This window comes from Corynebacterium sp. KPL1818 (assembly GCF_000478135.1).
In the GTDB taxonomy this organism is placed as follows: Bacteria; Actinomycetota; Actinomycetes; order Mycobacteriales; family Mycobacteriaceae; genus Corynebacterium; species Corynebacterium accolens.
This window is the reverse complement of the sequence record NZ_KI515759.1, coordinates 659,261-716,931: the sequence shown is the minus strand read 5'-3', so window position 1 is coordinate 716,931 and position 57,671 is coordinate 659,261. Positions and strand designations below refer to the sequence as shown.

52 protein-coding genes, 1 tRNA gene and 1 pseudogene (2 of these 54 running past the window's edge) are annotated in these 57,671 nt (G+C 59.1%); 22 read left to right on the top strand and 32 right to left on the bottom strand.

The genetic code is table 11. The features are described from left to right. Both mshC and HMPREF1261_RS09105 read right to left on the bottom strand, forming a co-directional pair. On the bottom strand, nt 1-446 hold the start of the coding sequence (gene mshC / locus HMPREF1261_RS09110; RefSeq protein WP_005282976.1) for a cysteine--1-D-myo-inosityl 2-amino-2-deoxy-alpha-D-glucopyranoside ligase. It extends 793 nt beyond the left edge of the window; only the first 446 of its 1,239 coding nucleotides appear in the window; the start codon lies at nt 444-446; the stop codon falls past the left edge of the window. A gap of 33 nt (nt 447-479) precedes the next feature. Continuing rightward, nucleotides 480-1,334: an undecaprenyl-diphosphate phosphatase gene (locus tag HMPREF1261_RS09105; protein ID WP_005279182.1), complete on the bottom strand. Its 855-nt coding sequence runs from the start codon at nt 1,332-1,334 to the stop codon at nt 480-482. Between the two features lie 66 nt (nt 1,335-1,400). Here HMPREF1261_RS09105 and HMPREF1261_RS09100 point away from each other — a divergent pair, with 66 nt between their 5' ends. Together HMPREF1261_RS09100 and HMPREF1261_RS09095 are read left to right on the top strand one after the other, a co-directional pair. Then, nucleotides 1,401-2,453: a hypothetical protein gene (locus tag HMPREF1261_RS09100; protein WP_023030730.1), complete on the top strand. Its 1,053-nt coding sequence runs from the start codon at nt 1,401-1,403 to the stop codon at nt 2,451-2,453. A 3-nt stretch (nt 2,454-2,456) separates the two neighbouring features. Beyond that, nucleotides 2,457-3,572, top strand: coding sequence for a quinone-dependent dihydroorotate dehydrogenase (locus HMPREF1261_RS09095; RefSeq protein ID WP_023030729.1), 1,116 nt, complete (start codon nt 2,457-2,459; stop codon nt 3,570-3,572). 64 nt (nt 3,573-3,636) lie between these two features. On the opposite strand, the gene HMPREF1261_RS09090 is transcribed toward HMPREF1261_RS09095, so the two are convergent. Next, nucleotides 3,637-4,029: a hypothetical protein gene (locus HMPREF1261_RS09090; RefSeq protein WP_023030728.1), complete on the bottom strand. Its 393-nt coding sequence runs from the start codon at nt 4,027-4,029 to the stop codon at nt 3,637-3,639. Next, nucleotides 4,029-4,568 carry a YbhB/YbcL family Raf kinase inhibitor-like protein gene (locus tag HMPREF1261_RS09085; protein ID WP_023022376.1) on the bottom strand — a complete coding sequence of 180 codons (540 nt, stop codon included), beginning with the start codon at nt 4,566-4,568 and terminating at the stop codon, nt 4,029-4,031. Before HMPREF1261_RS09085 ends, HMPREF1261_RS09090 begins: the two co-directional genes overlap by 1 nt. A 238-nt stretch (nt 4,569-4,806) precedes the next feature. Between HMPREF1261_RS09085 and HMPREF1261_RS09080 the strand changes: the two genes are divergently transcribed. From HMPREF1261_RS09080 to HMPREF1261_RS09070, 3 genes are all read left to right on the top strand, one after another. Then, a tRNA-Leu gene (locus tag HMPREF1261_RS09080) sits at nt 4,807-4,892 on the top strand. Nucleotides 4,893-4,994: 102 nt separating this feature from the next. After that, on the top strand, nt 4,995-5,735 hold the full coding sequence (locus tag HMPREF1261_RS09075) for a TVP38/TMEM64 family protein (RefSeq protein WP_023030727.1): 741 nt from the start codon (nt 4,995-4,997) through the stop codon (nt 5,733-5,735). 29 nt (nt 5,736-5,764) lie between these two features. After that, a complete protein-coding gene (locus HMPREF1261_RS09070) occupies nt 5,765-6,337 on the top strand; it encodes a hypothetical protein (RefSeq protein WP_023030726.1) in 573 nt (190 codons plus the stop codon). A 26-nt stretch (nt 6,338-6,363) separates the two neighbouring features. On the opposite strand, the gene HMPREF1261_RS09065 is transcribed toward HMPREF1261_RS09070, so the two are convergent. Beyond that, the gene (locus HMPREF1261_RS09065; protein ID WP_023017483.1) at nt 6,364-7,203 is read right to left on the bottom strand and encodes a DUF3097 domain-containing protein; all 840 of its coding nucleotides are present in this window, start codon (nt 7,201-7,203) and stop codon (nt 6,364-6,366) included. 33 nt (nt 7,204-7,236) lie between these two features. On the opposite strand from HMPREF1261_RS09065, the gene HMPREF1261_RS09060 reads away from it, so the two are divergent. Continuing rightward, the gene (locus HMPREF1261_RS09060; protein WP_023030725.1) at nt 7,237-8,010 is read left to right on the top strand and encodes a hypothetical protein; all 774 of its coding nucleotides are present in this window, start codon (nt 7,237-7,239) and stop codon (nt 8,008-8,010) included. A gap of 19 nt (nt 8,011-8,029) precedes the next feature. Here HMPREF1261_RS09060 and HMPREF1261_RS09055 read toward each other — a convergent pair whose 3' ends face one another. From HMPREF1261_RS09055 to HMPREF1261_RS09045, 3 genes are all read right to left on the bottom strand, one after another. Continuing rightward, nucleotides 8,030-9,103, bottom strand: coding sequence for a ferrochelatase (locus HMPREF1261_RS09055; RefSeq protein WP_023030724.1), 1,074 nt, complete (start codon nt 9,101-9,103; stop codon nt 8,030-8,032). A gap of 32 nt (nt 9,104-9,135) precedes the next feature. Continuing rightward, nucleotides 9,136-10,491, bottom strand: a complete 1,356-nt coding sequence (locus HMPREF1261_RS09050; protein ID WP_023030723.1) for an NlpC/P60 family protein — start codon at nt 10,489-10,491, stop codon at nt 9,136-9,138. A gap of 1,681 nt (nt 10,492-12,172) precedes the next feature. Continuing rightward, nucleotides 12,173-12,646 carry a DUF6676 family protein gene (locus HMPREF1261_RS09045; RefSeq protein ID WP_023028830.1) on the bottom strand — a complete coding sequence of 158 codons (474 nt, stop codon included), beginning with the start codon at nt 12,644-12,646 and terminating at the stop codon, nt 12,173-12,175. Nucleotides 12,647-13,020: 374 nt separating this feature from the next. Here HMPREF1261_RS09045 and can point away from each other — a divergent pair, with 374 nt between their 5' ends. The 3 genes and pseudogenes from can to HMPREF1261_RS12515 all read left to right on the top strand — a co-directional run. Then, a complete protein-coding gene (gene can, locus HMPREF1261_RS09040; protein WP_023017477.1) occupies nt 13,021-15,837 on the top strand; it encodes an aconitate hydratase in 2,817 nt (938 codons plus the stop codon). 194 nt (nt 15,838-16,031) lie between these two features. Next, nucleotides 16,032-16,607, top strand: a complete 576-nt coding sequence (locus HMPREF1261_RS09035; protein WP_005279159.1) for a TetR/AcrR family transcriptional regulator — start codon at nt 16,032-16,034, stop codon at nt 16,605-16,607. A 77-nt stretch (nt 16,608-16,684) separates the two neighbouring features. Continuing rightward, nucleotides 16,685-16,825: pseudogene (locus HMPREF1261_RS12515) on the top strand (IS110 family transposase); the annotation flags it as partial. A 203-nt stretch (nt 16,826-17,028) separates the two neighbouring features. Here the strand turns inward: HMPREF1261_RS12515 and HMPREF1261_RS09030 are convergent. From HMPREF1261_RS09030 to HMPREF1261_RS09010, 5 genes are all read right to left on the bottom strand, one after another. Further along, on the bottom strand, nt 17,029-18,183 hold the full coding sequence (locus tag HMPREF1261_RS09030) for an ATP-binding cassette domain-containing protein (protein ID WP_023030722.1): 1,155 nt from the start codon (nt 18,181-18,183) through the stop codon (nt 17,029-17,031). Next, nucleotides 18,174-18,866 carry an energy-coupling factor transporter transmembrane protein EcfT gene (locus HMPREF1261_RS09025; RefSeq protein WP_023030721.1) on the bottom strand — a complete coding sequence of 231 codons (693 nt, stop codon included), beginning with the start codon at nt 18,864-18,866 and terminating at the stop codon, nt 18,174-18,176. The genes HMPREF1261_RS09030 and HMPREF1261_RS09025 overlap by 10 nt, the downstream gene beginning before the upstream one ends. Beyond that, complete coding sequence (locus tag HMPREF1261_RS09020; protein ID WP_005283022.1) at nt 18,866-19,612, bottom strand: ECF transporter S component; 747 nt, start codon at nt 19,610-19,612, stop codon at nt 18,866-18,868. The genes HMPREF1261_RS09025 and HMPREF1261_RS09020 overlap by 1 nt, the downstream gene beginning before the upstream one ends. A 121-nt stretch (nt 19,613-19,733) precedes the next feature. Continuing rightward, nucleotides 19,734-20,711, bottom strand: coding sequence for a nucleoside hydrolase (locus tag HMPREF1261_RS09015; protein WP_023030720.1), 978 nt, complete (start codon nt 20,709-20,711; stop codon nt 19,734-19,736). A gap of 18 nt (nt 20,712-20,729) precedes the next feature. Next, a complete protein-coding gene (locus HMPREF1261_RS09010) occupies nt 20,730-21,398 on the bottom strand; it encodes an NAD(P)-binding oxidoreductase (RefSeq protein ID WP_023030719.1) in 669 nt (222 codons plus the stop codon). Nucleotides 21,399-21,513: 115 nt separating this feature from the next. On the opposite strand from HMPREF1261_RS09010, the gene HMPREF1261_RS09005 reads away from it, so the two are divergent. Both HMPREF1261_RS09005 and HMPREF1261_RS09000 read left to right on the top strand, forming a co-directional pair. Beyond that, entirely contained in the window at nt 21,514-21,783 is a 270-nt protein-coding gene (locus tag HMPREF1261_RS09005) for an ACT domain-containing protein (protein ID WP_034654051.1), read from the top strand. Between the two features lies 1 nt (nt 21,784). Continuing rightward, nucleotides 21,785-23,149, top strand: coding sequence for a PFL family protein (locus HMPREF1261_RS09000; RefSeq protein WP_023030718.1), 1,365 nt, complete (start codon nt 21,785-21,787; stop codon nt 23,147-23,149). 59 nt (nt 23,150-23,208) lie between these two features. On the opposite strand, the gene HMPREF1261_RS08995 is transcribed toward HMPREF1261_RS09000, so the two are convergent. The 9 genes from HMPREF1261_RS08995 to HMPREF1261_RS08955 all read right to left on the bottom strand — a co-directional run bounded on the left by HMPREF1261_RS08995 (nt 23,209) and on the right by HMPREF1261_RS08955 (nt 32,537). Continuing rightward, nucleotides 23,209-24,537, bottom strand: a complete 1,329-nt coding sequence (locus tag HMPREF1261_RS08995; RefSeq protein ID WP_023030717.1) for a DUF2254 domain-containing protein — start codon at nt 24,535-24,537, stop codon at nt 23,209-23,211. 5 nt (nt 24,538-24,542) lie between these two features. Beyond that, a complete protein-coding gene (locus HMPREF1261_RS08990) occupies nt 24,543-26,174 on the bottom strand; it encodes an ABC-F family ATP-binding cassette domain-containing protein (protein WP_023030716.1) in 1,632 nt (543 codons plus the stop codon). A gap of 93 nt (nt 26,175-26,267) precedes the next feature. After that, the gene (locus HMPREF1261_RS08985; RefSeq protein WP_005279145.1) at nt 26,268-26,675 is read right to left on the bottom strand and encodes a metal-sulfur cluster assembly factor; all 408 of its coding nucleotides are present in this window, start codon (nt 26,673-26,675) and stop codon (nt 26,268-26,270) included. Then, nucleotides 26,676-27,128 carry a Fe-S cluster assembly sulfur transfer protein SufU gene (sufU, locus tag HMPREF1261_RS08980; RefSeq protein ID WP_005279143.1) on the bottom strand — a complete coding sequence of 151 codons (453 nt, stop codon included), beginning with the start codon at nt 27,126-27,128 and terminating at the stop codon, nt 26,676-26,678. Next, nucleotides 27,128-28,372, bottom strand: a complete 1,245-nt coding sequence (locus tag HMPREF1261_RS08975) for a cysteine desulfurase (RefSeq protein ID WP_023030715.1) — start codon at nt 28,370-28,372, stop codon at nt 27,128-27,130. Before HMPREF1261_RS08975 ends, sufU begins: the two co-directional genes overlap by 1 nt. A gap of 45 nt (nt 28,373-28,417) precedes the next feature. Then, nucleotides 28,418-29,176 (bottom strand): Fe-S cluster assembly ATPase SufC, encoded by a 759-nt coding sequence (gene sufC, locus HMPREF1261_RS08970; protein WP_005279139.1) that lies wholly within the window; start codon nt 29,174-29,176, stop codon nt 28,418-28,420. Between the two features lie 28 nt (nt 29,177-29,204). After that, nucleotides 29,205-30,359: a Fe-S cluster assembly protein SufD gene (sufD, locus tag HMPREF1261_RS08965; protein WP_023030714.1), complete on the bottom strand. Its 1,155-nt coding sequence runs from the start codon at nt 30,357-30,359 to the stop codon at nt 29,205-29,207. A gap of 4 nt (nt 30,360-30,363) precedes the next feature. Continuing rightward, entirely contained in the window at nt 30,364-31,803 is a 1,440-nt protein-coding gene (gene sufB, locus HMPREF1261_RS08960) for a Fe-S cluster assembly protein SufB (RefSeq protein ID WP_023022420.1), read from the bottom strand. Then, nucleotides 31,800-32,537, bottom strand: a complete 738-nt coding sequence (locus tag HMPREF1261_RS08955) for a metalloregulator ArsR/SmtB family transcription factor (protein WP_023030713.1) — start codon at nt 32,535-32,537, stop codon at nt 31,800-31,802. Before HMPREF1261_RS08955 ends, sufB begins: the two co-directional genes overlap by 4 nt. A 215-nt stretch (nt 32,538-32,752) precedes the next feature. On the opposite strand from HMPREF1261_RS08955, the gene mptB reads away from it, so the two are divergent. The 5 genes from mptB to HMPREF1261_RS08930 all read left to right on the top strand — a co-directional run bounded on the left by mptB (nt 32,753) and on the right by HMPREF1261_RS08930 (nt 38,387). Continuing rightward, nucleotides 32,753-34,477 carry a polyprenol phosphomannose-dependent alpha 1,6 mannosyltransferase MptB gene (mptB, locus tag HMPREF1261_RS08950; RefSeq protein WP_023030712.1) on the top strand — a complete coding sequence of 575 codons (1,725 nt, stop codon included), beginning with the start codon at nt 32,753-32,755 and terminating at the stop codon, nt 34,475-34,477. Nucleotides 34,478-34,483: 6 nt separating this feature from the next. Continuing rightward, entirely contained in the window at nt 34,484-35,413 is a 930-nt protein-coding gene (locus HMPREF1261_RS08945; RefSeq protein ID WP_023030711.1) for an ABC transporter ATP-binding protein, read from the top strand. A gap of 84 nt (nt 35,414-35,497) precedes the next feature. Then, the gene (locus tag HMPREF1261_RS08940) at nt 35,498-36,262 is read left to right on the top strand and encodes an ABC transporter permease (protein ID WP_005283056.1); all 765 of its coding nucleotides are present in this window, start codon (nt 35,498-35,500) and stop codon (nt 36,260-36,262) included. Between the two features lie 70 nt (nt 36,263-36,332). Next, a complete protein-coding gene (locus HMPREF1261_RS08935) occupies nt 36,333-37,361 on the top strand; it encodes a heme A synthase (protein ID WP_023030710.1) in 1,029 nt (342 codons plus the stop codon). 57 nt (nt 37,362-37,418) lie between these two features. Beyond that, entirely contained in the window at nt 37,419-38,387 is a 969-nt protein-coding gene (locus HMPREF1261_RS08930; protein ID WP_023022432.1) for a quinone oxidoreductase, read from the top strand. 53 nt (nt 38,388-38,440) lie between these two features. Here the strand turns inward: HMPREF1261_RS08930 and HMPREF1261_RS08925 are convergent, their stop codons facing one another. Further along, nucleotides 38,441-39,385: a heme o synthase gene (locus HMPREF1261_RS08925; protein WP_005279123.1), complete on the bottom strand. Its 945-nt coding sequence runs from the start codon at nt 39,383-39,385 to the stop codon at nt 38,441-38,443. A 364-nt stretch (nt 39,386-39,749) separates the two neighbouring features. On the opposite strand from HMPREF1261_RS08925, the gene tkt reads away from it, so the two are divergent. The 5 genes from tkt (at nt 39,750) to pgl (ending at nt 46,333) form a co-directional block, all read left to right on the top strand. Then, complete coding sequence (gene tkt / locus HMPREF1261_RS08920; protein ID WP_198012728.1) at nt 39,750-41,822, top strand: transketolase; 2,073 nt, start codon at nt 39,750-39,752, stop codon at nt 41,820-41,822. Between the two features lie 31 nt (nt 41,823-41,853). Further along, the gene (gene tal / locus HMPREF1261_RS08915; RefSeq protein ID WP_023030708.1) at nt 41,854-42,942 is read left to right on the top strand and encodes a transaldolase; all 1,089 of its coding nucleotides are present in this window, start codon (nt 41,854-41,856) and stop codon (nt 42,940-42,942) included. A gap of 99 nt (nt 42,943-43,041) precedes the next feature. Then, nucleotides 43,042-44,574, top strand: coding sequence for a glucose-6-phosphate dehydrogenase (gene zwf, locus HMPREF1261_RS08910; protein WP_023030707.1), 1,533 nt, complete (start codon nt 43,042-43,044; stop codon nt 44,572-44,574). Between the two features lie 14 nt (nt 44,575-44,588). Beyond that, nucleotides 44,589-45,524, top strand: coding sequence for a glucose-6-phosphate dehydrogenase assembly protein OpcA (locus tag HMPREF1261_RS08905; RefSeq protein WP_005279118.1), 936 nt, complete (start codon nt 44,589-44,591; stop codon nt 45,522-45,524). A gap of 47 nt (nt 45,525-45,571) precedes the next feature. Continuing rightward, nucleotides 45,572-46,333 (top strand): 6-phosphogluconolactonase, encoded by a 762-nt coding sequence (gene pgl / locus HMPREF1261_RS08900; protein WP_023030706.1) that lies wholly within the window; start codon nt 45,572-45,574, stop codon nt 46,331-46,333. A gap of 150 nt (nt 46,334-46,483) precedes the next feature. Here the strand turns inward: pgl and secG are convergent, their stop codons facing one another. From secG to gap, 4 genes are all read right to left on the bottom strand, one after another. Further along, on the bottom strand, nt 46,484-46,720 hold the full coding sequence (gene secG / locus HMPREF1261_RS08895; RefSeq protein WP_023030705.1) for a preprotein translocase subunit SecG: 237 nt from the start codon (nt 46,718-46,720) through the stop codon (nt 46,484-46,486). 198 nt (nt 46,721-46,918) lie between these two features. Continuing rightward, a complete protein-coding gene (gene tpiA / locus HMPREF1261_RS08890) occupies nt 46,919-47,701 on the bottom strand; it encodes a triose-phosphate isomerase (protein ID WP_005283078.1) in 783 nt (260 codons plus the stop codon). Between the two features lie 46 nt (nt 47,702-47,747). After that, nucleotides 47,748-48,965: a phosphoglycerate kinase gene (pgk, locus tag HMPREF1261_RS08885; protein WP_005283081.1), complete on the bottom strand. Its 1,218-nt coding sequence runs from the start codon at nt 48,963-48,965 to the stop codon at nt 47,748-47,750. A 129-nt stretch (nt 48,966-49,094) separates the two neighbouring features. Then, complete coding sequence (gene gap, locus HMPREF1261_RS08880; RefSeq protein ID WP_023028837.1) at nt 49,095-50,102, bottom strand: type I glyceraldehyde-3-phosphate dehydrogenase; 1,008 nt, start codon at nt 50,100-50,102, stop codon at nt 49,095-49,097. A gap of 545 nt (nt 50,103-50,647) precedes the next feature. Between gap and HMPREF1261_RS08875 the strand changes: the two genes are divergently transcribed. Then, nucleotides 50,648-52,294 (top strand): L-lactate permease, encoded by a 1,647-nt coding sequence (locus tag HMPREF1261_RS08875; protein ID WP_005279111.1) that lies wholly within the window; start codon nt 50,648-50,650, stop codon nt 52,292-52,294. 176 nt (nt 52,295-52,470) lie between these two features. On the opposite strand, the gene whiA is transcribed toward HMPREF1261_RS08875, so the two are convergent. The 5 genes from whiA to HMPREF1261_RS08850 all read right to left on the bottom strand — a co-directional run. After that, complete coding sequence (whiA, locus tag HMPREF1261_RS08870; RefSeq protein WP_084538544.1) at nt 52,471-53,448, bottom strand: DNA-binding protein WhiA; 978 nt, start codon at nt 53,446-53,448, stop codon at nt 52,471-52,473. Between the two features lie 155 nt (nt 53,449-53,603). Continuing rightward, a complete protein-coding gene (gene yvcK / locus HMPREF1261_RS08865) occupies nt 53,604-54,581 on the bottom strand; it encodes a uridine diphosphate-N-acetylglucosamine-binding protein YvcK (protein WP_023030703.1) in 978 nt (325 codons plus the stop codon). Between the two features lie 23 nt (nt 54,582-54,604). Further along, entirely contained in the window at nt 54,605-55,486 is an 882-nt protein-coding gene (rapZ, locus tag HMPREF1261_RS08860) for an RNase adapter RapZ (protein WP_198012726.1), read from the bottom strand. Between the two features lie 44 nt (nt 55,487-55,530). Further along, the gene (gene uvrC / locus HMPREF1261_RS08855; protein WP_005283100.1) at nt 55,531-57,600 is read right to left on the bottom strand and encodes an excinuclease ABC subunit UvrC; all 2,070 of its coding nucleotides are present in this window, start codon (nt 57,598-57,600) and stop codon (nt 55,531-55,533) included. A gap of 3 nt (nt 57,601-57,603) precedes the next feature. After that, nucleotides 57,604-57,671, bottom strand: the 3' end of a protein-coding gene (locus tag HMPREF1261_RS08850) for a PH domain-containing protein (RefSeq protein WP_023030701.1). The gene runs 481 nt beyond the window's last position; the window shows 68 of its 549 coding nt (coding positions 482-549); its start codon lies off the right edge, out of view; it ends in the stop codon at nt 57,604-57,606.

Here is a 57,671-nt window from a genome sequence, read left to right as displayed (position 1 = left end):
GCGCCGTTATCCAACAGCTTTTGCACCATGTCCACGATCTCATCGACCGCCTCCATAGCGCCGATGAAGTGCTGTGGCGGGATGACCGATAAAAGCTCCATATCGGAGCGGAAAAGGTCGATCTGGGAGGTGCCGAGTTCGCGCCAATCAACGCCGTCGCGCTCCGCGCGCTCAAAGAGTGGGTCATCGACGTCGGTGATATTTTGCGCGTAATTGACCTTCTTGCCAGCGTCCAGGAACTGCCGGTAAATCAGATCGAAAGTGAGATAGGTGGCTGCGTGGCCCAAGTGGGTCGAATCATACGGGGTAATGCCGCACACGTACATGGTGGCGGTATCCCCCTTTACCTGCACGGGGGCCTTGGTTTGATTCGCGGAATCGTAGAGATAGAGCTGCGCCGCATCGCCTGGGACGCGACTATAAGAAGGTGTTGGCCAAGAATGCATGGCACCTATCCTAACGCGAACTTATGGGGTGCTTTAAATGGGCTGTAGGACTCCCAAGGCCAGCAGAATCATCACGAGGATGCCTACTGGGATGCGGTAGGCCGCAAACCATGCAAAGGAGTGGTTGCCCACGAAGTTCAGCAACCAGGCAATCGACGCGTAGCCCAAGGCAAAGGCAATGCCGGTGCCGACGAGCAGCTGCATACCGGACGCGGCTTGACCGGCCTCGGGCGCGAAGGCATCGGGAAGCGAAAAAAGCCCCGACGCCAGCACCGCCGGAATGGCCAAGAGGAAGCTAAAGCGCGTGGCCACCTCGCGGTCGAGGCCCAAGAAAAGACCACCGGAAATAGTGCCGCCCGAACGCGAAACGCCAGGAATCAGCGCCAAGCACTGGCACAAGCCCATGATGATGGCATCCTTCATCGTGAGCTCGTCATAACCGCGCTTTTTGGAGCCCACGCGCTCTGCGGCGATGAAGACGAAGGAGAAAAGGATCAGCATCGCGGCGGTGATCCACAGGTTGCGCAGCGCACCGCGGATGGCATCTTCAAAAACCAACCCGATAACGCCGATGGGAATGGATCCGGCGATGACCATCCAGCCCATGCGCCAGTCCTGTCCGCGCGAGGCGGGGTTGGTCCACCCACGCAGCCATCCGGAGAGGATTTGCCAGATCATCGGGGCGAAATAAACCAGCACGGCAAGCTCGGTGCCGAGCTGGATGACGGCTGTAAAGGAAGCACCGGCATCGTTGCCCCAAAAGAGCTCGGAAACAATGCGCAGGTGCCCCGAGGAGCTTACCGGGAGAAACTCCGTAAGCCCCTGCACAATGGATAAAACGATAACTTGTGCCCAAGAAACTGCTTCGGTCGCGGTATCAGAAATCACCCGCCATACACTACCGCCGCGCACGGCTTCGGGAAATCGCAACGCGCGCTGTTAGGATAAGTATCCGTGAAATCACGATCCCGCTCCACACTCGTACTATCCAGCTTGCTAGCACTCTCCACTGCTGCGCTGGCCGCCTGCGATTCCACCGTGGGCGTAGGCGGTGATCCCGAAACCGCAGTGAAGGGCAACGCCACCCCAGCCGCTTCTCCGAGCGACACCGATCCTGCCGGTACGGTCATCGACCTCGATGAAGACATCACGGATCTGGCCGCGGTGAAGGATACGATTGCCGTTCGCACCGCGGACCAGGTGCGCATTGGCAGCCAGGATGACTTTGCCGCCAAGAAGGCCAAGAGCATCGATATCGATTCCACCTGCGGCGATTTGAGCTCCTCCGAATCTGGATTCGTCTTGGCTTGCCCGGATAAGGTCCTACTCATTGATCCTTCTGCGCCGGAGTCACCGGAAGAAATCAAGATGGAGGAAGACTTCCAGGTCACCGCTGCGACCCAACTTTCCACCGGCGAAGTCTTTGTCACCGCGAGCGACTCCGCTGTGGTCGGCCGGTACAAGGATGGCACGCGGGACGGCGAAATCTCCGTCGAGGCCGGCTCGGACCAGATGCTCGCCGTTCCCAATGCGGACGGCGATGACGGGATTGTGCGCATTCAGCGTTCGGATTCCACCATCCAGAATATCGATTGGCCCAATGACCGCGCCGGCGGCCGGTTGCGCGCTGGCCAGGGTGTCGGCCAAATCGCGGTGGGTAATAACGGCGTCGTGCTCGCCTCCGATACCGAGGGCGGCGGGATCGCGGTCTATACCTCCGATGACGTCGTCCGCCTGCACCAATACGGCGTGGTCGACGGCACCCCCTGGGCGGTGGCCTGGGATGATTCGCGCGAGCTTGCGTGGGTTACCACCACCGATAACAACATCGCGCACGCCTATTCCATTGACAAGGGCGTTCCCGAATCCCGCGGCGAGATTGCCACGCTTGCCGATGCCCAAAATATGACCGCCCTATCCAATGGCACCATCGTGGTTGCCTCCGCATCCGGCCAGGGGCTGCAGTTCGTGGCGGATCCACACCTGACAAAGGCAAAGGAGTCTTAATTCATGGTTTCGACCTTCGATTCGCTGCGCAAAGGCGCCTATCAGCTGGCGCTGCGCGGGATGTTTCGCTTAAGCCCCGAGCGCATCCACGGCATTATCAATTCTGGGCTGCACGGCCTGCACGCGGCAGGTCCCGCCAATCGCGCGCTCGGCCGCGTCCTGCCGGTCAACGATCCGGTCTTGACACAGGAAGTATGCGGGATCACCTTCCCGCGCCCGCTCGGCCTGGCGGCTGGGTTTGATAAAAACGCCGCTGCCGCCGATGCCTGGTCTCCCCTAGGTTTCGGCTACGCCGAACTGGGCACCGTCACGGCGCAGGCGCAGCCTGGCAACCCGACTCCCCGCCTCTTCCGACTCAAAGAAGATGCCGCCATCTTAAACCGGATGGGTTTTAATAATGAGGGCGCGGCCGCCGTGGCAGAGAACCTGCGCAAGCGCCGGTACAACGACGTCATCGGGATTAATATCGGCAAAACCAAGGTCACCCCGGCCGAACGCGCCGTGGATGATTACCGCCGTTCCGCTTCCGTTTTAGGCGGTCTGGCGGACTACTTGGTGGTCAATGTCTCCTCCCCCAATACCCCTGGGTTGCGGGACCTGCAGGCGGTCGAATCGCTTCGCCCCATCCTGCGCGCCGTGCAAGATTCCACCGATGTCCCCGTGATGGTCAAAATCGCGCCGGACCTTTCGGATGCCAATGTCGATGCCGTTGCCGATCTCGCCGTAGAACTGGGCCTTGCCGGCATCGTCGCCACCAATACCACCATCTCCCGCGAGGGGCTTAGCACTCCCCGCGCGGAGGTAGAAGCCCTTGGCGCCGGTGGAATTTCCGGCCCGCCGGTGGCCGAGCGCTCCTTAGAAGTACTCCGCCGGCTGAACGCGCGCGTGGGCTCGCAGCTTGTCCTTATTTCCGTCGGCGGCATTACCACCCCGGAACAGGCGTGGGAGCGGATTGCCGCCGGTGCCAGCCTCCTCCAGGGCTATACCGGGCTCATCTACGGCGGGCCGGACTGGATTCGGGACATTCACAGGGGCATCGCCAAGCAGATTCGCGCCCACGGCCTAAGCAATATCTCTGAGGCAGTAGGCTCCAATCTGCCGTGGAAGGCAATAAGCTAGCAGCCATCAGATAAACAACATGCCACGTGTATATACACGTGGCATTGCTTATTTATTGGCCAGCTTAGGAGGTCGCCATGACGCTGCGCCGCAAGATTAAGGCACAGATGGCGGACATGCCGGCATAAAAGAGCAGCCAATACTGCTGTTGAATCAGGAGATCGTGCTGCGGCAGAAAGCGGCTAGCAATAATCAAGGCCACCGCCACCGCTAGGGCGATAATCTGCGCGCGGCTTCCGGCATGCTCTTTGCTCATCGTGCTGAAGGCACCCACCATCACCGCCGCGATAACGATCGCGAGGTTACTGTAGGTCCAGACAAAAGGTGCGCCCCATCCATCGCTAAAGACGGAGATCAGGGCGAAGAGGACCAGCACGAAAGCGACGACCAAAAAAGCGCCGCCCACCCGCAGCGCTGCGGGTGGGGTCACTGGATTTTTAGGAGCAGAACTCGCCATTACTTGGCCTCGTACCAACCCCACAGGATTGCCCGGCCCAGTGCGTGGAAGTGCAAGTTGAAGCCGAGGACGGTGGGGGAAGAATCCGGATCGATATCAAGGGTTTCTACGTCTACGGCGTGGACCGCGTAGAGGTAGCGGTGCGGCGCGTGGCCGGCCGGTGGGTTGGCACCAAAATGGGTGCGGTTGCCGGAGTCATTGCGCAGGCTGATAACACCGTCGATGCCAAGGTCCTCTGCCGCACCGGCATTGGTGGGCAGCTCGGAGACATCGGTGGGGATATTAAAAGCGGCCCAGTGCCAGAAACCGGAGGCGGTCGGTGCATCCGGGTCAAAGCAGGTAACCGCCAAAGACTTGGTTCCCTCCGGCAGCCCGGACCATGCCAGCTGCGGGGATACGCTTTCCGGTGCGCGGTGCTTTTCTGGGATCTCATCGCCTTCTACCAAGTCGGTAGAAGACAGCCCGAAGCTGGGGAGATCGCGCAGCGGGGCATAGGGGTCAGGTCCGGGGAATCGAGTGTCATCTGCATAAGAAGTCATGTACCCCTTTGTACCGCAGATCACACGCGCTTGTCGATGCCCCTCCCACTCACCCCACCACCGTCCAGCTGGTTTCAAACCGTGCCCCTATCTGGGTGCTGCGGCCACCCAAGTTACAAGGATGTATTTACCCGCCTTGCGATCGTCCGGTTTATGAGCGTTTACCTGGCGATTTGTATTCCAAAGGCCGAACACGATAAAGTTTCGAGGTGCCCAACCGAGAGGTTGCAAACACCCTGCCCGGGTGGCGGAATGGCAGACGCGCTAGCTTGAGGTGCTAGTGTCCTATTAACGGACGTGGGGGTTCAAGTCCCCCTCCGGGCACACTGTGAAGTCTCGAGACATCGTTCCTACGGTGCCTCGAGATTTTTCTATAAGTACTGCTCTTTTCTAAAAGCACGGCCGCGCCGACTACGATACGAACGCATGACCACTTTCCGGGATTGGATACGCAGCTTTGGTAGCTTCTGCGTTCAACTCGCCCACTCTGCGTGGGGCTCAGTCCGCGCGTGGTCACCGCAACGTTGGGTACTCATCATCGCGCTCACGCTTGCTGGAGTTGCGCTTTTTGTCTGGCTCGACATTCCCGATCTCTCCCAGATGCGGACGGCCGCTGCCCACCTGGGTGCGTGGTTTCCGGTTGCCTTCACGCTAGGTTATGTCATATTTACGCAATTTCCCCTGCCTCGGACCATCTGGACGGTTGCAGTAGGCATCCTTTTCGGCCCCTGGCAGGGTCTTGCCATTTCGCTATTCGCGCTCACCATCTCGGCCGTATTATCGCTGCTGATTGTGCGCAGCCTGCTCGGAGAATGGATCAGGCCGCACCTTGCCCACCCCGCGGTTTATACCATCAATACCCACTTGGAGCGGCGCGGTTGGCTGGCCATCGCTTCCCTGCGCATGGTCGCGGGGGTGCCCTTTAGCCTCCTCAACTACGTCGCTGCGCTTACCCCCATCAGCGTTTCGCACTTTACGGTGGCTACGTTTGTGGGCTCGATTCCCACTACGGTCATCGGCGTCTTTTTCGGCGATGCGCTTACCGGTACGGCCAGCCCTGGGATCATCGCTGCCTTTATCGTCTTTGCCCTCGCCGGCATCGGCGGGCTTGTACTCGATTCGCGCCTGCCGACTCCCGTCCAGTCAAGGTTAAGCGGTAGACTGTAACGAACTGCTCGCAATAAAGGAGGATCCTCGTGCTCGCTGTCCATGCCCGCTACCGTGGGCGTTCCGTGCGCCGCGCTGAGCTCGTGCAGCGCTCGGCGGCCGCGCTATCCACCCTCGAGGGCGTCGGCGAGTTTCACGTCCTTGGTGTGGAGGATATTTGCGCCGTTGTCGATTCCGCCACCGCGGTGTGTGAGGTCGTCATGGCCTTGCTTGCCGATGGCGACTGGGCCATCGGCATTGGTATCAGCCCCGGAAACCAGGCAGACGAGAAAAGCGCGCGCCACGTGGCCACCGCGGCGCTGAAAAATTCCGCCCGCATGGGACAGGTCTACACCAAGCTCAATAAGCGCGGCCGTTCCGCGGAGGCAAGCGATATCGCCGCCGCCTTCGCGCTCATTGGATACGTGCTCAATAAGCGCACCATCGAGGGCCGCGAGGCGACCTCGCTCGTAAGGGCGGGGCTCAATCAAAATGAGGCCGCGGAAGAATTGGGCATTTCCAAACAGGCGATGTCCCAAAGGCTGCAGGCTGCGGGCTGGAGCGCCGAGATGGCCGGGTGGCAATTGGCGGTCAACCTCATTGAACGGGCCAATCTAGCCTAGGCCCAGAAAGATCGGCCCGCGGCGGCTTAGACAAGGTCTGATTTGTGCAGCTCCGGCGTGGTCACAAAATCCACCAGCCGCTCGACCGCCCCGATAAGGCTCGAGTCCAAATCCCGGAACGAATGCACCGCGTTATAAACGTGGCGCCACCCATCGGAGGGATCAGACCATCCCACGCGGCGGCAGATTCCGGTCTTCCAATCTTCACCGCGCGGTACCTCCGGCCATGCTTGCAGGCCTACCCGTTGCGGTTTTACTGCCGCCCAAATATCGACAAAGGGATGGCCGGTGACTAGAACGTGCTCTCCCACAGACTCGGTCATTCGCGTTTCTTTCGACCCCTTGACCAGGTGGTCCGCGAGCACGCCGACCCGGCGGCCAGGGCCAGGCTGAAACTCGGCCAGCCTTTCTTCGAGGTTATCCAAGCCTTCTAGGTATTCCACGACCACGCCTTCGACGCGCAGATCGTGCCCCCACACCTTTTCCACGATGGCGGCATCGTGGACGCCCTCGACCCAAATGCGCGATGGCGCTGCCACCTTGGCCTCCACGTTTTCTACCCGCCTAGAACCCGAATTCGATTTGCGGGGTGCTTGCTTGGGCACGTACCTCGTCAGCGTCACCGGTTGGCCTTCTACTAAGAATCCACCCTTGATAAGGTTAAATACTCGCTCGACACCGTGGCGGTCTTCTAGCCGCACGACCTCACCAAAGACGGTCTTATCCACGCCTAAAACGGCGCCCACAAAGTCATCACCGCGCACTTCCACCACCATGCCCGGCTCTGCCGGCACTTCTGGGTACTGGGTGGGCTTGCTGCGTCGGTGCCCAGCAAAAATATCTCCGCCATAAGGATCTAAACTCATGGCCCGATAGTCTATCTACTACACTTGCTCGCCATGGATATGCGCGCCGAAGTGTGGTCCCCTCTCCAAAACTCCGCCATCTGGCTCGCTGCGTGGTTGTGGGGACATGAGACAACAGATGAGCTGCTCGATGCATTGACGGAACTGGGCGGGCGCCCCGAATGCCTCGATGAATCCCCCTTCATCGACTTGCTCGCCCTGCTGCGCGCCGAAACACAAGAGCTCACCTCTCAGCCAGGCGCGGGCGGGGAGCCCCTCCTCCGGCTCATTTTATCCGGGCCGGGTGAAGCGCCGGCGCTTCCCGCGGGCTCAGAGTCTGCCCGTGCAGCCACGCAAAGTTCAGCAGGCGCCATTGTGGTGCGCACCAATGATCCGGAAGCCTCGCTCGTCCTTATCCCCCATCCCCGTCGAGCCCACACGGCATGGCAGGTGATCCGCGAGGATCAGCCGCTGCCCTCGCCTGCCTGGCTAAGCCCCGGCGAGGCGGACGCATTGTTGACTAAGGCAACGGATGAATCCGCCGATCTCATTACGGCCACCGGCTACCAGTCCACCGCTCTTAATAATCCCCGGCTCACGGTGGGGACCTTGAACGATTTTTATGACACGCCCGGCCTGCCACCAGCCACCCCGCCACGGGCTGCAAAGCTCTTTGCGCGCGCGGACCGCGTTGCCGCGATCATCGAAACAGTCACGGATAGGATCAACGATCACAGCCTCGACCCGGAGCTTCTCCGGCTGTGGCGCCATATCCGGCAGGCGCGGATGACGGGAGTGGCTTATTCGGCAGCGGAATTCGCCCGCTAGAGCGGGGCTCGCCGGCCCCTTAGTGAGCGCGGATATCGCAGCAGCCCGCAGCGCAGGGCGCGCCGTTGGCGGTACACCCCTGGACGGTGACATTCCCGCTGGTCTCCCACGGTTGCCCCTGCTCGAGTTCTTCCACCAGATCCACGATCATGCCGGCAAAACGCTGGGAGGGGCCAGCGGTACGGGCGCGTTCGACCTGTACGCCCATTTCATCGGCTGCGGCTTGCAGCTCAGAATCCAAGTCCCAGATGACCTCCATGTGATCGGAGATAAAACCGATGGGGCATACAACGACGGCGTCTACCCCGTCGCGGTCATGAATTGCGGTGGTGTGGTCAACGATGTCAGGTTCTAGCCACGGCGTCTTTGGATTGCCGGAGCGCGATTGCCAGACCAAATCGTAATCCGAGATTCCGGCGCGCTCAGCCACCAAGCGGGAAGCTTCGGCTACCTGCCGGGAGTAGAGGTTCTTGTCCCCGTCGGCGCCACCGACATTATCGTGTGCATTCGGCACGGAGTGCGCCGTAAACAGCATGCGCGCGCTGTCCATCTTCTCGGCGGGGATACGCTGCCAGGCCTCGGCGACGGCATCGACCATCTCCGCGATGAACTTGGGGTGATCATAAAACTGCCGAATCTTGGTGAACTCGATTTCTGGCAGCCCCTTATCTGCAAGGTGCTGGCGCATCGCCGCAATGTCCTCATCGTATTGCCGGCACGCGGAGTAACCGCCCCAAGCCGAGGTGGCAAAGACGGCCACGTTGCGGATCCCCTCTTCCGCCATTTTTTCAGCGGTAGCCGTACCAAAGGGGTGCCAGTTTCGGTTGCCAAAATAAACCGGTAGATTATGTCCGCGTTTTTTCAGCTCGCCTTCGACGTTATGGATAATTTCCCGATTCAGGCCGTTGATCGGGCTTACCCCATCAAAGTGGTAATAGTGCTTGCCCACTACTTCTAAGCGCTCGCGAGGAATGCCTCTCCCCCGCGTAACGTTCTCTAAAAACGGAACGACCTCCTCGTTTCCTTCCGGGCCACCGAAAGAAAGAACGAGGAGGGCGTCGATTTTTTGGGCAGGATGCTGTGCGTCAGTCATGCCCTAAATAGTAGCAACCACAAGGGTAAGAATTAGAGAAGGCGCACGACATCCGGGGTCGCACCAGCCCAGCGCACAGGGGAGACCTGTACATTCTGTCCAGACTGTGGGGCCTCAATCATTTGGTCATTGCCCAAGTAGATCGCCACGTGCTGGCTGCCGCCGGCACCGTAGAAGATGAGGTCGCCGCGTTGCATGTTATCGCGGGAGACCTTATTGCCCATTTGGTACTGCGCACCAGAATAGTGTGGAAGATCCAGGCCGGCTGCGGCGAACGCGTACTTAGTCAATCCAGAGCAATCAAAGCCGGTGCGGCCGTAGTCACCAAAGCTATCGGCAATGCCGCCGTCCCGGAGGCCACCGGTGGGGCCATTATTGTCGCCGCCGCCCCACACGTATGGGGTTCCGATCACAGATTCTGCGCGAGCGATGACCGCTTCAATCTGGTTGCTGTTGCCCGGGGCAGCGCTGGATGGGGCACCTGGCCCCTGACTGAGGGCGGAAGGGTCGGTGCTTGCCGATGGCGCCGTATCCGGGCTGCCAATCCCCAACAGGTCCGCGGATCCCGCCATCAGCGCCCGCACATCGTCCTGATCGACGGCTGCGGCGAGCTCGCCGGCAATGTCCATAACATCCGATGCCGAGGATCCGGTGCCGTAGTCCACCGTGTTAAAGGACGGCGTTGCCCCTTGGTTAAGCGCGGTGCCGAACTCTGCCTTCGGGGTAGTCGAGTGAGCCTGCCCCTCTACAGCGGCGCCATCGTTGGCCGCCTCAGGTAGTGGTGCTTCATCCGGAACGATTTCGTCGGTAAAGTCTTGAACCTTGTCTTTATTCAAGCTTTGGGACTTGACGGAATCATCGGCAAGCGCATCCGCATCTACCCTAAAATCAAGGTTATTATCTTGATTTTGCGCACTTGGAAGGTCGCCCTGGTGGGTCACTTCCCTTGCCTGCTGCTGGTGTGCAAAAGAGGCCTCGGCGAAGTTGCGCGTGGCATTCATTTGCGCTTCCCGCTGGGCCAAGTTGCGGCGGTGCTCGACCAATGCCGACTCAGCTGCGCGCTTCTCGGCATACGCCTGGTCAAGCTCTGTCGCATCGTCTGCAACCTCAGGATCGGCCGAAAGCTCGGCGATGCGATCCGTCGCGGCCGCTGCTTGTTCCTCTGCCTGGTCGAGCAGCTGCCGTAGCTGATCTACTTCCCGCTGCTGAGCATCAACATTGGATACAGCGCGGGCTATGGAGGCATCGGCATCGGCCTGGGCGGGATCGGGGTATTCTTCTGCTCCCGCGGGAGCGACGGCGGTCAGGGGTGCTAGCGCTGCGGTACCTGCGACTGCAGCAATGATTGCGCGAACGTGTCGAATGCGCGGTAAACGAATGGTGGCCACTGGAATTCTCCTTGTTGGACCACCTTCCTTTTTAAGATTGGGACACAATGAGCCGTAAATGGACATAGGAATGCCCGAGACCCTTAGCTTGCGCATTTCGCACAGCAGCAAGCCCAGAGTCTTTAGTGGAGTATTCCACATCCAATTGCTACCTACCCGGAGGATTATGGGTAGGCGTCATCGCCCTGGCAGCACTCGGCTCCAGGAGGTAAACGGAACATGTGCCCGAAAATCTAGAGACTTCACTTAGGGAGTGCGCATGTCTAAAGCCCGATGCACTGATGCTTAAGTGTGCTGCCTCACGGCTCAATGCCCATCACTCGCTACTATTTCCCCATACCAGCGATGTATATGGTGCACTTCTCCTACGTTTCCTACGCGGTTTATTGTGAGCGTGAGCGCCCTAGCCTTGCGGGAAGCATCTATGCTCCCATCGCAGTGCCAATCCGGGAGATCCGGGATTGGCGCATCTTCATCGAGCTTCGCTTATGGCGTGCGGTGAGTTTGGGTAGCTGACAGAGTCTAGGCCCCCTCGCACGCTGCGCTTGGCATAGTGAGAACTGCCCTATGATCCTTGGCTCAACTCTCCGCGGCGCAGTGAAAGTACAGCTCCAAATCTGAGCTCATCCCTGCGAGGGCAAGCGGCCACAAACCATGAACAGGCCACACGATGCTGGCCCTAGTGTGATTTCGGTTCCCTCTTTCTCTCATTCTGCGCGTACCCGACTGCGCTCCTCCGCGAACCTTGCGACTGGGTCCCGCTTCTCCGGGAATCCAACGTTGAAGGGTTCAGGGAGAACCACATCCGCATACCCACACGATGGAGCTCTAGCGAACTCGTCTCACCACTTTTAAGGAAGGTGGGTTGATGTTTATTTTTTCGAACATTGTCATCGCTCAAGTGAAAAGTTTTTCTGCCCTCCCGTTCGAGAGGTCCCTCGTGGTTCATTGACTTCCAAGTACCGCCAATTCCTCGATTCCCGCGAGGCGTGCTTCCCCACATACCCGTGTGAATCTTCAATTGACCGTCAAGGCTAAGCCCATGAACTCAAGAAGATATTCATGTCCCTTGAGTCGACACTCGAACCATACGTCACGACACGCCCTTTTCGCACACATTCCACTTAATTACGTGGAGTCAAGTTAAACCACATGACACAACAGGCGTACCTAACCTGCAATGATTTTGTTACCATCCCGTTATTGTGATGTTCATCACTTCAATTTCTAGATTTCACGACCCTCCCAGCCATAGGTGTGGCCAAAATCAGGGCCGATTCACCGCTCGAGAACCACTCCCCCGGCCGAAGTCAACCACTAAGCCTTTACTTCGACCCCTCCCCCGCTCCCCTGGCCTCCTTTAGGCGTGTGGAGTTTTCTTCATTCGCGGGCGCCCGGTGCCACCCGGCGGAGGCCTATAGATGCCCCAACTACGACGCCGCCACTTGACGATCATTTTCCATAAATCTCGGTGCGGCTTCCCCACGCCTTTCGGCGCGACGGGCCACGGGGACTCCCTCACCCTTGAAATTTCGGGCCCGCATCGGCGGAAAAATTTGGGCCGCACTGGAGGCTCAAAGAACGGAAAATGTCCACTACTTTTTCGAACAAACATGTCTGGAAGCTGGCTAGTTTCGAGGCCGCTTTTCGCCCTACTCCTAACTTCCCTGAGGGGTGCTACTTACCCTCGCGTTTCGCGATACCGGGAGGCGCGCCGGTAACTTAGGCCGCCAAAAACTAGGGCGAGAATTAAGACGGCGACGACGATAGCGATCATCGGAAAGCTGCTGTGCTCAAGCCCCGCGTAGTACCGCTCTAAGAGATCGACCTGATTGAGCCCCGGCGTTAACTGCGCTTGGGTGGATTCAATATCCGCGCGGCTATAGTTCTCGCTGACCGAGGAGACATGGCGCGGGGTCTGCACGATGACGGTCTGTAGTCCCGTGGCGTCATATAGTTCTTGCGCAATATCGCGCGCGTCTGCGGCCTTGGAGACAGAAACGTCGACGACGGCAAGCCCGTCACCCTCGCGCAGCTGCTTGGCGACGTCCGCATTCAGCTGAGCGTCCGATTCCAATGAGGGCGCGGAATAAGCAACGCCATCCTCCTTGAGCTGCTGGGCCAACTGTGGAACGTCCACTTCATCTGGAACCATTCAATCCCCTTCCCTCTTCTTCCCTATTACGGGGGCTTGTGCACCTGAGATCGGGGGTTGTGCACTGCGCTTGTGCCTGGGCCAATCTTTTCTAAAGATAAAGGTTACCGCGGCCGTTCGCGCAGTTAACGCGCCGAGAGCCGCCAATAACTTTAAACAGAACGCTTGTCCCGTTACAATGAGAGCAACGGAAGGTTTTTACCTCTACAATAAATAGGTGAACCATCGCGTTCTTTGCCGTCTTTGGCACTGCGGGCCCCATGGCTTCGTCGCAACCATCAATTGGTCGCACGCCTTTTGTTTATCCCGCAACTCCAGCAGGCGGCGAGTACAAAACAGAACACACTGTTTATCAACAAGGAATGGAGCTCCCTGTGACTGAAAGCTTGAACTCCTTCGACGCCAAGAAGACCCTTGATGTCAACGGTAAGTCTTACGACTACTTCGACATCAACACGGTTCCTGGCATGGAGAAGTTGCCGTACTCCCTCAAGGTGCTGGCAGAAAACCTGCTGCGCAATGAGGATGGCAAGAATGTAAACGAGGACCACATCAAGGCCCTTGCCAATTGGGACCCAAAGTCCGAGCCGGATACTGAAATCCAGTTCACCCCGGCCCGCGTCCTCATGCAGGACTTCACCGGCGTTCCCTGTGTCGTCGACCTCGCAACCATGCGTGAGGCCGTGTCCGCTCTTGGCGGCACGCCAGACCAGGTGAACCCGCTGAACCCTGCCGAGATGGTTATTGACCACTCCGTTATCGTTGAGGCCTTTGGTTCCACCGACGCTCTTGAGAAGAACGTCGAAATCGAGTACCAGCGCAACGAAGAGCGCTACCAGTTCCTGCGTTGGGGTGCTGAGAACTTCTCCAACTTCCGCGTTGTTCCTCCGGGAACCGGTATTGTCCACCAGGTCAACATCGAGTACCTTTCCCGCGTTGTCTTTGACAACGAGGGCCTTGCATACCCGGATACCTGTATCGGTACCGACTCCCACACCACCATGGAAAATGGCCTGGGCATCCTGGGCTGGGGCGTTGGCGGCATCGAGGCAGAGGCTGCCATGCTTGGCCAGCCGGTATCGATGCTCATCCCGAAGGTTGTTGGCTTCAAGCTCACCGGCGAAATCCCGACCGGCGTTACCGCAACCGACGTCGTCTTGACCATCACGGAGATGCTGCGTGAGCACGGCGTTGTCCAGAAGTTCGTAGAGTTCTACGGCAACGGCGTTAAGTCCGTCCCGCTGGCTAACCGCGCCACCATCGGCAACATGTCGCCAGAGTTCGGTTCCACCGCGGCCATCTTCCCCATCGACGAAGAGACCACCAAGTACCTCGAGCTCACCGGTCGCCCGCAAGAGCAGATCGACCGCGTCGAGCAGTACGCTAAGGCCCAGGGCATGTGGCTGGCAGAGGATACTCCGGAGCCGGAGTACTCCGAGTACATCGAACTCGACCTGTCCACCGTTGAGCCGTCCATCGCCGGCCCGAAGCGCCCGCAGGACCGCATCCTTCTTTCGGAGGCCAAGGAGCAGTTCCGTAAGGATCTGTCCAACTACACCACCGACGAAGTATGCGTCGACGACTCCTCCGTTGAGGCTAAGCGCATGTCCGGTGAGGGCGGCGCGCCTGGCGACGATGATGTCACCGGCGGCCTGAACAAGTCTCGCGAGGGCCACGGCGAATCCGCAGCGGTTGGCGCTAAGGGACGTCACTCCAACCCGATCACCGTTGAACCTGACAACGGCGGTGAGTACACCCTTGACCACGGCATGGTGGCCATTGCCTCCATCACCTCGTGCACCAACACCTCTAACCCATCGGTCATGGTGGGTGCTGGTCTGATTGCACGTAAGGCCGCTGAAAAGGGCTTGCGCTCCAAGCCATGGGTCAAGACCATTTGTGCGCCTGGTTCCCAGGTTGTCGATGGCTACTTCCAGCGTGCAGACCTCTGGAAGGACCTCGAGGCTATGGGCTTCTACCTGTCCGGCTTCGGCTGCACCACCTGCATTGGTAACTCCGGCCCGCTGCCAGAGGAAGTTTCTGCAGCCATCAACGAGAACGACTTGGCAGCTACCGCAGTCCTGTCCGGTAACCGCAACTTCGAGGGTCGTATCTCCCCGGACGTCAAGATGAACTACTTGGCATCCCCAATCATGGTTATCGCTTACGCTATTGCCGGCACCATGGACTTCGACTTTGACAACCAGCCGCTGGGTCAGGACGAAGACGGCAACGATGTCTTCCTGAAGGACATCTGGCCTACCCCGCAGGAGATCGAGGACACCATCCAGTCCGCCATCTCCCGCGAGATGTACGAGGCTGACTACGCCGACGTCTTCAAGGGCGACGACGCATGGCGCAACCTGGATGTTCCAGAGGGCGAGACCTTCGAGTGGGATGAGGACTCCACCTACATCCGCAAGGCTCCGTACTTCGAGGGCATGCCGACCGAACCGGACCCAGTTGAGGACATCAAGGGCGCTCGCGTTCTTGCGAAGCTGGGCGATTCCGTCACCACTGACCACATCTCCCCTGCTTCTGCCATCAAGCCGGGCACCCCGGCCGCGCAGTACCTGGATGAGAACGGCGTGTCCCGCTCTGACTACAACTCCTTGGGTTCCCGCCGCGGTAACCACGAGGTCATGATGCGCGGTACCTTCGCCAACATCCGCCTGGCTAACCAGCTGGTGGATGAGACCGGTGGTTACACCCGCGACTTCACCCAAGAGGGCGCACCTCAGGCATACATCTACGATGCATGCGAGAACTACAAGGAAGCCGGTATCCCACTGGTCGTTATCGCTGGTAAGGAATACGGCACCGGTTCTTCCCGTGACTGGGCTGCAAAGGGCACCAACCTTCTGGGCGTTAAGGCAGTTATTACCGAGTCTTTCGAGCGCATCCACCGCTCGAACCTCATCGGTATGGGCGTTATCCCGCTGCAGTTCCCTGAGGGCGAGTCCCACGAGTCCCTGGGTCTGGACGGCACGGAGACCTTCGACATCGAAGGCATCACCGGATTCAACGACGGCTCCATCCCGAAGACCGTTCACGTCACCGCTACCAAGCAGGACTCCGACGACGCCGTCGAGTTCGACGCTAACGTACGTATCGACACCCCGGGTGAGGCAGAGTACTTCCGCCACGGCGGCATCCTGCAGTACGTGCTGCGCCAGATGGTGAAGAACTAAGCCATTTAATGCGACGACGAAGTACTAACCCCCTTGGACTTAGTACTCGTCGCTGAGCTTGAAGACGCGGGGTCGCACCGCTCTCTCCCGTAGAGGGCTCTGCGGCCCCGCGTTTCTTCGTTGTCGTTCTATGTTCGTTTTAGAACATACTTAACTTGAAGCATTAAACATTCCTAAAAGGAGACGACCTCACCATGCCAATCGTGAGTGAATCTGAGTTAAATCGGCGCAGGCACGAAATTCTCGTCGGAGCTCGCCGGTGCTTTGCCGAACATGGCTATGAGGGCGCGACTGTCCGCCTCTTAGAACAAGCCACGGGGAAATCACGCGGCGCCATATTCCACCACTTTGGGGACAAGGAGTCCTTATTCCTCTCTTTAGCCCGCGAGGATGCCGCACGCCAGGCAGAAGTAGTGGCCAATAACGGCCTCGTCGAGGTTATGCGGGAGATGTTGCGTCACCCAGAACGCCACGATTGGCTTGCCACGCGTCTGGAGATCACTTCCCTCTTGCGCACGGACCCATCGTTTGCTGCTCGGTGGAAAGAGCACCAGTCCATTCGTGACGAGGCTATCCGTGCCCGCCTCGCCTCCAACGCGGAGCAAGGCCGCCTGCGAGACGATGTCGATATAGATACCCTGGTGTGCTATTTAGAAACCTTCATGGATGGGTTTATTAATAGGCTCGCCTTAGGGGATACGGATGGCCTGGAGCGTGTCCTCGATCTGGTGGAGCAATCCATTCGGAGTTCTAGGTCTCCACAGCGCTAACCGAGCCCATTACGTTGCTCTTGGGGCCTGACCCAGGAAAGTGGACACGTCGGGGGTTAGGCTCGCAATTCTTTGAACGAAAGTGCAAGGAAGGCAAGCGTCACAACGCTGCGGTTGTAGCACTCGCCCGCAGACGAATCAACGTCCTCTACGCCATGATGCGCAACCACGAGTATTACCGCGATCCCGCCCCAGCAAAGGAAGCCGCAGCAGCCTAACCTCTAACAGCGAAACAAGCCGACTGGAAACCCCCAGTCGGCTACCAGTCGCGCGCAAAACAACACACCTAAAATCCCGAGTTGAGGATCCGCCCCAATCAACCTCACCCGCGAGATTGACAAACTATATAGGAACACCCCCCACCTTCGTCACTCCGCTTTTCTCACTGGGAGGCGAAGGCGCCAGCTGAACGCGGACTTGGTTAGTCGGTGCTCTCTGCCAAGCCGCCGGTAGTGGAAAGCTCTACTTCCTGGACGCTGACATACTGCGCGATCTCTGCGACGAACCCTGGATCATGGCACGTAAGGACGATTGCCGTTCCTGATTCCAGCGCCCTATGAATCAGTTGATGCATGAGTGCTCGATCCGTTAGCGAAAGCAAGCTATCGGGCTCATCCATGAGCAAGATGGCGTGGCCCATCCCCACCACATGTGCAGTTTGGGCAAGCCTCAGCCGGGAAGCGGATAGATCCAATGGGTGCTCATCGGCATCAAGTTCCAGCAGCTGCCGTAACGCGGTATCGGGAACAAAATCCCCCAAAGCGGAATATATTACCTGGTCATAAGGAGATTGTAGGACCAATCCCAGAGGCTCTGCTGGGCGCTGTGCCCCATCAAGGCCGGCGGCGGCGCGCAGGAGCGACGTTTTTCCGGTTCCGTTTGCCCCGCGCAACCAGGTCACGCCCCCGCCGCGAATGGGGATGGTTACCGGTCCGACGCTAAAGGTATTGCCGGAAGGCTTCGCCGATTGCCACCAGCGCTTCTTTTCTTGTCCGCGGCGCGCAGTAAGCGGCCCGAGGTATTCTTGCGCCCCATAATCCGAAATCGATTGCAGGTGTATAGGAGCAGGTTGTGGGATCTCTCCTACGACCTCCCCGCCCAATTCGGGCCAGTGCATGGATGACACGGCGAGAACGCACGTGTTGTGCAACGAATGCAATAGTTGCACCATCATCGCCAACGATGTGGGGTCAAGCCCCGCGCTCGGCTCGCACATAATGAGCACCTCGGGTTCGCGGATGGCGACGCATGCAGCGGCGAGCCTCCGCGTCTGACCGCCAGAAAGCTGGGTGGGGTTTTTCTCCGCGTAATCGCTAAGCCCCACCGCCGCAAGCATTTCCTCTCCCCGCATCTGCATGCGGGCTGGGTCCTCACCCTGGTTTTCTAATCCTAGGACCACTTCTTCGATGCAGGTATCGCGCAAATAGCTCATCTGCGCGGAGGAGTCAGTACCGATGATGACAGACGTAGAGAATTTTTCGCCCAGCTCTTGCGCCACGTTTTCGGCGATGGCATCCGAAGGAACAAGTACTTGGACGATGCGTCCCTTACTCGGCTGAATATCGTCTATATCCATACAAAGACCATGACTCCTATGGTTCCCAGGGGAACGATGTAGCGCAGCACGCGGGACAAGTTTGAATCCGGCACCGGCCGCAAAAGGGTCCTGGTCCCCTCTTCATCAAAGCCCACGGCGGCAAGCGCGTGTCCACGCTCGGTGCCTTGGATCAGGAGGCGCGAAATTACTGGGATGACTACCCGCGAGATAGTATTGCGCCATGTCACCTTGATTCCTGCCAGCTGGTTGGCATCGCGGACGGTCCGCCAGGCTTGCGCGCCCTGCGGTAAAGACTGCAGTGAAGCACCAACGATGTAGGCAATTTTGTGCCCAGCGCGCGAGACCTGTAGCCATTTCGCAATATCGGAAATTCGCAGCACTGACATCGCCACGATGAAGCACACCATGAGCGCGAAAAAGCGCAGGGCTAGTGTGGCGGCGATGAGCAGGCCATCGCTTGTAATAAGCGGAATCAGCTGGTTATCGCCATAGGGGGCGTGGATCACCAACATCGATAAGGCCACCGGAACACAGAGCGCTGCAGAGGCCAAGACGATCGCAAGGGATCTCGTGGCCAACACGCCATAGGCAAGCATTGCGCCAGCTACCACTGCAGAGGCTAGTGGGCTATTGAGAGCGAGGATAAGTAGCCAACCGCACGCAGCAATGGTGAGGACCGTCGACGGGTGAAGGCGATACATTAGCGAGGCTGCAAGGATTCCCGGGTGCGCTTAGGCAAGGATTTCACGGCAGCCCACACGATGAGGAAGACGACTGCCTTATCCAATGGGTCAGAGATAAGTGATTGCATCGTCACGGACGCAATCAAGGAGTTGCCGAGTTCGCGGAAGAGGGACGTGAGCGCGCCGGTACCGACACCAGCCGTACCGCCGTAGACGAACGCGGCCACGGGTGCGGCGAGCATGCCGCAGATGATGCCGATGATGGCACCGCTGACGATGACCTTCCAGATCTTGGTAAACGCGCCCTTTTGGATGGCCCAGCCGGAAAGGAAGCCGGTAGCAGCGGACACCGCGGCGAATGGGAGCGCCATCGGGTTGAGCAATCCCCAGACCACTGAAGACAGCGTACCGGTAGCAAGCCCGGCAATGGGGCCTGCCAGTGCCGCCACCAGGATGGTTCCCACGGAGTCGATATACAGCGGAATGCCGCTCGATCCGATGATTTGGCCCACCACGATGTTGAGCACCAACGCGATGGGAATAATGGCGATGGTACGAGCTGGAAGAGATGGCACGGTGCCGGCAAGCAGCAGCGCTGCGCCAATGAGGTAGCCGGCCAAGGTGATCAACGCTTCGGCAGAGCCCGCTACGGACTCCCAATCGGTGGGGCGGAAAAGCACCAAGTAGATCCACGTGGCGACGACTAGCGCGGCGCCCGCGATGACCATCCCCCGGCGGGCAGGGGTAAGAGAAAGCTGAGGCATAGAGGTATTCCTAATCCATCAATGTGTAAAAGAGATCGGGGCACACTGCTTTTAGTTCCAGCCTATGTCACCTCAGCGTAGGAAAAATGTGGCGTATGCGCTGCGGATTAGGGTAAAAGATTTATTCGCCTAGAGCAACACGCGCGCTCAATGCGCGCAACGCCCTATCGAATTCACGGTGGGCGGCTGGAATATCCGCGCTGGTCACCAGCGAGGCATTAGCCGGCCGGCGCCAGTGATTGCGGAGGTCTGCGACGCTGGTCCCGCGCATCAGCGCAGAGTCCGCTTCCACGTCAATAGTCGTTTCTACCGCCTCGAACGGCACCTTCTTTAGCGCGATGATGCAGGTCAGCAGGTCATGGATCTGGGCTTGGTAGCCTTCTTCTTGCGCTTGATGGAATTCGAAGTAGAACCGCAGTAGCTCCGGCAGCTTTTCCGCCATTGGGTGTGTACCAAGAAGCCCTTGAATTTCTGCCAAGCGCTCTGGAGTGATGAGAAATTGCTCGGTGACCTCGAGCGAGCACAGCGTACTGTTCAATTCTGCTGAGGCTGAAAAATGACGTGCTGCCGCGTGGGGATCTACCCAGAAATTCCATTCCGCCGTAGGCGTGGTATTACCGCGATAATTAACGGCACCGCCCATGATGGTAATCGAGGCGCACCGCGCGACGGCATCGCCGTGCTCCCGCTCGAAGTCTGCCAAGTTAGTTACCGGCCCGGTGACGATGAGGTGTAGCCCCGGGTTGCGGGCAATGGCGCTCGACCACAACTCCTGCCACTGCATATCGCCGAAATCGTGATCGGGCGCGGAAAGATAACCCAAGCCGGACGCACCGTGGGTTTCAGGTGTCGTGGTCAGCTCTACTTCGAGCGGAGCCGGCCGCCCTGGTGCGACGGGGACCTCCGGTAATCCACAGAGATCCAGAATCCACCGTGCATTGGCGGCAGTCTGCTGGACTTCGACGTTTCCAGCGGTCGTGCTCACACCCACCAATTCGATCTCGCCTGCGTGATGCAGTCCTGCCAGGTACATCAGGGCGAGGCAGTCATCTATGCCTGGATCGCAGTCGACCAGGACGGCTGGGCGCGAGAGACTCATAGCTAGCCTGGCTAACTATTACTTAATCGAGCTGACTGGCTTGTCGCCGTCAACGAATACGACTGGGGACTCCGGAAGCTCATCGCGGCCCAGCACTTCTACGATGACGTCTGCCACTAGGTCACGAGACGAGGTCTGGCCCTCTTGCAGCATCTTGTCCTCAACAAATTCCAGCCCCTGCGCAGGCTCCTCCGTCAGGCCAGCGGGTTTCAGGATGATTTGCGGGATAGAGCTATTGGCCAAGCGGTTGTCCACTTCCTTCTTGGACTCCACATAGGCGTACCACTTTTCATCGGCTGGGTCTGTCGTCGCAACCTGGGAGCCGACATAAGAAATCATGACGAACTGAGGAACGTCTTTGCCCAGCTTTTCCAGGGCCTCGATGGCGGCCAATGCGCCGTCGCGGTCGACGGCCCACGTCAGTTCCGCGCCGCCACGGCCGCCGTTTCCGGCGCCCCATACAACTGCGTCATAATCTGCGAATAGCTCGGCCCATTGGTCAACGGACCGCTCGGTAATATCTGCAATAACCGGCGTAGCGTTGGCCTGCTCAATATCGGCCTTCTGGTCTGGGTTACGGATAAGCGAGTGAACCTCGTGGCCAGCTTCCGCTGATTTTGGAGCCGCCAGCAGGCCAACCTTGCCGTGTCCACCGATGTACAAAACCTTTTTCTTGGTATCAGCCATAGCGCCCCATGGTAACAGCGCGATTTTTATGCTGCAGCGGTTCTTTTCAGCAGTGCCAGAACATGCCGCGACCGTGGTGCGAGCGTTGCCCACCGAACCAGATAGAATACTGGTTATGTACGCCATTATGACCGTCACCGGTGCCGATAGCACCGGAATCATTGCCGCAGTGACCACGACTCTTGCTGATCTGGACATCAACGTCATTGATGTCTCGCAGACCATTATGGGTGACTATTTCACCATGATCCTCCGCGTTGAATTCGATGCGGATGCCGTATCCATCCAGACCATCAAGGAGCGGATGCGTCCGGTTGCGGAGGAAAAGCAGCAATCCATCCGCATTCAGTCCGAAGACCTCTTTACCGCCATGAACGAGATTTAACATGAGCACGCGTTTTAATACCACCAATATCTTGGACACCATCGAGATGATCGAAAACTATCGTCTCGATATCCGCACCGTGACGATGGGCATTTCCCTACTGGGATGTACGCGCTCGACCATGGAGGCAACCTGCCAGGCCATCTATGACCGCGTAACGCAGCAAGCAGGCCGCTTGGTTGAGGTATGCGAGGGCATCGAAGGTGAGCTCGGCATCCCGATCGTCAACAAGCGCATCTCTGTCACCCCCATTTCCCTCGTTGTCGCAGGCTTGGATGGCAACCCCGTCGATGCCGCGCGGGCGCTGGATAAGGCTGCGAAGGAGGTGGGCGTTAACTTCGTCGGCGGCTACTCCGCGCTGGTAGAAAAGGGTGCGACGAGCGCAGAGCAAAAGCTCATCTCCTCCATCCCCGAGGCTTTGGCCGAGACGGACGTGGTCTGCTCCTCGGTCAATATCGCCAGCTCTCGCGCAGGGATCAACATGGATGCGACGAAGCAAATGGGCGAGGTCATCAAGGAAGCCGCTGAGCTGACCAAGGATAATTCCGCAATTGCCTGCGCCAAGCTCGTCGTCTTTGCCAATTCCGTGGGCGATAATCCGTTTATGGCCGGTGCCTTCCACGGCATCGAGGAGCCTGACTGCGTCGTCTCCGTTGGCGTCTCCGGCCCCGGCGTGGTGGACCGCGCCCTCGGCTCCTTGGAAGGCGCAAGCCTGGATCAGGTTGCAGAGGAAGTCAAGAAGGCCGCCTTCAAGATCACCCGCGCCGGGCAGCTCGTGGGCAATATGGCCTCCGAGCGCCTCGGCGTTCCCTTCGGCATCATTGACCTCTCCTTGGCCCCCACGGCAGAACTCGGCGACTCCGTGGCGCACATCCTCGAGCACATGGGCCTCGATCAGGTGGGCACGCACGGCACGACGGCGGCATTGGCGCTGCTTAACGATGCCGTGAAGAAGGGCGGCATGATGGCATGCTCGCGCGTGGGTGGCTTGTCCGGTTCCTTCATCCCCGTCTCTGAGGACAGGGGCATGATCGATGCCGTAAAGTCCGGCTCCATTTCCATGGACAAGTTGGAGGCCATGACCGCCATCTGCTCGGTAGGCTTTGACATGATCGCACTCCCCGGCGATACCTCTGCGGCCACGATTTCCGGCATGATTGCGGATGAAGCCGCAATCGGCGTGATGAACCATAAGACCACCGCCGTGCGCGTCATTCCGGTACCTGGTGCCAAGGTGGGCGACGAGGTCAGCTTCGGTGGGCTTTTGGGTTATGCACCGATCATCCCGGTCAATCAGGTGGGCAATTCGCAGTTCATCAACCGTGGAGGCTTCATCCCTGCCCCGGTGCATGGTTTCCGCAACTAGGTGTGGAGTACTCCACGCCTAGGGGCAAGCGTGCCTAGGACAAGCGCGCCAAGCTCCCCTTAGGACTCGGAGTCTTCATTCTCCTCGCCCGGCTTTTCGGATTCTTCCCACCGGGCGAGGTTTGCTTTGAAGTGCTGAAAAGAATCTTCTAACTGGCGCAATTCCACCTCGCCGCCGACCTGGCGGCCCGCATCGGAGTAGATGGCCTCCACCGCTTCATCCAAGACATTGCGGCGCTCCACGGTGCGCAGCAGTGCCACCACCTTAGCTAGGTTATTGAGCAAACTGAGATAGATTTCGGCTTTATCGGCCGCATCGCGGCGGATTTGGGTGAACATCGCCTCAATGATCTGTTCATAGCTAAAGGTTTGATAGTCCAAGCGGAACTCGCCATCGATATGCATAATCCCTTGCGGCAAGCGCTTGTCCCCAATGACCACCAAGATTTGCGTGAAGCGGTCAATGATGTCGATGACCGTATAAGGGTCATTGACGCCGGTACTTAAAGCGCGGGCGGCAATCTCCGCGAGGTGCCGGGCCGTAAACCGCGGGTCGTGCGCGGAGGCATCCTCACGGTGCTGCGTGACCACGATGTGCTTTTCAATGTTTTCCGGCATGTGCGGCACGCCGTGGGCGATGACCTCTCCTTCAAGCACGAGATCGCCGGGGGCCACACCTAAGTGAACCGCGCAATCTTCTTCGGCCGCCGCTTGGGCAATAGACTCGTAGTCCACGAATTTCAGGTAGCCCGTTTGGGAGCTGCGGGTTTGATCCGCGGATTCATAGAAATCCGAGCCTGGTGCCTTGGCAACCTTCTCTTCCTCGCCGCGTTCAATGAGTCGGCGCATGTGCTCTTCCACGTCTTGGGCCACCACGTGCACCACGTGAGACATGCTAATGGACTGCGCGATGTGGACGATGAAATAAATCAAAAAGACCACGCATATCAGTGCCAAGGCAATGTCGACTGCTACATTCAACGAAGGGACGTGCTCTACCTTGCCCTCGCCGCCGGCGCGCACGGCACGCAGGGATAGGAGCGAGTAGGTAAAGGTCGCCAGGTAGATCCCCAGCGTGGACTGGATGGAGCGGTCCTTCAAAAATTCGTGCAATAGACGCGGTCCCATTACCGTCACCACGCCGGAAAGCGCGGTCAGGGTGATAAAGAACAGGGTCCCGGCCAGGGACAGCGTGGCGGTGGCCACGGCGGTGAGTAGGCCTTGAGCGCTTTCCGCGCTACCGTCATAGAGCCGAGAGAGCGCCAGATCGAAGTTGCGGTCGAGTGCGAGCATGCCTTCGGCCGCCACGACGGCCACCGCCACCGCAACCGCGGGAATGACCCAAAACTTATCCCGCCAGGCAGGCATCCTCTCAATCAGCGTCTTCATAAGGCTTAAGCCAGCTCGACGATTTCCATGTACTCATCGGACCACAGGTCTTCATCGCCATCCGGCATGATGATCACCCGCTCAGGGTCGAGCGCCTTCACCGCGCCCGGATCGTGGGTAACCAAGACCACCGCGCCCGTGTAGGTATTGAGCGCGTCGAGCACCTGCTCGCGAGAGATGGGGTCGAGGTTATTGGTCGGCTCATCGAGAAGCAGCACGTTCGCGCGGCTGGAGACCAATGTAGCCAGCGACAGGCGGGTTTTCTCACCACCAGACAGCGTTCCGGCGGGCTGTTGCAGTTTATCGCCGGAAAACATAAACGCTCCCAGGAGCCCGCGCAGCTCTTGCTGGTCCGCATCGGGGCAGGCCTCGATGGTGTTTTCCCATACGCTCTTATCCGGGTGGATATTGTCGTGCTCCTGCGCAAAATAGCCAATGCGCAAACCGTGGCCACTGACGATGCCACCCTCGCCGTCGGTGCGCTCCTCCCCTGCCAAGAGCTTGAGCAAGGTCGTCTTACCGGCACCGTTATACCCCAGGACAACGACGCGGGAGCCCTTATCGATGGCCAGGTCCACGCCCGCGAAAACCTCCAGCGAACCGTACATCTTGGTCAAGCCTTTGGCGTTCATGGGCGTCTTGCCGCACGGGGCAGGCTCGGGGAATTTGATATTGGCTACCTTATCCGCAACGCGCACCTCATCGAGGTCATTCATCATGCGCTCGGCGCGGTTTAGCATCTGCTTCGCCGCTGCGGCCTTGGTGGCCTTAGCACCCAATTTGGCGGCCTGTTTTTGCAGCGCGGAGGCCTTCTTTTCCGCATTCGCGCGCTCGCGGCGCCGGCGTGCCTCATCGGTAGCACGGGCATCGAGGTATTTCTTATAGCCCATGTTGTAGACGTCCGCCTCGCCGCGCACCGCGTCGAGGAACCAAACCTTATTACACACGGCCTCGAGCAACTCGACATCGTGAGAAATCATGACCAGCCCGCCCTCGTGCTTGGACAAGAACTGGCGGAGCCAGACGATGGAATCCGCATCCAGGTGGTTGGTCGGCTCATCGAGGAGCAACGTGGTCTGGGATTTACCCGAGCCCTCGCTGGCCGCAAAAAGAATCTGCGCCAGCTCCACGCGGCGGCGTTGGCCACCCGATAGCGTCTTGAGCTTTTGGTCCAAAACGCGCTGAGGCAGGCCTAGGTTATCGCAGATTTGGGCGCACTCGGAATCAGCCTCATAGCCGCCCAAGGAGTCGAATTGTTCTTCCAAGCGGGAGTATTTACGGATGGCCTTATCGCGGAACTTCTCATCCGTGGCCGTTTCCATCAGCTCTTGCTGCTTGGCCATCCGCCGCTTAATATCGTCGAGCCCACGGGCAGAAAGCACGCGCTCGCGCGCGGTTTGCTCGATATTGCCTTCACGCGAATCCTGCGGAAGGTAACCAATCGGACCCGAACGAGAGACAGTACCGCCATAAGGCTCGGTCTCGCCTGCCAGGATGCGCATGGTCGTGGTCTTTCCCGCACCATTGCGGCCCACTAGCCCGATGCGGTCGCCGGGCTGGACGCGGAGGTGCTGTCCGGGGGCATCGAGAAGCGTGCGGGCACCTACGCGTACCTCAAAATCATTGGTCACAATCACGACAAGCCAGTCTAGCAACCAAAGGCCAAGGCACTAATTCACGCAAAAAAGCGGCGGTAGTTTTACCGCCGCCTTTTAAATTTTCCGTGGTGATTAAACCGCAAAGCCCAGAGCTTGGAGCTGCTCACGGCCTTCTTCGGAAATCATGTGTGGGCCCCAGGGGGGCATCCAGACCCAGTTGATACGCACGCCATCGGCAAGCTTCTTGCCGGTAACGATGTCCTCAACCTGTTCCGCAATGACGTCGGTCAAAGGGCAGGCCGGCGAGGTCAACGTCATGTTGATCATGGCGAGCTCTTTGCCGTCCTCTTCTTCCAGCCACAGGTCATAGACCAAGCCCAAGTCAACGACGTTGATGCCGAGCTCCGGGTCGATGACGTCGCGCATGAACTCGGTGATGTCAAAGGCCTTCGACAGCTGTTCTTCCGTCTGCTCTGGCCGCTCGCCGCCTGCGCTGAAGGACGAATTCTCGTTCTGGTAAGGATCTACGGGATCGGTCATTTACTTCTCCACTTCATTGAGCGCATCTGCGGTGGCGGCCTGAAAAGCCTTCCACCCTAGCAGCGCGCATTTAACTCGTGCCGGGTATTGAGAAACACCTGCAAAGGCAACACCATCGCCGATGATGTCCTCATCGCCCTCGTCCTGGCCACGCGAGGTGACCATCTTTTCAAACTCGGCAAGCTTTTTATTGGCTTCCTCCAAGGGCAAGCCGACGATCTCTTCCGCCATGACGGACGTCGATGCCTGCGAGATGGAACAACCTTCGGCGTCGTAGGACACATCTTCAACGGTCTTGCCGTCCGCGGAAAGGTTGACGCGCAACGTGAGCTCATCGCCGCACGAGGGGTTCACGTGGTGAACCTCTGCCTGGAACGGCTCGCGCAACCCCGCGTGTTGCGGATTTTTATAGTGATCCAAGATCACGTCTTGGTACATCGAATCTAGATTCATTAGGCAACTCCAAAGAAATCGCGGGCGGCCTTAATGGCTTCTACCAGCTTATCTACTTCGACTTCCGTGTTGTACAGGTAAAAGCTAGCGCGCGCGGTCGATTGCGCACCGCAGGCGCGGTGCAGCGGCCACGCGCAGTGGTGGCCTACTCGAATGGAAACGCCTTGGTCATCCAGAACCTGACCCAGATCGTGCGGGTGCACGCCCTCCACGGTAAAGGAGATGGCCGCGCCGCGGTTCTCGGCCGTTTCTGGGCCGATGATGCGCAGCCCTGGAATCTCGCGGAGCTGTTCCAAGGCATAAGCGGTGAGCTTTTGCTCGTGGGCATGGATATTGTCCATCCCCACCTCCTCGAGGAACTTCACCGCGGCGCCGAGGCCGACGACCTGACTGGTCATCTGGGTTCCCGCCTCAAATCGCATGGGCGGTTCCGCGAAGGTGGTTCCTTCCATCTTCACTACCTCGATCATGGAGCCACCCGTAAGGAACGGGGGAAGCTTGCGCAGCAATTCGTCCTTGCCGTAGAGCACGCCCACGCCATTGGGGCCACACATCTTATGGCCCGAGAATGCGGCAAAATCCACATCCAGGGCGTGGAAATCCACCGGCATATGTGGGACGGACTGGCAGGCATCAAGCACCACCATGGCGCCGACCTCGCGAGCACGGCGCACCATTTCCTCGACATCGGAAACCGCGCCAGTGACGTTGGATTGATGGGTAAACGCAACGACCTTAACGGATTCATCGAGCTCGAGCGAATCCAAGTCGATGCGGCCATCGTCAGTCAACGAGTACCACTTCAAGGTGGCACAGGTGCGCTCACAGAGCTCTTGCCAAGGCACGAGGTTGGCGTGGTGCTCAAGCTCCGTGATGACGACGGTATCGCCCTCTCCCACGTACAACTCGCCCGCACGCTCATCGGAAAGCGTATAGGCAACCTCATTGAGCGCCTCGGTGGCGTTTTTAGCAAAGGCAATCTCATCGCGGTCCGCGCCAACGAAGGCCGCGATGGCCTGCCGGGCCGACTCATAGGCGTTATCCGCCTCTTCAGCCAACTGGTAAGAGCCGCGGTGGACGGGGGCGTTGGTATGGAGGACGAACTCCTCCTCTGCCTTCCACACCGGCAACGGGCGCTGGGAGGTAGCCCCCGAATCCAGGTACACCAGCGGCTTATCGCCGCGCACGGTGCGCTGCAGGATTGGGAACTGCTCCCTAATTGCGTTTACATCAAATCCAGACATAAAACTTCTTCGATTCATCGAGGAGAACCAGCTCTGGGCTGGTCTTTACTGCAGGAACTGGTCGTAGCCGTCAGACTCGAGCTGGTCTGCCAGCTCGGCCCCGCCGGTCTTCACAACCTGGCCGTTAGCGAATACGTGCACGAAATCTGGCTGCACGTAGTTCAGGATGCGCTTGTAGTGGGTAATCATCAAGATGCCGCCATTGGTGTCATCCTGGTAGCGGTTGATGCCATCAGAAACGATGCGCAGCGCGTCAACGTCCAAGCCGGAGTCGGTCTCATCCATGACCGCGAACTTGGGCTTTAGGATGTCCAGCTGCATGACCTCGTGGCGCTTCTTCTCGCCGCCGGAAAAGCCCTCGTTGACGGAGCGGGAGATGAAAGACTTATCAATCTTCAGGTTCTCGCGAGCCTCAGTAAGTTCCTTATTCCACTCGCGCAGCTTGGGGGCCTCGCCGCGGATGGAGGTTACGGCGGAGCGCATGAATTGCGATACCTTCACGCCAGGGACCTCGGTTGGGTACTGCATGGCCAAAAATAGGCCGGCGCGAGCGCGCTCGTCGACGGGCATGTCGAGGAGGTTTTCGCCATCGAGAAGCACCTCGCCCTCGGTGACCTCGTACTTCGGGTGACCAGCAATGGTGTAGGACAAGGTGGACTTGCCGGAGCCGTTAGGACCCATGATGGCGTGGATCTCGCCGGAGTTAATGGTGAGGTTGACGCCCTTGAGGATTTCCTTGGGCTCGCCGTTTTCTTCGTTCGGCAGAACCTGGGCGTGGAGATTCTTAATTTCCAGAGTAGACATAGTGTGTGGGTTTCCTTCTGTAAGTGCGTTAAGCGGAGATCTTTTCCAGTTCTTCGGAAATGCGGTTTTCCAGTTCCTCGGACAGGGATTGCACCGGGATGCGGTGGATGACCTCATTGAAGAAGCCACGAATGATGAGGCGACGAGCCTCTGCCTCCGGAATGCCGCGCGACATCAGGTAGAACAGCTCAATATCGTCGAAGCGGCCAACCGTCGCGGCGTGGCCGGCGCCGGTGATTTCACCGGTCTCAATCTCCAGGTTCGGGATAGCGTCAGCGCGCGCACCGTCCGTAAGGATGAGGTTATTATTCGTCTCATAAGTATCGGTGCCCTGTGCGTTGGAGCGGATAAGCACGTCTCCTACCCAGCAGGTACGAGCTTCGTTCTTCTTCTCACCCTGCAATGCGCCCTTGTACAGGACATTGGACCGGCAATTCGGAACCGAGTGATCCACGAGCATGCGGTTTTCGAAGTACTGACCAGAATCGGCGAAGTACACGCCCAGCAACTCAGCGTCGCCGCCGGGAGCGGTGAAGTTCACGCGCGGGACAATGCGCACGACCTCGCCGCCGAAGATGGCGGAGTTATGGTGCAGCACGGCATCGCGTCCCACCTGTGCTACCTGGTTAGACAGGTGCACCGCGTCGTTTTCCCAGTCGACATCCACGATGACGGTCAGGTGCGCGCCATCGCCGATGATGAACTCCACGTTATCCGCGTGGGTGCCGGAACCAACGTACTTCAGCACAACGGTGGCTTCTGCATGGTGGCCAACTTCGATGGAAGTGGCACCGAATGAGGTCACGTCCTCGCCCTTGCCCGTATAGGTAATGGTGATGGGATCTTCCACCTGCACCTCAGGGTCAATGGTTACCACTTGACCCTCGGGCATGGAGGTCCATGCCTGGGCAGCCACGCGGTCAGAAGGCTTGCCCACGCGGCCAAGACGCTCATCGTCGCGGTCTACAGTCTCCGCAGAAACGCCTGGGTGCTCGCTTACCTTGACGTCCTGGGCAACCGCTTGAGCAAATTCCCCGTTGTGCAGGCCCCGCAGCTTGCGCAGGGAAACAAAGCGCCAGACCTCATCGCGGCCGTGCGGTACCGGGAAATCCTCCACGTTGGTAGAGGTAAAGACGTCACCCTTGGTGATCTTATCCGGATTGAATTCGTTCGAAGCGACCATTTCTTTAGCCGACCGATCCTTCCATTTGCAGTTCGATGAGGCGGTTGAGCTCGAGGGCGTACTCCATCGGCAGCTCCTTAGCAATCGGCTCAACGAAGCCACGCACGATCATTGCCATTGCTTCTTCTTCCGCAATGCCGCGGGACATGAGGTAGAACAGCTGCTCTTCAGAGACCTGCGACACGGTTGCCTCGTGGCCCAACGTGACGTACTCGTTGCGGATGTCGTTATACGGGTATGTGTCCGAACGCGAGATATTGTCCACGAGCAGGGCGTCGCATTCCACGTTGGACGTGGAGTGGTGCGCATTCTGGTTGACCTGCACCAAGCCGCGGTAAGCAGCGCGGCCACCGGCGCGGGCAACGGACTTGGAGACGATATTGGAGGAGGTGTAGGGCGCCATGTGCGTCATCTTTGCACCAGTGTCCTGGAACTGTCCTTCGCCAGCGAAGGCGACGGAAAGCACCTCACCCTTAGCGTGCGGACCGGTCATCCACACGGCCGGGTACTTCATGGTGACCTTGGAGCCGATATTGCCATCGACCCATTCCATGGTGCCGCCCTCTTCCACCTTGGTGCGCTTGGTCACCAGGTTGTAGACGTTGCTGGACCAGTTCTGGATCGTCGTATAGCGGCAGCGGCCGCCCTTCTTCACGATGATCTCCACCACCGCGGAGTGCAGGGAGTCCGACTTGTAGATGGGCGCGGTGCAGCCTTCCACGTAGTGAACGTAGGCATCCTCATCCACGATGATAAGGGTGCGCTCGAACTGGCCCATGTTCTCGGTATTAATACGGAAGTAGGCCTGCAGCGGGATATCAACGTGTACGCCCTTCGGGACGTAAATGAAGGAGCCGCCGGACCACACTGCGGAGTTAAGCGCGGAGAACTTATTGTCACCGGCAGGAATAACGGTGCCGAAGTGTTCCTTAAAAAGCTCTGGGTAATCGCGCAGCGCGGTATCGGTATCGACGAAGATAACGCCCTGGCTTTCCAGGTCTTCGCGAATCTGATGGTAGACAACCTCAGACTCGTACTGTGCGGCCACGCCGGCAACCAAGCGCTGCTTTTCTGCCTCAGGGATGCCCAGCTTATCGTAGGTGGCCTTAATATCATCCGGGAGGTCGTCCCAGGTCTGCGCCTGCTCTTCGGTGGACTTGACGTAGTACTTGATCTGGTCAAAGTCGATGCCGGAGAGATCCGCGCCCCAAGTGGGAATGGGCTTCTTATCAAAGATATCCAGGGCCTTGAGACGCTGGTTCAGCATCCACTCGGGCTCGCCCTTCTTTGCGGAAATATCGCGGACAACGTCCTCGTTCAGGCCACGGGCGGCAGAAGCGCCGGCCGAGTCCGAGTCGTGCCAGCCGTACTCATACGCACCAATAGAATCGATGATCTCATCATCGGTCATCTTGTTATCAGGTGCCGATTGTGCCTGGGTCATGACTCGCTCCTTTCAGTATTAGTTTTGACAGGTGTCAAGGGGATATTCGTGGTACAAATTCCGTGGCCATCTGCGATAGAAGCCAAAGGTTGTACGTGTTTGCCTAAGAGGGCGGAAAAGACTTCCTGCTCTGCCTCGCACAGTTCAGGGTGCTTGGCCGCCACATGGGCAACCGGGCAGTGGTGTTGACAGATTTGCACGCCCTGGCCGGCACGGTCCACGGTTGCGGCGTACCCGTGCTTATCCAGGGTTTCAGCCAGTTTGCGCGCTACTTCCTCGACCGATTCTTCCGCGTCCACGAGGGGACGCACATCGGCGATGATGCGCTCAAATCGAGCCTTAGCGAAGTTCTTCACAGCCTCTGAACCGCCCGCAGAGCGCAGCGCGGTCAACGCTTCAGAAGCCAATTCATCATAGGCGTGGCCAAATTGCGCACGCCCACGATCCGTCAGGCGGAAGTGTTTTGCCGGTCGCCCACGACCCGCTCCGGAGTGCATCCGCGAACGAGAAGCTGGACGGCGCTCGACAACTTCCGTTAGTTCTTCTTCCACCAGAATGTCTAAATGCCGGCGGATCCCGGCGGTCGAAAGACCAAGGCGCTCACCCAGGTAAGAGGCGGTTACAGGGCTGTCCTTAAGCAATAGCAGCAGTACCTGGCGGCGGGTATCACCATCCGTGGACCGTGATTCTTTCACCGCCACATGCGCCGCTGCCGCGCGCTGTGAGTTAGCCATGCCCTAAAACCTCCCTTCCTTAGGTCAGTTGCCTGCAGTCACCGTGCTCCGTCGCGCCGGAAATGCCGTCGCTACGCAAGCGCCATAACTGCGCTTTCATCATTAGACAACACTAGTGTTCCTTAATTCATTCCGGAATGCCACCATTGCAGTCACCGGGCGTGGCGGCGGGGGTGAATTTCCCACCCCACGGTCCTCGCGTAAGGTCTTAAGCCATGAAAGGGAAACTACGGGGAGTGCTCGAGAGCGTAAAGGCGGAATTGCCACGCTTAGGCACCGCAGGTTCTCGTTCCGCGCAGCTGCACGCCGAAGGCACCGGCGCGCAAGCCGGGGATACTCGCTACGATTTCATCACCCAGGCGCCAGAGGAACTGCAGCACACCACGGTCTCCCAAAAGCGCACCTTTTTCATCTTGCGGTGGGCCGGAACCGTCGGTTCCCTCCTCATTGCCTTTGGCGCTTTGGGAGCAGGCGCACTGCCTGTAGTGGGCAACCCCTATGACAATGTGCCCTTTGGTTCGCTTATGTCGCGCATGCTGCAGACCTCGTCTGCGCTTGTCATGGTGGGCGTGGGGCTTTTAGTAACGGCCTGGATTTTCCTCGCCCCCTTCGTGGGCACCCCGCTGCGCCAGGCGCGACCCGGCGAGCCCGCCAGCGATCGCTCCCGCCGGCTGGTCTCCCCGCGCCAGCTGTGGATCACGTGGGCTGGGTGGATCATCCCCCTCATCTTTACCGCACCCTTATTTACCCAAGACATCTATTCTTATTTGGCCAATGGCTCCATCGTGGCCCAAGGGATGGATCCCTATTCCGCCGGCCCGGTGCAGCTCTTGGGCGCTGGCAACGAGCTCGCGCGCTCCGTTCCGTTTATCTGGGCAAATTCACCATCGCCCTATGGGCCCGTTGCCTTGGGGCTGGCGGCCATCGTCAGCATCATCACCGGAAATTCCATTGTTTTAGGTGTGATCGCCCACCGCCTACTTTCCATCGTGGGCATCATCGTGGCTGGCTGGGCCATCACACAGCTTGCTCAGCGATGCCGCGTCTCCCCTGCCTCCGCACTATGGCTCGGCATCTTGAACCCGCTGACCATCCTTCACCTCGTCGGCGGTATCCATAATGAATCCATCATGCTTGGATTGTCGTTACTGGGCATGGAGCTTGGATTAAGGGGCATCGATAAGCTGGGGCAGGATAAAAGAGGAGCCTACGTTGCGCTAATAGCCTCTGGCTTTTTCCTATCCTGCGCCGGAATGGTCAAGGTCACCGGCTTTATTGGGCTCGGCTTTATCGGCATGGCGTATGCCCGCCACCTGCACGTGCAGGCGCGCGTGCCGCGCTGGCGGGCCTTATTTATAGCCATTGCCGTGCAGGGCGCGGTGCTCGTAGTCACCATTGCGCTCATCAGTATCATCACGGGCATTAACCTCGGGTGGATTACCGGGCAAGGCGGAGCCGCCACGATTCGCTCCTGGCTTTCCCTATCCACGGCCACGGGAGTGGGCGCCGGTTTCCTCGGCATGTTTTTAGGCCTTGGGGACCACACCGATGCCATATTGACCATCACGCGCAGTTTCGGCGTCTTGGTCGCCGTCGTCTTCATGTCCCGCATGCTCTTTGCCACGCTGCGCGGATATATCCACCCCGTGGGCGGGCTGGGAATCTCTACCCTGGTGCTCGTTATCTTCTTCCCAGTGGTCCACCCGTGGTACATCCTCTGGGCCGTTTTGCCGTTGGCGGCGTGGGCGAACCGGCACATCTTCCGGTTTAGCGTCGTTGCCTATACCGGCGCGATGAGCTTTTTCGTCCTTCCGCGCGGCTTGGGCCTGCCCGCTGGGACGGTGCTTTCCATCTATATCGCCGCTGCCTGCGCATTCGCCGTGGTAGCCGGAGTGTGGTGGGGTGCAATGCGCCGAAACGGAATCCGTGTCTTAAACTAGGCACCCGTGAATGCAATTCCAGCTGAAAGCCCCGCCCTGTCCTTGGATGGTGTGGTAAAGAAATTTGGCCCCACGGCAGCCGTCAATGGGCTCAGCCTGAGCGTTGCACACGGCGAAATATTTTGCCTGCTCGGCCCCAATGGTGCTGGTAAATCCACCACCATCGAAATGTCTGAAGGCTTTATCCACCCCACCGCCGGATCCATTAAGGTCTTAGGCCTTGATCCCAGCACCGAGCCCGATAGGGTGCGCGAAAAGGTGGGAATCATGCTGCAAGGCGGCGGTTCTTATTCCGGCATCCGCGTGCTAGAGATGTTGGAATTGACCGCGCGCTATAACGCCAATCCTCTACCGCCGGAATGGCTGCTCGAAACGTTGGGCCTGCAAGGCGTTGCGCGCACGCCTTATCGGCGGCTTTCCGGCGGGCAGCAGCAGCGGCTATCGCTCGCGCTCGCGGTCATCGGCAGGCCCGAGCTGGTGTTCCTCGATGAACCCACCGCGGGCATGGACGCCCAATCCCGGCTCGCCGTATGGGATTTGATTCGCGCCCTGAAGCGCGACGGGGTCACCGTGATATTGACCACCCACCTGATGGATGAGGCCGAATCGCTGGCAGATCACATCGCCATCATGGATCATGGCGCGCTCGTGGCGCAGGGAACGCCGGCAGAACTTACCTCCCAGGGCAAGGGCGCCGGATTTAGTTTTAGCGCAAATTCCGCGGTCGATTTGGACGCCTTGCAGCGAATTGGCATCCCCACGACCGCCTCGCGACCGCTGCACTACAGGGTGAGCCAGCCCAGTTCGCCGGAACTGATTTCCGCCCTCGCCGCCGAGCTAGCTCGGCAAGGCGTGCTCTTGCGAAGCCTGGAATCCCACCACCGGAACCTCGAGGAAGTATTCCTCGATCTCACAGGCAGGCACTTGCGCAGTTGATAAAACCCTGTGTCCTGTCTTCATCTTAGAATCACCAGTACCTAAAATCGCCACTTCAAATTTTTCAAGGAATAGGCCCCGATTATGAGCGCAACGTTTTCCCCCGGCACCTTCCGCCCGGCACCCAAACGAGCGAGTGCGGGCGCCATCATCCTTGCCCAAGGCGGCATGGAGGCCAAGCTCATGCTGCGCCACGGGGAGCAACAATTGCTCAGCATCATTATCCCGCTCGCCATCCTGATTGGGACCGCCCGCCTGGAATCATCCACCGGGCATGGGCTGCACGAGGTCTTTCCCATGGTGCTCGCGGTGGCGGCAACCTCGGCTGGTTTTACCGGGCAAGCCATCTCCCTCGCCTTTGACCGCCGCTACGGGGCCTTAAAGCGCACCGGCGCCTCCGGCGTACCGGCGTGGGCGATCATCGGCGGCAAGATTATCGGCGTGCTGACGATGGTGGTATTCCAGATTCTCGTGCTCGGTGCCACGGCCTTTGCCTTGGGCCTGCGCATCAGTGCGCCCGGCATCCTGCTCATGATCGTCTCGCTCATTTTCGGCGTCGCCGCCTTTACCGCCATGGGTTTGGTGCTTGGCGGCACCCTTAGCTCTGAGGCCGTACTCGCGCTGGCGAACCTCATTTGGTTTATCCTGCTGGCGATCGTCGGCTGGGCCCTGTACTCCCAGGGCTTGGGCGATAATGGCCTGCTCAACATCGTGCCCACCGTGGCACTAGCGGGCGCGCTTGCCGATGCCTCCAATTCCACCTTTCCTGGCATCGAACTCATTTCCTTGACCGCGTGGCTAGCGGTGGCGTCGTATGCGGCCGTTCGTTGGTTCCGTTTCGACGGCTAAATGTGAGTTATACCCAGTTCCCCGCGAAACAGAGCCAAAGGTTTCGGCTCGCTACACACCCCCTAGTAAGATGCACCTTGTGAATTACTGGACCAGAACTAAACGCTTTTTTAAAGAAGCCGTCCCTACCGTGGAGCAACAGCGCCTCATCGCGCTGATCCTGATCTTCTGCCAAGGCGGCATCACCGTATCTGGTTCCATCGTCCGCGTCACCGGTTCCGGCCTGGGTTGCCCCACCTGGCCCCAATGCCAGCCTGGTTCCTTGGTGCCGGTAGAAGGCGCCGCGCCGGCAATCCACCAAATCATTGAATTTGGTAACCGCCTACTCACCTTCGTCGATTCCGCCGCAGCAGGCGCGGCAGTCATCGCCATGTATATGGCGTGCCGCCGGCCTGAGCTCAGGGTCTATGCATGGCTCAACGTGGCCGGCATCGTCCTGCAGGCCGTCATCGGCGGCATCTCCGTGCACTTGGATCTGCGCTGGTGGTCCGTGGCTCTTCACTTCCTGCCTTCCATGGTGCTGGTGTGGCTTGCCTGCATGCTGTATGCCCGCATCAAAGAACCCGATGATGGCACCGCCCAGCCGCGGTTCCCGCAAGCGATTCGCATCCTCGCCGTCATCGCGACCATCGCCCTCTCGATCGTCCTGATCACCGGGACGATGGTGACCGGTTCCGGCGTCCACTCCGGCGACTCCGGCGTGGGAATGGACGGCCGCTTGGATGTGGATACCGAGTCCATGGCCATCGCCCACGCCATGTGCATGTACGTCTACCTCATCTTTACCGCCATTACCGTCTTCCTGCTGTACAAGCACCGCACCCCGCAGGAGACCAAGAAGGCAGGGTGGGTCCTTATCGTCTGCATCCTCATCCAGTGGGCCGTGGGCGTCTTGCAGTTCTACCTGGGCGTGCCGCGGTGGACGGTCCCCTTCCACATAGGTATGTCCGCCGTGGTCACCGGCTTTACCGCCCTGCTCTGGGCACACGGGCGCCACCGCGTCGGTGGCACGCCAGACCTCATCTCGGGCTCTCCCGCCGGCGACGATAAATACGCCGTTCGCCAGCAATCATTAAATGAGGAACGCGCCGCCGTCTAGGATTTAGACAGCACAATTTTTCTGCAGCTACTGCGCTTTGTGGGATAGCATGGCCTTATGCATGCTATCCAGATCACAGAAACGGGCGGGCCGGAAGTCCTGCGCTACGCCGAGGTTCCTGCGCCCACGCCTAGTGAGGACGAAGTCTTAGTTGATGTCACCGTGGCGGGCGTGAACTATATCGATACCTACTACCGCGAGGGTATCTATAACGCCCAGACGCCTTTTATCCCTGGCTTTGAGGGAACGGGGCGCGTTGTCCACGATCCCAAGGGGGAAATTGCGGAAGGCTCCCTAGTGGCATGGCACCACGCCTTTGGTTCCTATGCCGAGCAGGTCTGCGTCCCCCGGAACGGCCTTGTCGCTGTACCGGATGATTTCCCCACCGAGATCGCTGCCTCCATGCTGCTACAGGGCATGACCGCCCACTTCCTTTCCCACGGCGTGTATGAGCTTGGCGAAGGCGCTACCTGCCTCATTACCGCTGGTGCGGGCGGTGTGGGCCAGCTGTTGACCCAAATGGCATCCTCTTTGGGGGCAACGGTCTATACGGTTGTCTCCACCGATGAAAAGGAAGAGATCTCGTATAAGTGCGGCGCCGACCATGTCTTTCGCTACAGCGATGGTTTGGGCGAGCAGGTTCGTCGGTTTAATGGCGGCCGCGGCGTCGATGTGGTCTATGACGGCGTGGGGCAAGCCACCTTCTTCGAATCGCTCGAGGCCGTTCGCCCGCGCGGCACCGTCGCGCTCTTTGGTGCCGCTTCTGGCCCGGTTGAGCCCATCGATCCGCAGCTGCTCAATAAGCATGGCTCCATCTTCTTGACCCGGCCTTCGCTCGGCGCGTGGACGGCGCAAGAGGGCGAATTCCAGATGCGTGCGCAAGCTGTCGTCCAGGCCGTGATGGACGGGGACCTCAAGTTCAACGTATCGGCCTCCTATCCCTTGGAAGAAGCAGAGCAGGCCCACCGCGACCTACAATCGCGTAGCACCACCGGTTCTATTGTTCTGCGGGTAAAGCAGGACTAAGGAAGAATAAAGCGCGAGCCACACGGGCTCGCGCTGCAGCGTGCTACTGGGTTCTAAAACAGGGTGGCGGACCAACCAAGCATCCGGCCGATTGGCTCCCAACCTATGACGGCATCGATGGACAGGCCAATAAAGAGTACCGACAGGTAGTTATTTGAATAGATAAACAGGCGCATGGGTTTTACCTTTGCGCCTTTCTTTACGCCTTGGTGCAGGCGGATAGCTAGCCATAAGAAGACCGCGCCAGAAGTTACGGCGGCAATGAGGTAAATCCACGATGCCGCAGGAACGATAAGCAGCGTGACGATGACCGTGCCAACGGAATACCACACGATTTGGCGGGTTACTTCTTGTTCCGTCGCCACGACCGGCAGCATCGGCACCCCGGCCTTGCGGTAATCTTCCTTGTATTTCATGGCCAAGGCCCAGGTATGTGGCGGGGTCCAGAAAAAGATAATGAGGAATAGGACTATTGCCTGCCACCAGCGGTCGGGCTCTCCCGCCGGCGCGTTATCGCGGATGACTGCCCAACCCACCATGGCCGGCATGCACCCCGCTAAACCGCCCCACACGATGTTTTGGGCATTGCGCATCTTCAAAAACTTGGTGTAGACGAATACATAGAAAAAGTTCGTGAGGATGACGAAGAACGCCGCCAACCAAGAATTTGCCAGGATGCCCAGCCACAGCACCGACACCACGAGCATGATCCAAGCAAAGATCGCCGCGTTCCGCTTCGAAATCGTGGCGCGCACAAGTGGGCGCGCGCGGGTGCGTTGCATCTTCTGGTCAATTTCATAATCGACCACGTTATTAAAGGTATGGGCGGCCGCAGCGCCCATCCATCCGCCGAAAATGGTGGAAATGATGAGCCAGATATTCTCAGAAACCGCCTCAACGCCCCGTTGCGCTTGGAGCATCGCCGGAATTGCGGCCACGAGGAGGAGTTCAATAATCCTCGGCTTCGTTAGCGCAAAATAGGCCTTGATGGTCTCCAAGGAATTCCTCCACTATCTGAACAGACGTTGATCTACAGCACACACGCTACACAGTGCGCTATGCCCACGGTGTAGTGGTCGCACACTCCGGCACAAAAGTTCCGGAGAATTAATTCACACTATGGCTTACATATAAAATGCGCTACACATGGATCGTAGCAATGCAGCGGAAACGCAGAGAGTAACTAATGCTGTGCCGTACACCGCTTAGCCATGCCAGCTTACCGGTTCCCCGCAGCTTTCAATAATTCCGCACCGCCGTCAAAAAAGTAACTAGACTGTGTGGAGTTCAGTAATAAACGCCTAGATTTAAGCGAGGCCTTATACCGTGTCGAAAGATAATTTGTCCCCAGACCTGCAAGCTATGGTCGAGCGCCGTTATCCGGACGACTGGACAGACACCGATACTCGCGCGGTCGACACTGTGCGCGTGCTTGCTGCCGATGCCGTCCAAAACTGCGGCTCCGGGCACCCAGGCACGGCGATGTCGCTGGCTCCCCTCGCCTATACGCTCTACCAGCGCGTCCTCAATCACGACCCCAATGACGTGAAATGGGCCGGCCGCGACCGCTTCGTGTTGTCTGTCGGCCACTCTTCCCTGACCCTGTACATCCAGCTTTTCTTGGGTGGGTTCGGCTTGGAGATGAAAGATCTCCAGCAGCTGCGCACCTGGGGCTCTCTCACCCCGGGCCACCCTGAGGTGCACCACACCGATGGCGTGGAGATCACCACCGGCCCACTCGGCCAGGGTCTGGCATCATCTGTAGGCATGGCCATGGCCGCCCGCAAGGAGCGCGGCCTCTTCGATCCTGAGGCACCGGTCGGCCAATCCCCCTTTGATCACTACGTCTACACCATTGCCTCCGACGGCGACCTGCAGGAAGGCGTTACCGCTGAGGCATCGTCTTTGGCTGGCACCCAGAAGCTGGGCAACCTGATTGTCTTCTGGGATGACAACCGCATTTCCATCGAGGATGACACCAATATCGCCTTCAATGAGGACGTCGCTGCGCGCTATGAGGCATACGGTTGGCACGTCCAGACCGTGGAATCCGGCGAGGACGTCGTTGCCATTGAAGAGGCAGTGCGCAATGCCCAGCAGGAAACGGAGCGCCCCTCCTTCATCCGCGTGAAGACGGTCATTGGCTACCCTGCCCCGACCAAGATGAACACCGGCGGCGTGCACGGCGCGGCGCTTGGCGATGACGAAGTTGCCGCCACCAAGGAAGTCCTCGGCTTCGACCCAGAAAAAACCTTCCACATCGATAATGAGGTCTTGGCCCACACCCGCAAGCTGCGCGAGCGCGGCGCCAAAAAGCACGCGCAGTGGCAAGAAAAGTTCGACGCGTGGGCGGCGGACAACGCCGAGAATAAGGCGCTCTTTGACCGCATGAGCGCCCGCGAATTGCCGGAGAGCTTCGATGCCGAGCTCCCCGTATGGGAGCCAGGCGATGCGATTGCCACCCGTAAAGCCTCTGAGGCGACCATCCAGGCGCTGGCTGCTGCCTTGCCGGAAATGTGGGGCGGCTCGGCCGACCTGGCGGGTTCCAATAACACCGTGATTAAGGGCGCGGATTCCTTCGGTCCTGAAAACATCACCACCAATAAGTGGTCCGCGCAGCCTTATGGCCGCAACCTCCACTTTGGCATCCGCGAGCACGCGATGTCCGCCATCATGAACGGCATCGCCCTCCACGGAAATACCCGCGTGTATGGCGGTACCTTCCTGATCTTCTCCGAATATCAGTACCCAGCCGTGCGCCTCGGCTCGCTGATGTCTACCGATACTTACTACGTGTGGACGCACGACTCTATTGGCTTGGGCGAAGACGGCCCTACCCACCAGCCGGTAGAAACCCTGTCGGCCTTGCGCGCCATTCCGAACCTGTCTGTAATCCGGCCTGCCGATGCCAATGAAACCGCACAGGCCTGGGCCGCAGCGATGGAATACAAGGCAGCCCCGAAGGGACTTGCGCTTAGCCGCCAGAACCTCCCTATTTTGGAAGGCACCAAGGAAAAGGCACGCGATGGCGTTCGCCGCGGCGCCTACACCTTGGTCGAAGGCTCCAAGGACGAGCCCGATGTTATCTTGCTGGCCACTGGCTCGGAGGTACAGCTCGCGGTGGAGGCAGCCAACCAGCTCGAAAGCGAAGGCACGGCAGCCCGCGTGGTATCGGCGCCGTGCTTGGAGTGGTTCGACGAGCAGGACGCAGAATACCGCGAATCGGTCCTGCCCAGCAGCGTGAGGGCCCGCGTTTCCGTCGAAGCCGGCCTCGCTCAGTCCTGGCACAAGTACACCGGTACTTTCGGCCGCAACGTCTCCCTAGAGCACTACGGGGCCTCCGCTCCCGGCGACGAGCTCTTCGAAAAGTTTGGCTTTACCTCTGCTGCGGTTGCCGATGCTGCACGCGAAAGCATCGCCGAAGCCCAAAGCTAAGCCCACCTCACCGACGCTAAAAGGAATGACTATGAACAACATTTCTGAACTTGCCCAATTGGGCACCTCCACGTGGCTCGATGATCTCTCGCGCCAGCGCTTGGAATCTGGAAACTTGAAGGAGATTATTTCCTCCAAGTCCATCGTGGGTGTGACCACCAACCCGGCTATCTTTGCCACCGCCATGACCAGCGGCACGGCCTATGACGAAGACCTGGCAGCCTTGAAGGAGAAGAACGCTTCGGCCGATGAAGCCGTCTACTCCCTGGCAATTACGGACGTACAAAACGCCTGTGACCTTTTTGCCGATATTTATGCCGAGTCCGACGGCCAGGATGGCCGCGTATCCATCGAGGTGGATCCGCGCATCTCCGACGATGCCGCGGCAACCCTCAAGCAGGCCCGCGAACTGTGGGACCAGGTGGACCGCCCCAATGCGATGATCAAGGTCCCGGCTACCAAGGGCTCCCTCCCCGCTATCGAGGATGCCTTGGCAGAGGGAATCAGCGTCAACGTCACCCTGATCTTCTCGGTCGCCCGCTACCGCGAGGTCATCGCCGCATTCCAGGCTGGGCTCAAGCGCGCAGCCGAGGGTGGCAAGGACGTCACCAAGATTCACTCGGTCGCATCGTTCTTCGTCTCCCGCCTGGATACGGAAGTGGATAAGCGCTTGGAAGCTATCGGTTCCGATGAGGCCCTGTCCTTGCGAGGCAAGGCCGGTGTCGCTAACGCGCAGCGTGCCTACGCCCTCTTCCAGGAAGAATTGCTCGGTGACAACAACGGCCTCCCAGAAGGCGCGCCCATTCAGCGCCCGCTGTGGGCTTCTACCGGCGTGAAGAACCCTGACTACCCAGCAACGCTGTACGTGACCGAGCTGGCTGGCCCGCACACGGTAAATACCATGCCGGAAAAGACCATTGATGCGGTCCTGCAGGAGGGTGGTTTCCACGGCGATACCCTCTCCACGGCCGGCGAAGAAGCCGAGAAGGTCTTCTCCCAGCTCGAATCGGTGGGCATTGACCTAGAAGATGTCTTTGCAGTCCTGGAGCGCGAGGGCGTCGATAAGTTCGTCGCCGCGTGGAATGACCTCCTTGATTCCCTCAAACAACGACTCGCGTAAACTACGACCGTGGTCCTAGCCCCGCCGGATAGCCGGCGGGGCATTATGCCGCCACTAGTTGAAAGACTACATAGCTTTTCCCTCCAGGAAGGATAATCCGTGACGGACTCAGCCGCTTGGGTCAATCCCTTGCGTAATGCCGCCGATAAACGATTGCCACGCATCGCGGGCCCCGCGGGCATGGTCATCTTTGGTGTGACCGGCGATTTAGCTTTCAAAAAGCTCCTGCCGGCCATCTATGACCTTGCCAGCCGCGGTCTCTTGCCCGCTGGCTTCACGCTCGTCGGCTATGGCCGCAGGGACTGGGATAACGCGGACTTCTGCGATTATTTCCGCAGCGCGGTAGAAGCCGGCGCCCGCACTGACTTTAACCACGACGTGTGGGAGCACTTATCCCAAGGAATCGAGTTCGTGCAAGGTTCCTTTGATGATGAGGGCTTTGACAGGCTTTCTGCGCGGTTGGCCGAGCTGGATAAGGCCCGCGGTACGGGAAGCAATTGGGCATACTACCTTTCGGTGCCGCCAGAGTTCTTCTCCGATATCTGCCACCAGTTGGAACGCGTGGGCATGGCCAATTCCATGGAGGACTCGTGGCGCCGAGTGATCATCGAAAAGCCCTTTGGCCACGATCAGGAATCCGCGCGCGAGCTCAATGAGATCGTCAACGCGGTCTTCCCAGAATCGGCCGTCTTCCGCATCGATCACTACCTGGGCAAAGAGACCGTGCAAAACATCATGGCGCTGCGGTTTGCCAACCAGATTTTTGAGCCGATGTGGAACGCGCACTATATCGACCACGTGCAAATCACCATGGCCGAAGATATCGGCCTTGGCGGTCGCGCTGGCTATTATGACGGAATCGGTGCGGCGCGGGACGTTATTCAGAACCACCTCCTGCAGCTGCTCGCCCTCGTGGCAATGGAAGAGCCTTCTTCCTTCGAGCCGGAGGCGCTGCGCGCTGAAAAGGTTAAGGTCCTGCGCGCTACGCAGCCGGTCCATCCGCTCAATAAAACCACCGCCCGTGGCCAGTACACCGCCGGCTGGCAGGGCTCGGAATACGTGAAGGGCTTGCGCGAGGAGGAGGGTTTCGATCCCGCCTCCACCACAGAGACCTATGCGGCGTGCACGTTGGAGGTCAACTCTCGGCGCTGGGGAGGCGTGCCTTTCTACCTGCGCACGGGCAAGCGTCTGGGGCGTCGCGTCACCGAGATCGCCCTAGTCTTCAAGGCCGCGCCGAACCAGCCTTTTGTCGATGGCGAAACCGATGCCCTTGGCCAAAACGCCGTGGTTATCCGCGTTCAGCCCGATGAGGGCGTGACCATGCGCTTTGGCTCAAAGGTGCCTGGTTCCACCATGGAAGTCCGCGATGTGAATATGGACTTCGCTTACGCCGAGGCCTTTACCGAGGAATCCCCCGAGGCCTATGAGCGCCTCATCTTGGATGCCCTCCTCGATGAATCATCGCTGTTCCCCACCAATGAAGAAGTCGAACTTTCGTGGTCGATTTTGGATCCGATCATCGATTACTGGTCCAAGCATGGTGAGCCCGAAAATTATAAGGCGGGCACGTGGGGACCCACCTCAGCCGATAAGATGCTGCGCCGCCGGGGTCATTCCTGGCGTCGCCCGTAGAAGGGACGTAGTCAATGATTATTCCATTGCCTAATACCACCACCGGTGAAATTGCCAAGAAGCTTGTCGATGCCCAGGAGCACTACACCCGCACCACCGGCCGGGTGCTCACCCTGATCGTGGAGGCACAAGAAGGCGACGATCTGGAACAGATCCTTTCCTCTGTGCGCGATGCCTCTCATGAGCACCCCTCCCGCGTGCTCGTCGTGGTCCCCGGAGATCCAAATTCTGATACCCAGCTCGATGCCCAGCTCCGCGTCGGTGGCGAGGCCGGTGCCTCCGAGACCGTCGTCATGCAATTGCACGGTGCGCTCGCGGATCAAGCCGAGTCCGTGCTCACACCGCTCTTGCTGCCGGATACCCCGCTGGTCGCGTGGTGGCCAAACCTGTGCCCGCAGGTTCCCTCCGAAAGCCCCGTGGGCAAGTTGGCGCAGCGCCGCATCACGAATGTGGCGCATAAAGGCACCGTGGGCGAGCAGGATCTGCGCGCGCTTTCTCATGGCTACTCCCCCGGCGATTCCGATATGTCCTGGGCCTCCATCACCTTGTGGCGCGGCGTCGTCGCATCGGCGCTCGACCATCATCCCCATGAAAAGGTGCAATCGGTAGAGGTCGCCGGCCCCGCCGGGCATCCGGCACCTAACTTCGCTGCGGGGTGGCTGCTTGACCGCCTGAGCGTCCCAGTACAGCGCATGGCCGAGGAAACCAATAGTGACTATTTCCCGGTTACCCACCTGCGCTTTAACCGGGAGACGACCCACGTGGATGTGGATGTCGTGGACGAGCGCACCGTGCGGGTGCGCGTGCCTGGCACGCCAGACTCACTGGTCAGCTTGAGCCCGCGCACGCAAACCGAAATCCTCTCGGAGGAATTGCGGCACCTCGACGCCGATAAAACTTATGCTCAGGCGCTGCGTGCTCTGGGAGAAGTAGACTACAGTAAGCTTTAATAGCGCACTTGCTCATACCGATTCTTTGCAAAGGATTCTGATACCGAATGGTAACGCTTCACCGCGTCAGCGATGTAGATGACCTTATTTCCCAAGCCGCACTCAAATTCATTGAGACCATCGCCGGTATTCAGGCCGGCAACGGTGGCCTCCATGGTGACGGCGTGGCAAGAGTCGTACTAACTGGCGGGGGCGCAGGAATTGGGCTGCTGCACGAGCTCGCGCGCTTGGACTTCGCCGCACAGCAGCAAGGCGAGAACTACCCCGCCTTGCGCATCGATTGGTCCCGCGTGCACATCTTCTTTGGCGATGAGCGCAATGTCCCGGTCAGCGACCCAGATTCCAACGAAGGCCAAGCGCGTTCCGCGCTGCTCGATCACGTGGATATCCCAGATCAGAATATCCACGGGTTCGACCTCGGTGCGGTCTCCATGGAGGCGGCCGCCAATGCCTACGAGCCAGAGTTGAAGGACTTCGCGCCTTTAGGCTTCGACCTCCACCTTTTGGGCATGGGTGCAGAAGGCCACATTAACTCCATGTTCCCCCACTCTCCTGCCATCCGTGAGCAGGAAGAACTCGCGGTACCGGTACACGATTCGCCGAAGCCGCCCAGCGAGCGCATCACCCTGACGTTGCCGGCGGTCAATAGGTCTGAGCGCGTCTGGCTCTTGGTCGCCGGGGAAGAAAAGGCCACTGCCGCAAAAAGCATCGTGGGCGGCGTCGACGCTGAAGAGTGCCCGGCCGCTGGTGCGCAAGGGACGAAGGAAACGATCCTCTTCCTTGCAGACGATGCCGCCCAGGAGTTGTAAAGTCAGCAACGCCGGCACCGCCACTTAACGCATAAGCGCCGGTACCTCGGTCCTTTCCCTTCTCTACGAAGGGTTATGGGACTGAAGTACCGGCGCTGTTTTGCGCGGTTGGCCGCCGCTAGTGGTTAGCGGGGGCCTGCTGCGTGCTTCCTAGGAAGCGTAGGCCTGGATAAGGTCAAGGCCAACGATGCAGGCCAACCAGATAATCACCATGACGACGGTATAGCGGTCCAGGTTCTTTTCCACCACGGTCGAACCGGACAGGTTCGATTGCACACCGCCGCCGAAAAGGCTAGACAGGCCGCCGCCTTTGCCCTTGTGTAAAAGCACAAAGATGGACATCAAAATAGCTGAAATTAGCAAAATGATTTCCAGTGCTAAGACCATGAGGTTCTTCCTTTTCTCAACGTGCGCCCAGTGGCACCTTCGATGAACTACCGAAAGTCACGCTAGCCACCGGCGCGAAGTACTTACCTGCTTTGCCTACGCAAAGCAATCACAAGGGCCTACTGTACACCATGCCGCGGGCGGGGCTCACCCCAACCCGCGGCACACAAGTCACCTTGTGATGGTTGTTAACGCATGTTAACTAACGGCATTAGCGGCATTGGCAGCCAACTTGGCAAAGTCCTCTCCTACCAAGGAAGCACCACCGATAAGGCCGCCGTCTACGTCGGGCTTGCTGACGATATCAGCAACGGAATCGACCTTCACGGAACCGCCGTACAGGATGCGGATGCCCTCGGCGACCTCGTCGCCCGCGAGTTCCTTGACCAGGCCGCGGATGGCGGCGCACACTTCCTGCGCGTCATCGGCGGAGGCAACCTTGCCGGTGCCGATGGCCCACACGGGCTCGTAGGCGATAACCGTCTTGGATAGCTGCTCGGCGCTAAGTCCCTGCAGGGAATCGCGGGTTTGGTTCACCACGTAGTCAACGTGGGTGCCGGCCTCGCGCACGTCGAGTGGCTCGCCCACGCAGACGATGGGGCTGATGCCATTCTCCAGGGCCGCTGCGGCCTTCTCAGCGACCAGCTGGTCAGTTTCGCCGTGGTATTCGCGGCGCTCGGAATGGCCGACGACTGCCCAGCTGCAGCCCAGTTTGCTCAGCATCTGACCGGATACCTCACCGGTGTAGGCGCCGGATTCGTGCTTGGAGATATCCTGCGCACCGTAGGTGATCTTCAGCTTATCGCCCTCAACGAGGGTCTGAATGGTGCGGATATCGGTAAATGGAACCATGTAGGCTACATCGACCTTGTCGTAGTAATCCTCCGGCAGGGAGAAGGCAAACTTTTGAACGGAACCGATGGCCTCGATGTGATCGAGGTTCATCTTCCAGTTGCCAGCAATAAGTGGTGTACGTGCCATAATTAATCCTTTCTGTGTACGCCTGTATTTAGCTGTTTTAGGCGGTTTATGCCTCGAGCACGGAAACGCCCGGCAGCTCCTTGCCCTCGAGGTATTCAAGGGATGCGCCGCCGCCGGTGGAGATGTGACTGAAGCCATCCTCGTCGAGGCCCAAGGTGCGCACGGAGGCTGCGGAGTCGCCGCCGCCGACGACGGAGAAGGAACCGTTGGAGGAGGTGGCATCGATAATCGCCTGCGCCACCCCAGCGGTGCCCTTGGAGAAGGCTTCCATTTCGAATACGCCCATGGGGCCGTTCCAGAATACGGTCTTGGAATCTGCCAGTACGTCGGCGAATTCCTCGATGGACTTGGGTCCGATGTCCAGGGACATCCAGCCCTCAGGGATGCCATCGAGCTCAACAACCTTGGTCTCAGCGTCTGCGGCGAACTCGCTGGCGGCGGTGAGGTCTACCGGAAGGACGATCTTGTCGCCGAAGCGCTCCAGCAGGCTCTTGCAGTTTTCGATCTGGTCCTCTTGCAGCAAAGACTCCTGAACGTTGTAGCCCTTAGCGGCCAGAAGGGTGTAGCACATGCCACCGCCGATGATGATCTTGTCGGCCTTTCCGGCAAGGGCTTCGATAACGCCGAGCTTGTCGGAAACCTTTGCGCCGCCCAGAACGACGACGTAAGGGTGCGCTGGATCCTTGGCCACGGTGGACAATACGTCCAATTCCTTTTCCACCAGCTTGCCGGCGTAGGCGGGCAGGCGCTTGGCGACGTCATACACAGACGTCTGTGCGCGGTGAACAACGCCGAAGCCGTCGGAGACGAAGGCGCCGTTATCGGCAGCCAGGGCGACGAGCTCGTCGGCGAATTCGCCACGCTCTGCCTCATCCTTAGAGGTCTCGCGTGGGTCAAAGCGGACATTTTCTACCAGCATGACATCGCCGCTGTTTAGTCCGTTGGCGCGCTCGTGGGCGTCTTCGCCGGTGACGTCGTTGGCCAAGGCAACGTACTGGCCTAGGGCCTCAGACAGCGCTTCTGCGACCGGAGCCAGGGAGTACTTGGAATTTACCTCACCCTTGGGGCGGCCGAGGTGTGCGGAAAGGATGACCTTCGCGCCGCCATCGACAAGAGCCTTGATGGTGGGAAGAGATGCGGTAATGCGGCCGGGGTCGGTGATATTTCCGTCATCATCCAGCGGCACGTTGAAGTCAGACCGAACCAGAATGTGGCGGTCCTCTACGCCTTCTTCTAGCAGGTTATCTAGGGTCTTAAAAGCCATGTGTTACTCCTTTTAAAGTGGATTCTACAATCGAAGTTCCTACATAAAATGATACCGGCCACAACGTCGTGCCGTCAGGGGCGTTCGTTGTGGCCGGTATCGCATTAAGGGCTGCTCTGTATTAGAACTTTAGAGCTTTTCTGCAACCAGGTTGGTCATGCGGACGAGCTGGGAGGTGTAGCCCCACTCGTTGTCGTACCAACCCAGCACCTTGACCAGGTTGCCGTTGGAGACCTTGGTCATGCCGGCATCGAAGATGCAGCCGTGCGGGGAGGTGACGATGTCGGTGGAAACCAGCGGATCCTCGGTGTATGCGAGGGTGTCCTTCAGCTCGCCTTCAGCTGCTTCCTTGAGTGCGGCGTTGATCTCCTCAACGGTGACGTCGCGGGAAGCGGTGAAGGTCAGGTCCGTTGCGGAACCGGTGATGACCGGAACGCGCATTGCGTAGCCGTCCAGCTTGCCTTCCAGCTCAGGCAGGACCAAGGAGACGGCCTTAGCTGCACCGGTGGAGGTAGGTACCAGGTTGACGGCTGCGGCGCGGGCGCGGCGCAGGTCCTTGTGAGGAGCGTCCTGCAGGCGCTGGTCACCGGTATAAGCGTGAACGGTGGTCATCAGGCCCTTTTCCACACCGAACTTATCATTCAAGACCTTGGCCATAGGAGCCAGGCAGTTGGTGGTGCAGGAAGCTGCGGAAATAACGTCGTGGTTAGCTGGGTCGTAAGTGTCGGAGTTAACACCGTAGACGAAAGTTGCGTCAACTTCCTTGCCCGGAGCAGAGATGATGACCTTCTTGGCGCCGGCCTCAATGTGAGCCTTTGCGTCGTTGCCGTTGGTGAACAGGCCGGTGGACTCGATAACAAGGTCCACGTCCAGCTCGCCCCACTTCAGGTTCTTCGGATCCTTCTCGTTGAAGACCTGGATGCGGTTGCCGTTGACGGTGATGGAGTCATCGTCGTAGGTAATCTCGCCGTCGAAGCGCCCCAGTACAGAGTCGTACTTCAACAGGTTAGAGAGAGTCTGGTTATCGGTCAGGTCGTTGACGGCAACGATCTCAAGGTCGTTGTCGGTCCGGTTAACTGCGTGGAAGAAGTTACGACCAATGCGGCCAAAGCCGTTAATGCCTACGCGGGTAGTCACTGTAAATCTCCTCAAAAAGTCGAGTAATAATTTCTATGGGCCTACCGCGGGTCCTTCGAGTACTTTACTGCTCTGGGTGAGTAAGGTGCCCGAGGCTTTGCCCAACAACCGCAATACTACAGAGCCTTTATAGCGCGTGCAGTGGGCTGCAAGGCTGCCAGAAAAGTATCTGAAAGTTTTCCGATCTAGGCGTACAATCTTCCCGAGTATTTTTGTTTCTCCCAAATTATCCGGCAGTTCAAGCCCGTTTAAGTTGGTTCTTGTGGACTTTACACCATTAATGTGTGATATATCACTGTACGGAGTATTCCGCTGCCTGCTCGCACACTGACTCCCCACAGAGACGGTGACATAAATTAACTTGGGCCAAATCACACGACCGCGTTTATGACGCGATATGCTTACGCTAACTCACTGTGTTCCAGGTAGCACTCGGGCATTCGCTCGGCGCTAGCTCTCGCCTGAAACGCGTGGGCAACTAATTTAAGTCCCCCGCAGACCGAATGCGCCTGCGATAGTACCCCCGTTAGAATCGAGGATACTCAATGTTTGAGATAAATACCTCTGTTGTGGGAGACAGTCTTGGGCTCACCGCGCTCGTGGCAATTCTCCCCCTCGTGGCTTTCTTCATTATGTTGATGGGCTTTAAAGCCCGTGCACATACTTCAGGAGCCGTTGCCCTTGCGACCTCCATCATCCTGGCCATAGTTGCCTTTTCGATGCCCGTGGATATGGCACTGTCCTCCGCGGTCCGCGGTGGGCTCTTCGGCCTCCTGCCCATTGTTTGGGTCATTATTACGGCGATTTGGTTTTACGAAATCACGGTCGCCTCGGGCCGCTTCGAAGATTTGCGTAAGACCTTCGACCTCTTAGGCGATGGCGATATCCGCATCCAGTCGATGCTCATCGCCTTCTGTTTCGGTGGCCTCCTTGAAGCCCTTGCGGGTTTCGGCGCCCCGGTGGCCATCACCGCCACCATGATTATGGCGCTCGGCGTCAAGCCGCTGCGCGCTGCGACGGTCGTTCTTATTGCCAATACCGCTCCGGTGGCATTCGGCGCGGTTGGTATTCCGGTCACCACCGCCGGTGAGGTTGGCGGACGTACCGCCGAGCAAACCCAAGATATCGCCGGCCTTATCGCCCTGCAGGTCTTGGTCATTGCCGCGATTGTTCCGTTCCTCATCGCATTCATCCTGGACGGCATGCGCGGCGTGAAGGAAACGGCGCCCGCCGCCGCGGTCATCGGCATTTCCTTTGCCGCCGCACAGTGGCTGACCGCCACCTTCTTTGCTTACCAGCTCACCAACGTTATTGCCTGCATCGTCTCCCTGGGTGCCGCCTTCATCTTCCTCCGCGTCTGGAAGCCACGCGGCGTCGCGCAGCTGCGCGAGCGCATGGAGCTGCCCGCCGCAGAAACGTCGACCGACCTCAATGGCCGCCGCATCTGGATGGCCCTGCTGCCCTACGCCGTCGTTACCGCCGTATTTGCCATCGCGACCGCAGCACCGGCGATCTTCGGCTTCTGGAAGCTGAAGTTCGCGTGGCCGCTGCTGGATGGCACCGTCATCGGCACCAACGGCGAGGCCATGGACACCAGCTTTAGCTTCAATGTCTTTGGCAACCCCGGTACCTTGCTCTTGCTCTCCGGCATTATCGTGGCCATTGTTTATCACTTCTGCAACGAAAACGGCCGCTACAAGCTCAGCTTCGCCCAACCCGTGCAAGCTTTTGGTGAAGTTGCCAACCGCATGAAGTTCTCCGGACTGACCATTGTCTTGGTCCTCGCTTTGGCCTACACGATGAACTACTCGGGTCAGACCATCGCCATCGGTGAATTCGTATCTTCCGCCGGTTCCATCTTCGCTCTCTTCGCTCCCGTGCTGGGCTGGATCGGTACCGCGGTGACCGGCTCCGATACCTCCGCGAACGCGCTCTTTGGCAACCTCCAGGTCGCCGCCGCTGACCGCATTGGCGTCAACCCTGACCTCATGCTGGCCGCCAATACCGCCGGTGGTGTTGTGGGTAAGATGATTTCGCCACAGTCCCTGGCCATTGCGGCAACCGCCGTATCCATGGAGGGCAAGGAATCCGTCATCTTGAAGAACGTCGTGGGCTACTCCATCGCGTTCTTGGCCGTTGTCTGTGTCATCGTCTTCTTGATGACCAACGTCTTGGGATTCTTGGTCCCATAAGGCGGTCCCATAAAGCTTAGGCCGCCACCGGCTTTAAGCCCCTGCCCCCGCCTAGCACCAAATCATCCTCGGTGCTGGGCCGCGGCACAACACAAGGCGGGAAGGACAAGCACCTCAGTGCTGTCTCCTTCCCGCCTTTCGTGGTTCAAAGAGCCGGAGCCAATCGTACCCAGCGCCTAAGAGTCACCAAAAAGATCGTCCGAGATGGACTCGTTAGTATCGGGGATATCCAGTTCTTCGGCCCGCTTATCCGCCATGGACAATAGGCGCCGAATGCGCCCGGCCACCGCATCCTTGGTCATGGGCGGATCCGCCAGCCGGCCGAGCTCCTCCAAGGAGGCCTCGCGGTGCTGCACGCGCAGGCGGCCGGCATCGGCCAGGTGCTCGGGAACGTCATCACCCAAGATTTCCATCGCCCTATCCACGCGCGCCGCGGCGGTCACGGCGGCCCGTGCGGAACGGCGCAGGTTGGCATCATCAAAGTTATCCAACCGGCGCGATGTATCGTGCGCTTCGCGCTTTACCCGCTTCTTTTCCCAAGACAAGCGGGTCACCTGAGCGCCCATGCGGGTCAGCAGCGCGCCAATGGCATCGCCGTCGCGAACAACGACCCGATCCTCGCCGCGGGTCTCTTTTGTCTTCGCGGAAATCCCCAGGCGCCGCGCGCAGCCCACGAGTGCCAACGCGGCCTCTTGGCAGGGGCAGGTTACTTCCAGCGCCGAAGAACGCCCTGGCTCCGTCAGGCTGCCGTGGGCAAGGAAGGCACCCCTCCACGCGGCCTCGCTATCTGCCACCGTGCCGGAAATGACCTGCGGGGGAAGCCCCACCACGGCGTGACCGGAACGGGTGATCAGGCCCAGGCGGCGGGTTAGCTCCTTCGCTCCTTTGGTGATGCGCACGATGACGCGGGATTTCTTCGCCGTCCCCGCAGGGCCAACAACATGGCTTTCCGCTTCGATCCCGTAGAGCTCGTCCAAAGCCACGAGGATGCGCTGCGCAATAGCCTGGTTATCGAGCTCGAGCTCATAGGCCATGCTGTCCCCAGAGACGTCTACCTCTCCGGCAAAGCGCAGAATCGATGCGAGCTCCGCTGCGCGCGCGGACTGACGGGTTACGCCTACCGCCGCTAGTTCTTCTTTGACCTGTTCGGTCAACGGTGTGGTCACCTAGTTCGCCCCATTTCTCTGTCACAGTCACGAATGACGCTTGTGCAATGCACGGCCCCACGCACACCAACTACTGCGTGGGAAACTGAATTTTCTTATTTTACCGTGCCCCGCGCATTGAGGACTGGCTGGCCTGACCTTAGCTAGGCCCGCCGGTACTCGTTATAAAGATCCACGATGACAGAAGAAAGTTTGTCTGGATCGTGTTTCATCAATCGCTGTCCATTGTCATCCTGAATGCTGACATCCGCAAATACCGCGCGGGCCCCCAAGGCTTGCGCGGCGCGCTGCACATAAACCCGTTCGCTCTCATTCGGCAGCGCTGCCGCATCCACCACGATGCGATCGATGCGCAAATTCGGTGCGTGACGGGCAAGAACGTGCACGTGGCGCTCCGCAGAAAAGCCTTGGGTTTCTCCCGGTTCGGCCGACAGGTTGAGCATGACGACGCGCAAAGCATTGGATTCAGAAATGGCCTGGACGATTTCTGGCACCAACGTATGTGGCAGCACGGAGCTAAACCAGGATCCCGGACCGATGGTAATAAGATCAGCCTGCCGAATAGCCTCCAGCGCAGCCGGGCTCGCTTGGGGTGCTTCAGGCAGGATGCGCACCCGCCGCACATGCCCCGGCGTCGATGCCACCGCGACCTGGCCGCGGACCTGGCGCATGACCCGGGGGTCATCGTCAAGCCCTGAGACATCGGCCTCAATTTCTAGGGGATGCGGGACCACGGGGATGACCCGCCCGTGCGAGTGGGTAAGCTCCGCCACCGCGTCCAAGGCGGCCTGGTAATCGCCCAAAACCCCGGTCAAACCGGCGATCATGAGGTTGCCCACGGCATGGCCTGCCATAGCGCCATTGCCGCCAAAGCGATGCTGGAGGGTCTTGCCCCACAGCTCGCCTATCCGATTGTCATCGGCTAGCGCCGCCAAAGCCATGCGCAGGTCACCGGGTGGAATGATATCCAATTCCCGGCGTAGGCGCCCCGAAGAACCGCCATCATCGGCAACCGTCACGATGGCAGAAATATCCGCTGCATTGCTGCGCCTGGCGGATAAAAGGGTTTGATAAAGACCATGGCCGCCGCCAAGGCAGACCATATGAGAAGGGTGTTCCATACAGTTTTTAATGCTCCTCAGCCCTAATTGCGGGCGATATCCCGGTGCAAAATGCTGACGTCAAGGGTGTCATTGGCGCGCAGGCGCTTGGCGATGTCCTCAGCTACCGCCACCGAGCGGTGATGCCCGCCCGTACAGCCGACGCCCACGGTGATGAAGTTCTTGCCCTCGTGCCGGTATCCCTCCAGCATGGTGGAAAACATGGCGACAAAACTATCCACGAATTTCTGGGCGGCCGGTTGCGACAGAACATAATCGGCCACCGGCGCATCGGTACCGCGACAGCCGCGCAGCTCCGGAATCCAGTAGGGATTGGGCAAAAAGCGTACGTCGACAACGATGTCGGCATCGCGCGGGGAACCGTTTTTAAATCCGAAGGATTCCACCGTGACGTGCTGGTTCGTATTCTGAAATTCGCCAAATGCAGCTTCGATAGCCCGGCGCAAGTCATGAATCGAGAGGTTCGTGGAATCAATGATGATATCGGAGCGATCCCGAATCTCGGCCACCGCTTGGCGTTCGCGTTGAATGCCCACCTTCAAGGTATCGTCGCCCTGCAAGGGGTGGGTGCGTCGCACAGAGTCGAAGCGGCGAATGAGCACATCATCGCGGGCATCGAGGAAGAGCACGGTGGGCTTCATGCCCAGCGCCGTTAACTCATCGATGGTTTCCATGAGGGAACCCGGAAACATGCGGGAACGCACGTCCGTTACCGCCGCAACCTTTTCAACGGGCGTTTCTTCCTGGTTGCACAATTTCCACAGGTCCACGATGGCGCGCGGCGGGATATTATGCGCCACGTAGTAGCCCTTATCCTCAAAAACCTTGGCGGCGGAACTCAACCCGCCGCCGGACATGCCGGTAATCAAGATGGGCGGAGTCTCGAAGTGCGTCATGCACACCAGTCTAGCGTTTTCGCGCTCTACACTTCTGCCGGAAGGCTGCTTATTTACTGTGCGTCGTGCAACTTATCGTAGACGGTCTGGGCCAGCTTCGGCCCGAAGCCGTTGACCTCGCAGATCTCATCCACCGAAGCAGCCTTGAGCTTTTTGACGGAGCCAAAATGCTTGACCAAATCCGTCCGGCGCTGCGGACCGAGACCAGGAATTGCATCAAGCGCCGAAGAGCGCATGCGCTTAGACCGTTGTTGCCGGTGGTAGGTAATGGCAAAGCGGTGCGCCTCATCGCGAATCTGCTGCAGCAAGAACAGGGCCTGGGAATTGCGCGGCAAAATCACCGGTTCATTATCGCCTGGAACCCAAATTTCTTCCAAGCGCTTGGCCAGCCCCACGAGGGTGACATCGACAATGCCCAGTTCATCAAATACCTCTTGCGCCGCGGCCACCTGGGGCGCGCCGCCATCCACGATGAACAACTGAGGAGGATAGGCAAAGCGGCGGCCTGCCTCGGCGGATTCTTCCGCCACCTTTTCTTCCGCGAACGAAGACTCTTCCTTTTCCTCGTCCGGGTTCGCCAACTTATCTTGGTTGTGGCGCTTAAACCGGCGCCGCGTGATTTCTGCAATGGAGCCGACGTCATTGGAATGCCCGTCGCCGGCGGCTTCCTTGATGCGGTAGCGCCGGTAATCGGATTTCTTCGGGATACCGTCTTCAAAAACCACCAACGAGGCGACGACATCGGTGCCTTGGATATGCGAAATATCGGTGCACTCAATGCGCAGCGGTGCTTGGTCCATGCCCAAGGCATCCTGGATATCCTGCAGCGCCGCAGACCGCGCGGTGAGGTCGCCCACGCGCTTCAGCTTGTGCTGACGCAGCTGCTCCTTGGCGTTCTTCTCCACGGTATCCATAAGGGAGCGTTTATCGCCGCGTTGGGGAACGCGCAGATCGACGCGCGCACCACGCAGGTCTTCCAAGAGGGACACCACTTGTTCGGACTCCTCCGGCATGGCCTGGACCAGAATCTCGCGCGGGATGACGTGGACGTGGCGCTGTTCCATGTGCGATTCCTGGTCCACCCCGCGCCGCGGCACATCCGCAGCTAAAGCCGCGTCCTCACGGGCTTCTTGTTCTTCGCGCTCCACGGCATCCGAGTAAAACTGGATGAGGAAGTTTTGCACCAAGGCGGGCAAGGCGGGATCGGGTTGGCCCTCCTCAATGGGCTCAGAGGTTGCCTGATCGCCGGCGCGTTCAACGACCCAGCCGCGCTGGCCGCGGATCCTGCCGCCGCGCACGTGAAAAATTTGGACGGCGGCTTCTAATTCATCGGAATTAAACGCAATCAGATCGGCATCGGTGCCATCGGCAAAGACAACCGCTTGTTGCTCCATAATCTTATCGATGGCCCCAAGGTCATCGCGCAACCTAGCCGCACGCTCAAATTCCAGGTTTTCGGCGGCAGCCTCCATGTCCTTAACCAGCTTGCGCCTAACACCCGCCGTGTTGCCGTTCATGAACGAGACCAACTCATTGACGGTCTCGCGGTGTTCTTCCTTGCTTACCCGCCCGATACAGGGCGCATCGCACTTGCCGATGTATCCCAAAAGGCACGGCCGCCCCAGCCGCTCATGCCGGTTATATACACCCTTTGAACAGGTGCGCATGGGAAAGACGCGGGTGAGCAGATCCAGGCTTTCGCGCACCGCCCATGCATGGGAATAGGGCCCGAAGTAGCGCACCCCCTTACGCCGGGGGCCGCGGTAGAAAAAGGCGCGCGGGACAACCTCTCCCACCGAGACGGCAAGCATGGGATACGTCTTGTCATCGCGGTACATGACGTTAAAGTGCGGATCGAACCGCTTGATCCACGTATATTCCAGCTGCAGGGCTTCAACTTCGCTGGCAACAACCGTCCACTCCACGGAGCTGGCGGTCAACACCATTTGCCGCGTGCGCGGGTGCAGCTGCGTGATGTCTTGGAAATAATTGGACAGGCGCGCCCGCAGGTTTTTGGCCTTGCCTACGTAGATGACGCGCTTGTTTTCATCGCGGAACTTATAAACGCCCGGCTCCGTCGGAATGGTTCCTGGGGCGGGGCGATAGGTGGTTGGATCTGCCAATGCTTAATCCTGCGGCATGTATTTGGCTTCCAGATCGCGGAAGTCACGGACTTTTGTGATCACGGTATCTT

Coding starts and splice junctions, on each gene's coding strand:
- HMPREF1261_RS09095 (WP_023030729.1), top strand. CDS start 2,457: ATGGTTTCGACCTTCGATTCGCTGCGCAAAGGCGCCTATCAGCTGGCG.
- HMPREF1261_RS09090 (WP_023030728.1), bottom strand. CDS start 4,029: ATGGCGAGTTCTGCTCCTAAAAATCCAGTGACCCCACCCGCAGCGCTG.
- HMPREF1261_RS09085 (WP_023022376.1), bottom strand. CDS start 4,568: ATGACTTCTTATGCAGATGACACTCGATTCCCCGGACCTGACCCCTAT.
- HMPREF1261_RS09075 (WP_023030727.1), top strand. CDS start 4,995: ATGACCACTTTCCGGGATTGGATACGCAGCTTTGGTAGCTTCTGCGTT.
- HMPREF1261_RS09065 (WP_023017483.1), bottom strand. CDS start 7,203: ATGAGTTTAGATCCTTATGGCGGAGATATTTTTGCTGGGCACCGACGC.
- HMPREF1261_RS09060 (WP_023030725.1), top strand. CDS start 7,237: ATGGATATGCGCGCCGAAGTGTGGTCCCCTCTCCAAAACTCCGCCATC.
- HMPREF1261_RS09055 (WP_023030724.1), bottom strand. CDS start 9,103: ATGACTGACGCACAGCATCCTGCCCAAAAAATCGACGCCCTCCTCGTT.
- HMPREF1261_RS09045 (WP_023028830.1), bottom strand. CDS start 12,646: ATGGTTCCAGATGAAGTGGACGTTCCACAGTTGGCCCAGCAGCTCAAG.
- HMPREF1261_RS09035 (WP_005279159.1), top strand. CDS start 16,032: ATGCCAATCGTGAGTGAATCTGAGTTAAATCGGCGCAGGCACGAAATT.
- HMPREF1261_RS09030 (WP_023030722.1), bottom strand. CDS start 18,183: ATGGATATAGACGATATTCAGCCGAGTAAGGGACGCATCGTCCAAGTA.
- HMPREF1261_RS09025 (WP_023030721.1), bottom strand. CDS start 18,866: ATGTATCGCCTTCACCCGTCGACGGTCCTCACCATTGCTGCGTGCGGT.
- HMPREF1261_RS09020 (WP_005283022.1), bottom strand. CDS start 19,612: ATGCCTCAGCTTTCTCTTACCCCTGCCCGCCGGGGGATGGTCATCGCG.
- HMPREF1261_RS09015 (WP_023030720.1), bottom strand. CDS start 20,711: ATGAGTCTCTCGCGCCCAGCCGTCCTGGTCGACTGCGATCCAGGCATA.
- HMPREF1261_RS09010 (WP_023030719.1), bottom strand. CDS start 21,398: ATGGCTGATACCAAGAAAAAGGTTTTGTACATCGGTGGACACGGCAAG.
- HMPREF1261_RS09005 (WP_034654051.1), top strand. CDS start 21,514: ATGTACGCCATTATGACCGTCACCGGTGCCGATAGCACCGGAATCATT.
- HMPREF1261_RS09000 (WP_023030718.1), top strand. CDS start 21,785: ATGAGCACGCGTTTTAATACCACCAATATCTTGGACACCATCGAGATG.
- HMPREF1261_RS08995 (WP_023030717.1), bottom strand. CDS start 24,537: ATGAAGACGCTGATTGAGAGGATGCCTGCCTGGCGGGATAAGTTTTGG.
- HMPREF1261_RS08985 (WP_005279145.1), bottom strand. CDS start 26,675: ATGACCGATCCCGTAGATCCTTACCAGAACGAGAATTCGTCCTTCAGC.
- sufU (WP_005279143.1), bottom strand. CDS start 27,128: ATGAATCTAGATTCGATGTACCAAGACGTGATCTTGGATCACTATAAA.
- HMPREF1261_RS08975 (WP_023030715.1), bottom strand. CDS start 28,372: ATGTCTGGATTTGATGTAAACGCAATTAGGGAGCAGTTCCCAATCCTG.
- sufC (WP_005279139.1), bottom strand. CDS start 29,176: ATGTCTACTCTGGAAATTAAGAATCTCCACGCCCAGGTTCTGCCGAAC.
- sufD (WP_023030714.1), bottom strand. CDS start 30,359: ATGGTCGCTTCGAACGAATTCAATCCGGATAAGATCACCAAGGGTGAC.
- sufB (WP_023022420.1), bottom strand. CDS start 31,803: ATGACCCAGGCACAATCGGCACCTGATAACAAGATGACCGATGATGAG.
- HMPREF1261_RS08955 (WP_023030713.1), bottom strand. CDS start 32,537: ATGGCTAACTCACAGCGCGCGGCAGCGGCGCATGTGGCGGTGAAAGAA.
- mptB (WP_023030712.1), top strand. CDS start 32,753: ATGAAAGGGAAACTACGGGGAGTGCTCGAGAGCGTAAAGGCGGAATTG.
- HMPREF1261_RS08940 (WP_005283056.1), top strand. CDS start 35,498: ATGAGCGCAACGTTTTCCCCCGGCACCTTCCGCCCGGCACCCAAACGA.
- HMPREF1261_RS08935 (WP_023030710.1), top strand. CDS start 36,333: ATGCACCTTGTGAATTACTGGACCAGAACTAAACGCTTTTTTAAAGAA.
- HMPREF1261_RS08930 (WP_023022432.1), top strand. CDS start 37,419: ATGCATGCTATCCAGATCACAGAAACGGGCGGGCCGGAAGTCCTGCGC.
- tkt (WP_198012728.1), top strand. CDS start 39,750: ATGGTCGAGCGCCGTTATCCGGACGACTGGACAGACACCGATACTCGC.
- tal (WP_023030708.1), top strand. CDS start 41,854: ATGAACAACATTTCTGAACTTGCCCAATTGGGCACCTCCACGTGGCTC.
- HMPREF1261_RS08905 (WP_005279118.1), top strand. CDS start 44,589: ATGATTATTCCATTGCCTAATACCACCACCGGTGAAATTGCCAAGAAG.
- pgl (WP_023030706.1), top strand. CDS start 45,572: ATGGTAACGCTTCACCGCGTCAGCGATGTAGATGACCTTATTTCCCAA.
- secG (WP_023030705.1), bottom strand. CDS start 46,720: ATGGTCTTAGCACTGGAAATCATTTTGCTAATTTCAGCTATTTTGATG.
- tpiA (WP_005283078.1), bottom strand. CDS start 47,701: ATGGCACGTACACCACTTATTGCTGGCAACTGGAAGATGAACCTCGAT.
- pgk (WP_005283081.1), bottom strand. CDS start 48,965: ATGGCTTTTAAGACCCTAGATAACCTGCTAGAAGAAGGCGTAGAGGAC.
- HMPREF1261_RS08875 (WP_005279111.1), top strand. CDS start 50,648: ATGTTTGAGATAAATACCTCTGTTGTGGGAGACAGTCTTGGGCTCACC.
- yvcK (WP_023030703.1), bottom strand. CDS start 54,581: ATGGAACACCCTTCTCATATGGTCTGCCTTGGCGGCGGCCATGGTCTT.